Here is a 45,765-nt window from a genome sequence, read left to right as displayed (position 1 = left end):
CCTTTGTATTTTGCGTCGAGCCGCTAATCATGATGGCAATATGCTCTAGGCCTGCACTCATAGGCAAGCATCAAAAATCGATTGATTGTGGTGCAGAGTGTGAGCACCAGGTCCAAAGGTTCAAGGACTCAAAAAATTGGGGCAGAAAGAGTGTAGGGACCACATTTCTATGCCGGGACAGTCCGCTTTTGGCCGATTCTGTTGAAAAAGTCGAATGATAATTCCACAGCGGAAAAGTACGCGCCTGAGATTGAAATCTGAATTTTTGGCAGTAGGTTCAGGACTCAGATTTCACGTAGCAGCGTGCAAAAGAGGTCTTTTCACCCATCAGTATTCGAGCGTTTTTGGGCAAGGCGACTTTTTCAACACAATCGGCCGTTAGTGAACATTTAGGCCCCTTAATCTCGAGCACAATCCCACTTTCCATCAAGGAGAACCGTACCGATGACGGCCTCTTGAGTTTCCCGAAAAAAGTAGAGTTGCGGAAACGATCCCAAATCGCAGGCAATAAAAAACCCCGTAGACGTTAATCTACGGGGTTTTCAAGAGTGGAGGCCGAGGTCGGAATCGAACCGGCGTAGGCGGATTTGCAATCCGCTGCATAACCATTTTGCTACTCGGCCTAAGACGATCAATGCCCTGATTGCTGGCACTCACCGTATGCAAACTTGAGTGGCCTGTGTAAAGCCTGCCTCTACTCTAACTCACTGAATACATTGAAGTTTTTAAAGCTTCGATGCGTTCGATGGGCGCCATTATGTACTCATTTGCCGGGGCCTGCAACCCCTTGATTTCAAAAATATTTCGCATTGGCATCAAGGGCTTGCAGGTTGGGTTCACTCCTTGATGACTTGCTGGCGGTACTGTGGGTCGGCCTGGATTTGGGCGTCGGTGAACGGGAGCGAGCTGAGTGTTTTCTTGGAAAACGCTTGGGTTTGGTCCTTGGAATATGGGGAGGCAGGGTTGCTGGATTGGGAGAATGCCAACACACCTTCAGCATGGGGGCCGTGGTCGTCGAAGGTGACGATCTGCAGGTAACTGCTGCCGCTGATCACTTCACGTTTAGCGTCGCTGCGGGGCACGCTTTGCATGGCGTTGTAGATGCCCAGTTCTTGAGGGCCGCCGTGGATCGGGATTTGGCCGGAGACTTGAACATCCCCCCAAGTACTTGTGGACGTCAGCCCGCGCTTGGCGACGTCGGCGGCGGAAGCCAGCATCGCTTCGCGCACAGCCTTAGCAACCGCTGGCCGCTCGATAGCCACGCCTCGTGGGGTGGTCAGGGGTTGGCTCGGATCGAAGGCGACGCGCCAGGCATCGGGGATTTGTTGCAGGTGCTCTATAAAATTGATGAAGTGCACCAGGCCCACGCCGCTGTCGAGGTTGGCGTGGCGGTCCCAGGTTTTAAGGCTGTCGCACAGCGGTTGCAGGGTCTGCGCGTCAGTCGCGAGGTGGTTGGCGCAGAATTCCAGCAGGTCCGGCATGACCTGCCCGGCCAGGTACACCTCGTTATCCATCACCATATTGCGTAAGTCAGCGGCGTTGATCGGCCGGTTGCTGAGGCTGTGCAAGCGCTGCAAGGCGAAGCGTGCGCGCGGGCCAAGGCCGATGCGGTCCTGGCTGATCACCGGCGAGAAGCCGCTTAACGGCACTTGCGGATTGGCCAGCCAGGCCGAGTCGTTGGAGTGCTGCACGTAGTCGCTGCGTAGCAACTGCGGCAGTTGATCGGCCGCAAATATACCCGGCTGAGCGGCCTTCGGATCGATATCCCAGGCGCAGGCGCTACGGGCGCCGTCCAGCACAATCATCTGCAAACCGGCGCGCGGGTCGCTGCACTGGGCCAATTTGGCCGCGCTGACGTTGGGCACCACCGACAGGTTCATGTATAGGCTCTGGCCCTGGTCATCGGCGGCCAGGGTGTTGACCCATGGGATGCCTTGCAAGCTCTGCACCGAGGTTTGCAGCGCCTTGACGCTACTGGCCTGGTTCATGGCGTACCACTGTTGCAGCACGCGGTCGTTGCCCAAGTTGGCGTCGCGCAGGCTGAACGCATAGCGCCGGTCCCAATCGAGTTTGCCGGGCCATTGCACCACAGGGCCGAACTGGGAGCTGTACAGCGTGTGGTTCACTTCTTTGACACTGCCATCGGCTTGCTTGACCTGGACCGCCACCGAGGTTTTATCCAGCGCGATGGATTTACCGTCGAGCAGATAGCGCGTGGCATCGTTCGGGTCCAGGGTCAGGCGGTACAAGGTGAAATGCTTGGACGTATCGACCGTGTGGGTCCACGCCACACGCTGGTTAAAACCGATATTGATCACCGGCAACCCCGGCAACGCAGCGCCCATGACATCCAACTGGCCGGGGATGGTCAGGTGCATCTCGTAAAAACGCATACCGCCCACCCACGGAAAATGCGGGTTGGCCAACAACATGCCGCGCCCGTTGAACGAGCGCTCCTGCCCCACCGCCACGGCGTTGCTGCCGCGATCCAGGCTGAAGCGTTGCTGCTGCGCGGCGGCCAGTGCGAAAGCCTTGGCGTCTGGCTGCACACTGGCGCTCGCCTGGGGCGGTGTTGCGCCCACCAAGGCTTCGGCGAATTGGCCGATACCGCCCTCCACCAGCAGCCTGCGGGTCAGTTTGACCAAGTCCTCGGCCACCAGCGGTCGGACCCACGCCCCTTGGCACTGGGCCGGCGCGCCCCGCTCTTGCAGATAACGGTTATAGCCGGCCACGTAGCCTTCGATGCGTTGCTGGATCTGCGGGCTCTGCGCCTTCCAGAACGCGGCAACCGCCTGAGGCGTGTTCAGCCAATGAAAGAACACATCGCTGGCCAGGTTATTGCGCTCCTCCAGCGTGGCCTGCTCGGGCCCGAAGTAACGCGCGCGCTCGCCGTTGACGGTCACCACTTCGTTAGCCAGCAGGCACATATTGTCCTGGGCATAGGCGTATCCGATGCCATAGCCCAGACCGCGCTCGTCACTGGCCCGGATATGCGGCACGCCGAAACCGGTGCGCCGGATCTCGGCAGAGGCTTGCGTGGCCTGCTCGCGCGCCGATGCGGCCAGGCTGACGCCCAGCAATACTCCGAGCGCACATACCCTGGACAACCTGTTGTTAATAATCACACCGACTCCGCCGTCAAATGGAACGTCTTTACGCGGGGCGACCACCCCACCGTAAGAACGCACATCGGCCCGCGGAATTTAGCGCGCAGGTTGTGACAAAACCGATACCGACGAAATTTCTACATTCGGCGCTTCATGATTTCGCTCGCTCGTTCGTCTTATTGAATAAGAGCGCCATCATTTTCCTGATCAGGCTCTGATAAGGAGTTTTCTGCATGTACAACCCGCAAGTGCCCACGGAAGGACATCTCTCGGCCGCCGATGCCAACTTCGGCAGCGGCACGACCGCCTTCGGCAAGACGCCGGAGCAAGGCAACCAGCGTATTCGTCATTTGCTCAAATGTTTCGGTCTGCGCACCAGCCTGATCAGGCTGAAGGTCATCGACGCCCTGCTCACCGCCGCCGACAACCAGCGCACCCTCGGGGTACGCGGAGTGCACAGCCACTTGCTGGCGCTGGGCATTCCATTGTCGTTTCTCAGCGTGCGCGAAGTACTCAAACGGCTATGCAGCGAGGGCGTGATCACCCTCAATGCGGACAAAAGCTACAGCCTCCACGAAGAGGCAGCCAAGGTGCTCGACAACAACGCCTGACTTACGGCTTGACCTTGCGCCGCATGATGCCGTTGAGCACCACCACGACCACCGCGACGGCAATGGCGATGGTCTGGAACGTTTTTTCACTGATAGACCCGATGCTCTGCAGGTAAGACAGGCCAAACATCGTCGCCAGCACCACCAAGACAATCAGTATCGAATATTTCAAACGTTGCTTTTGCGTCATCACGACTTCCTGAATCTGAAGATTGTATTTACGGCCTTGCGCCGAACAGGGCGCGGTGGGCGTCTATGTTACAGACGATGAGAGGCTTTGGCTTGTTCGAGGCGGTGACCTCTGGCATTACGTGGGGCCGGGTAACTTTTCCATGTGCTACGGACACGAAGGCATACACAGTGCAAGCAGCACAGGCGGAACTTGCGCGGGCCTTTTCCGCAACCAACGGGGGTGCCTGGGGAACAGGGAACCTCCCAAAGACAGGCGCTTTTTCTTGATATGTCTGGAAAAGGTACCCGCATATGAACAGTCTTTCATCCGCTCCTGCACTGCACCTCAACCCTCAGCGTATTTCACCGCCCCTCTACCCTCAGACAACTCCATTGCAGCCGCTGGCCAGTGTTCAATCCGCAGCCATCGCACAACAGGCCCCATCGAGCGCCGCGCCTGCCGGAGGTGCCCTGGCGAACGCGTTGGCAGACCGGCACAACCTCAGGACGCTGGGACAACAGCTCAACGAAACCGCGAAGAGCCTTGGGCCGCAGGCGACGCCTCAGGCCGTGCGCACGGCGCTGAAAACCAGCACGATGCAAGCGCATCCTGCATCCGCTTTTCCCCCACCGGGAGACTCCCCTCTCACGCTTGAAGCCTTCATCACCACATATGGCTTGAGCCTACCCACTGACCACTTCAGCCTCGTCGCCCTAGCCGATGCGGTGCTCGACAGGGCTCGGGAGCATCCCTTGGGCAACTTCGGCGGCAGCTTGTCGTGGCCGCTTGAGCTCAGCGTACAGGCGCAGCGCACCGTGCTGGCGAGCGCCAGGGACTACGCCATGCGCCACCCAAACCCGCCGCGCATGGGGCCGAGTCTGGGAATTCTGGAATACCTGAACAGCAACCAGCCGCTCAGCGCCCAGGCCATGGATGATCCGGCCAATGCGCTGGAAACCCTCCTGAGCACGCCACGCGCTCAAGCCATGGGGCAAGCGCTGCAGACTCAGCTCAACGGCATCGCCACCGCCACCAGCGCAAGCGACTATGTGTTGGCAGCCATAAATCTGGTACTGGACCCGCAATCCCTCGACGCACCCGCGTGGAACAAGGTGGCCGATTTCGACCTGACGCAAACCGAGCATTGGGGCAAACCGGCGTCGGCGATACGCGATGGGTTGAGCGCACATCTGGTCGAGCAAGGCGATGCCACACCTGCCATGGCAAAAGTTGCCGCTCACCTGTTACTGGCCAGAAAGGCCCCCGAGTTGTTGATCAAAGACATCCCCGACAGCGTCACCTACGGCAGCCCGGCTTGGGTCAGCCTGTCGGTCGCGGCGGCCACGATTGAAGCGCAGACGCCGGGCAAGGTGCCCAACATGACCTTTACCCAAGTCATGATGGAGGCCGAAAGCGCCGGTCTGCAGGACCTGACCGTCACCCAACAAGCCCAATCCGATGCCTTGCGGGTCTGGGGGCTGGTCAGCGGCACGTTGTCGGCGCAAGAAGCTGACCGTTACGGCCCCGCGGATAAGCAGAAGGTCCGCAGCGCGTTCAACGCGCAGGCCAACGAACGCCTAGAAGCCTCGGTGCAAATCGACACCGAAATCCCAAGCCGTCGCGCGATTGCCCTGGCCAAGCTCAAGGAGCGGTTTGGTGAAGACGTGCCATTTGAAGAAAAACTGCTGACGGTCAAAGCCACTACCCAGCCCCATGACGAGCCGCTGTATAACCCCAATCGCGCCCCGGCCGGCCGCCATTCGCTGCTGGATATCGCCATGAGCGGGCTGCACGCCTACCAGTGGGAAAGCGAAGACCCGCGTGTGATCGAGGCCACACGGGGCAAATCCCTGGCGTTTGACGTCAACAGTGTGTTCAACGAGCAGTTCGCCCACGCCGTCGATCTGCGCAAAAAGGGCATTGCCACAACGGTCAAGCAGCTGATCGCTCGGCTGCCTTTAGAAGACAGGCAAACTCTGGAATACGCAAAACTGGAGTTCTACCAGAACCCGACCTATAGGCTGAGCACCGGCTTCACCGGTCGCACCCTTGAGCGCAAAAACCCCAAGCTGCTGATCAAAGCCACAAGCGCTGATGGCGAAAAGGTCTACGAAATTGACTTGAAACAGGGCGCCATCAGCCGGGTCCGCGACACGGTGTTGACCCAACCAAGGCCACGTAACGGCAGCCTGGTGTATCCGATAGAGCCTTTCACCCCCGCCCACGTCAGCCAATCGGCCCTGGACTTAAACAAGGGCGTGAGCACTCCGCTACCCATCCCCGCCAGCTTTTCAAGCGCGCGAACCCAGGCCATTGCGGATGTATTCGTCGAACATCTGGACATAGATGGCGAGGATGCGGTCAAGCGCGCCAAAGGCACCACCCGCCACGATCAGCACGTGGAAAACGAGTGGAAGCTGGCCGATTTTTTTCTCGACCTGGTGCCGCTGCGCTCGGCCATCGTGAACTTTCGTGACGGCAATTACCTGGAAGGGACGTTCGATCTGGGCATGGATATTTTCGGTTTCGTCACCGGCGCTGCCGGGGCCGCCAGCAGGGTCACCAAGGTCGCGGCCAGCGCGGCCAACACCACCCGCAAAGCCGCGAAGGTGGCAAAGATTCTCGGAACCACCGTCGTCAGTGAATTGAACCCATTGAGCGGGGTGGGCAGCCTGGTTGAGGAAGGCTCGCGGCTGATCGGCAATGGGGTCAAACGCGTCAGGGGCGCAAGCGGCGGGTACGACTTGACCAAGCGGGTCAGCGCCGAACACGGACCGGTCACGTATGGCACTTTCAAAATCGACGACCACGTCTATGAAGCCGATACCATTGTGTCCAACGGTCAGCGCTACGCGTACGACCCGGCCAAAGCCATGCCTTACGGCCCTCCCCTGGAAGGCTTCAACCCCCTGGACACCCTGGCTCCCGTGCACCCGCCCAAACATTTCCACGGCCATCGGAATAACCTGGTGGGCACCGATGGGCGCCCTGTGCGGCCGCGAAAACCTTTGCCCTCGGGTGACTATGTGGAAAGCATGCGGGGCAGGCTGGAAGCCGACCATTTCAAGCCGGACACCAAGGCAGAGACCGTGCGACGGTTCAACGAACAGATGGCTGAGTATTACGAGGCAATCGACCAAAACGGCCTGCCACCTCGCCCTGCCATTCCACACGTGCCCAAGCAGGTCCCCGCATCCGAGCTGCTGACGGAAACCCTCAAGGTCTCGCCCGGTGTGGTATTGGGTGAGTCCCACAGTCAGATGGCAAGTTTCAGGGTGCTTTACGACAACGTCACTACCCTCAAGGGCGCCGGTGTCACGAAGGTCTATTTCGAAGGATTGATCGATATGCCCCAAGGGTTGATGGACGACGGCATCGGCCTCCTCGGTCGATCCCGGCAACCGCGTACCCATCCGACCTTCGAGCAACTGTGCAAAAAGCTGAAGGCCCACGGCATCGAAGTCTTACCCCTTGATCACTACTACCTGACGCGCCACAAAGATCTACGCGGCGTCAACCTGGCCACCACGGCGGGCAACGGCTCAACGACCCGGCTACGTGAGTTCAACTATTACGCCGCAGAAACCATCCAGGCCAACTCCGGGACGGAAAAGTGGGTGGCGCTGGTCGGCAATGCGCACATGAACACCAGCGAAGGCATCCCGGGTCTCGCGGAGTTGACGGGCAGCATCGGCGTTGGTGTTTCTAACAACTCCCACGTGACGTCACAGATCGGCTTGAAGGTCAAAGGCCATACCCCCGACCCCGCCCTTCCCTTGCGCCCCGAGGATGCGCCCGGCGACTTGCAGATTTTCGTCAAACCGTAGAAACGCACACGCCCCAGCCTGCCGAGAAATCAGGCTGGGCTCCCATCAATCACCCCAAGCCCAGGGGCTGACGCTGCAAACCGGTGCCAGGCGCAGCGCACAGTTCCACCAGCCAATCCACAAAGACCCGTACCCGCAACGACAACTGACGATGGGGTGGGTACAGCGCGGTCAGGGCCATTTTCGGCACTGGCCAATGTGGCAGCACCTCCACCAGGCATCCCTCGGCCAGTTGTCGCATCGCGTGGTAATGGGGCGCCTGAATCAAGCCGTAACCGGCCTCGCATGCGGCAAAGTAGCCGTCGGAACTGTTGACCGCGACGCGCCTGGGCAGGTCGAACGGGCGCACTTGGCCGTCAATCAGAAATTCCAGACCGAAGCGCTTGCCGCTGGCGCTGGAGACGTACTCGACCATGTGATGGCGCGCCAGGTCGTCCAGATCAGCGGGCATGCCCATGCGCTCAAGGTAGGCAGGGCTTGCCAGAGTCAACTGGTCCATCAGCGCCAGGGGCCGTGCCACCAGGGATTCGTCCAGGGCCAGGCCACCGCGCAGCACGCAGTCCACGCCTTCGCGGATCAAGTCTACCGGGCGGTCGTTCAAGCCGATGTCCAGTTCGATCTGCGGGTAACGCGCGGTAAAGGCCGGCAGTGCGGGGATCACGATCAAGCGGCCGATGCCCGAGGGCATGTCCACGCTCAAGGTGCCGCGCGGGTTCTGACGGCGGGTGGAAAACACCGCTTCGGTCTCTTCCAGGTCTGACAGCAACTGCACACAGCGCTGGTAGTACGCGGTGCCGTCCGGGGTGGGACTGACCTGCCGCGTGGTGCGCTGCAACAGTTGCACCCCCAGGTGCGCTTCCAGTTGTTTGATCAGGATGGTCACCGAGGCGCGGGGCAGTTGCAGGCTGTCGGCGGCTTTGGCGAAGCCGCCCAGTTCGACGATACGGGTGAATACACGCATGGCGTTGAAACGATCCAAGGGCTGGCTCCGTGCGGATTGTTTAGAAAATACAAACAGTGATAGTGCTTTTAGCCGCTTTATCTCGGTTTTGTCGAGGATAACAATGAAGTCCTTCCCAACTCTGGAGTCCCACAAATGCACACTCGTCAACTTGGCACACACGGTCCCCTCGTCTCTGCCATCGGCCTTGGCTGCATGGGCATGAGCGATTTCTACAGCCCCGGCAGCGACACCCGCGAAGCCATCGCCACCCTGCACCGCGCCTTGGAACTGGGGATCAACTTCTTCGATACCGCCGATATGTACGGCCCGCATACCAACGAGCAATTACTGGGCAAGGCATTCGCCGGCAAGCGCGACCAAGTGTTCCTGGCCAGCAAATTCGGCATCATCCGCGACCCGGCCACCCCCGCCTCGCGAGGTGTGAACGGCAGCCCCGAGTACATCCGCGCGTCCATCGACGGCACTTTGCAGCGCCTGGGCGTCGACACCCTGGACCTCTACTACCAGCACCGCATCGACCCGCAGGTGAGCATCGAAGAGAGCGTCGGCGCCATGGCTGAGCTGGTCAAACAGGGCAAGGTGCGTTACCTGGGCCTGAGCGAAGCGTCGGCCGCCACCCTGGAGCGTGCGCATAAGGTCCACCCGATCAGCGCCCTGCAAAGCGAGTACTCGCTGTGGAGCCGCGACCAGGAAAGCAACGGCTGTCTCGCCGCCTGCCAGCGCCTGGGGATTGCCTTCGTGCCTTATAGCCCGCTGGGTCGCGGTTTTCTCACCGGCACGCTGCAAAGCCCGGATGACTTCAGCGCAGATGACTACCGCCGCTCCAACCCGCGTTTCCAAGGGGATAACTTCGCGAAGAATCTGCAATTGGTCGAGCGCGTGCGCAGCCTGGCAGCCGATAAGGGTGTAAGCGCCGGGCAACTGGCCTTGGCCTGGGTATTGGCCCAAGGGGACTACATCATCCCGATCCCAGGCACCAAACAGCGCAAATACCTGGAAGAAAACGCAGCGGCGGTGTCCATCGTGCTCAGCCCATCCGAGCGGTCGGCCCTGGATGGGATTTTCCCCGCCGACGCCACTGCCGGTCTGCGCTACCCAGAGGCGGTGATGGCGATGCTGGAGATCTGACATAAACAGCGAGGCCCGCCAAGCCTCGCTGCTTGCGCACGCAGATATTGGCACCCTCGTACCTAAAGCCAGCCCTACTCAAGCCGATACCCCTACGAAGCTCCAACAAAGCCGCGTCGACAATAAACGCTTCGTAAGGACGATCCCATGCCCCCACTGCGCTCCATCCAAGCCCGCTATACCCTGTTTCTAGTGTTGTTCGTCCTAGTGTTATTCGTGTTGACCATCGTTGGCATCGGCCAGTTGGTCGCGCCGACATTGCGCCACACCGAAGAGCAGGTGGTGCTCAACCGCATCGACGAGGTGGCGAAAACCATCCAGGGCGAGCTGAACAAGGTTCAGGCCCAGCAACGCAGCATCACCCAGACCATCCCGCTGCTGGACAGCGATGCCATCGACAAGGTCTTGCCTGGCCTGGTCGACCAGTACGGTGAGCTGAAGGTGTTCGGCGGCGGTATCTGGCCGCTGCCAAACCAGCGCACCCCAGGGCGCAACAAGCACAGCACGTTCTGGCACCGTGATGCCTCGGGCAAGCTGATGGTCAATACCTTCTGGAACAGCGACCCGGCCCCCAACTATTACGACCAGAGCTGGTACAAGGGCGGCCTGGCCTCGCCGCGTGGCCAATGCGCCTGGGCCGCGGCTTACAAGGACGACGCCAGCCAAGAGCCACGCACTAACTGCGCCATGGCGATCCAGCGCGATGGCGCGGCCTATGGCGTGGCCACGATTGACGTCACCCTCGGTTTCTTCAACGAACTGGTGGCCAGCAAGGAAAAAGACATCGGCGGGCAGATGCTGATCGTCGAAGGCGACGGCAAGATCATCAGCAACAGCACGCGCCTGAACAGCCCGGTGGTGTTGAAAAACATCAGCGAACTGACCGCTTCCTCAGCCTTCGCCACCCAGGTCAGCAAAGCCCTTGCCCATCGCGACCAAGGCTTGCAGCGCAGCGAGTTCGATAACGGCGGGGTGGCCAGCACCTTTTATATGCGCCCGATCGAGGGTACGCCGTGGTTCCTCGCCACCGCCCTGCCCACCTCGTTGATCACCGCGCAGCGCGATGACGTACTCGGCACTTTGGCCCTGCTGCAAATCCCCATGGTATTGCTGCTGGTGCTGCTGGCCGCGTATGCGATCCGCAAACTGGTGCAGCGCATGAAGACGCTGAAAGCCAATATCGACGCACTGTCCACCGGCGATGCCGACCTGACGCGGCGCATCACCATCCGCGCCGAAGACGAACTGGGCGCCATCGGCCATTCCGTCAACCGCTTTATCGTCTACCTGCAAAACATGATCGGCGAAGTGACCCAGGCCACCGCTGCCATGTCCACAGGGCTTGAGCGATTGCAGCAGACTTCGGCACAGACCAACCAGATCCTGGTGCGCCATGCCTCGGAAACCGATCAGACCGTCACGGCCATCACTGAGATGAGTTCCACTGCCGAGACCGTGGCACAGAACGCCGCCGAAACCGCCGCGTTCACCCAGCGCGCCAACGAACACGCCGACCGCTCGCGCGTGGTGGTGGGAGAAGCGTCCAGCAGCGTCGGCGCGTTGATCGGCGAGGTCGCCAGCGCCACCCACACGGTGGAGAACATGCGCCAGGACGCCGCGCGCATCACCGAAACCCTTGAAGTGATCGGCGCGATTGCCGGCCAGACCAACCTGCTGGCGCTCAACGCGGCCATCGAAGCAGCGCGGGCCGGCGAGCAAGGCCGTGGTTTTGCGGTAGTGGCCGACGAGGTGCGGGCCCTGGCCGCGCGCACCCAGGCCAGCACCTCCCAGATCAACGAGATGCTCGCTCGATTGACCACGGGGGTGAGTTCCTCAGTCACCGCCATGGAAAATACCCAGTCCAGCTGCCAATCGGCGGCGGACGCCACGGCGCGGGTCAACACCGGCCTGGATGAAATGGCCGGTTCCGTCGGCCATATCCACAGCCTCAGCACCCAGATCGCCACCGCCGCCGAACAGCAAAGCGCGGTGACCGAGGAGATCAACCGCAGCATGGTGCAGATCCGACAAATGGTCGAAGACCTGGTGCAGAGCGGTCACGCCACCGAAAACAATACTCAGAGCCTGCTGGAAGCCAATGGCCGGGTTATCAGCCTGATGAGTCGCTTCAAAGTCCGTTGAACAGCGTTTGAGAACTCCCGTGCAAAGCACGGGAGTCAGACTATTCTGACAGCTCGAGATACTTCTTCCCGCCACACAGGAGGTGTGTCATGCGCGCTGTCGAGCAGTCGGTCCGCTTGGAGCGGATCAGTCAGGAACGCTTTATCAATGCCCCCCTTGAAACTGTCTATGACTACGTAACCCAACCGGACCGCTGGCACGAATGGCACCCCACTTCCCTCGGTGCAGAGACCGGCACCAGCGGCTCTTTGGGTGCCGGTTCACGCTTTACCGAGATGATCGACTTGCTTGGCGTACGCGTCCCCATGAGCTACCGCGTGCAGATCGCCCGGCGCCCCGACGAATTCAAATGCGTGTTCACCTCCCTGGTCGTTGACGGCTCGATCCACTACTTCCTGCAACCGTTTCGCGACGGCACGCTGTTTAAACGGGTGCTGACCTACGAAACCGAATTGCAACTGGCGACCTTGCACGAGCGCATGCACGAACTGTCGGCCATCGCCCTGGACCGTCTGAAGCAGCGCCTGGAACATCCGCCCTTTGTATAATTTAGAAACATTACACTGTCGTCCCGTCCGTAAAAGCGCGGAGAATGCCGGGCTTATCGCCCCGATTGGATGAGACTCCGATGAAAACCCCACTGCGATTGGCCCTGCTGTCCGCCCTCTTCACCACTACCCTGGCCCAAGCCGCCGACCTGATCCCCATCGATGTACACCGTGACGCCAACTGCGGCTGTTGCAAAAAGTGGATCAGCCATCTGGAAAACAATGGGTTCAAGGTCAATGACCATGTCGAAACCGATATGAGCGCCGTCAAACAACGCCTCGGCGTGGCGCCGCGCCTGAGCTCATGCCATACCGCCGTGATCGACGGCAAGTTCGTTGAGGGCCATGTGCCCGCCGAGCAGGTGCTGGCGCTGCGCAAGCGCGACGACCTGCTAGGCGTTGCCGCACCGGGCATGCCCATGGGCTCGCCGGGCATGGAAATGGACGGACATGCCGATGCCTACCAGATCATCGGACTGCGCCGTGACGGCACGGATGAGGTGGTGGCCGATTACCCGGCACACTAATCGGTGCTGATGGGTTACCTGGGGCTGTTCGTCGCCGCGTTCGGTGCGGCGACGCTGCTGCCCCTGCAATCGGAAGCCGTACTGGTGGGCCTGCTGCTCAGCGGCCACTACAGCGTGTGGTGGTTGTTGGCGGTCGCCACCCTGGGCAATGTACTGGGCTCGCTGGTCAATTGGTGGCTGGGCCGCTGGGTGGAGCATTTCAAACAGCGGCGCTGGTTTCCGGTCAACGAGCGGCAACTGCAAACGGCCCGTCGCCACTACGCACGCTGGGGGCACTGGACCCTGCTGCTCAGTTGGGTGCCGATCATCGGCGACCCGCTGACCCTGGTGGCCGGTGTGATGCGCGAACCGCTGTGGCGGTTTCTGGTGGTGGTCACTTTGGCCAAAGGTCTGCGTTATGGCGTGCTGGCGGCAATTACCTTGCAGTGGGTGTTAATCCCGCGTTAATCCTCTCGCAACAGCATCCCAAAACCTGTTTCAGGAGATGACACCATGCCGCCAAACCGCGTCCTTTATATCGCCGGCCTGTTCATGGCCAGCAGCGTCCCCGCCCTCGCCGCAACTTACGGCCCCGAATTACAAGGCTTTCAATACCCCTATCCGCTTGCGCATTTCAGCTTTGAATCCCAAGGCAAAACCCTGCAAATGGGCTACATGGACGTGCCGGCCAGCGGCAAGCCCAACGGGCGCAGCGTGGTGCTGATGCACGGCAAGAACTTCTGCGCGGCCACTTGGGAAGGCTCGATCAAGGCCCTGAGCGACGCCGGTTACCGCGTGATCGCCCCGGACCAGATCGGCTTTTGTACCTCCAGCAAGCCGGAGCATTACCAGTACAGCTTCCAGCAGTTGGCGCTCAACACCCATCAACTGCTGGAAAAACTCGGCATCCCCAAGGCCACCCTGCTCGGCCACTCCACCGGCGGCATGCTCGCCACCCGGTATGCGCTTATGTACCCCGCGCAGACCGAGCAACTGGCTTTGGTCAACCCCATCGGCCTGGAAGACTGGAAAGCCCTCGGCGTGCCGTACCTGAGTGTTGATCAGTGGTACCAACGTGAGCTGAAAGTCAGCGCCGAAAGCATCCGCCAGTACCAGCTCAACACTTATTACGTCGGGCGCTGGAAGCCGGAATACGAGCGTTGGGTCGATATGTACGCCGGCTTGAGCAACGGCCCCGGGCATAAACGGGTCGCGTGGAACTCGGCGCTGATCTACGACATGATTTATTCCCAGCCGGTGTATTACGAATTCAAAGACGTACAGGTGCCGACCCTGCTACTGATCGGCACCGCCGATAACACCGCGATCAATAAGGCGATGGCGCCGCCCGAGGTCAAGGCCAAACTCGGCAACTACGCCGTGCTGGGCAAGCAGGTCGCCAAGCTGATGCCCCACGCTACCCTGGTCGAATTCCCCGGCTTGGGGCACGCGCCGCAAATGGAAGAACCGGCGCGGTTTCATCAAGCGTTGTTGCAGGGCTTGAACGCCCTTTAATCCAACATTCGGAGGCACGCGTAAATGGCGCTACAGATCGCTGTGATTGATGACTGGCAGCAAGTCGCCGCTGGCGTGGTGGATTGGTCGGCCCTGGCAACCGTGGGCCAGGTGCATTTCCTCCACGATTACCCGGCGGATACCACGACCCTGATCGAGCGCTTGCAAGGGTTCGAAGTGATTTGCGTAATGCGCGAACGCACGGTGTTCGACAAAGCCCTGCTGCAAGGCCTGCCGCGCCTCAAGCTGCTGGTGACCGGCGGCATGCGCAATGCCGCCCTTGATATCAGCGCCGCCCAGGCACTGGGCATTCAGGTGTGCGGCACCGACAGCTATAAACACGCCGCACCGGAACTGACCTGGGCACTGATCATGGCCTGCACCCGCAACCTGCTGGCCGAAGCCAATGCCCTGCGCGCCGGGGGTTGGCAGTTGGGTCTGGGTGGCGACTTGCACGGCAAGACCCTGGGGATTCTCGGGCTGGGCAGCATCGGCCAGAAGGTCGCCGGGTTCGGCCAGGCGTTCGGCATGCGCGTGATCGCCTGGAGCCAGAACCTCACGCCGGAACGCGCCGCTGCGGCGGGAGTGACCTGGGTCAGCAAGCAGCAGTTGTTTGAGCAGGCCGATATCCTCAGCGTCCATCTGGTGCTCAGCGAACGTAGCCGGGGGTTGGTGGATGCCCAAGCCTTGGCCTGGATGAAGCCGAGCGCGCGCCTCGTTAACACCGCTCGCGGGCCGATCGTCGATGAACAGGCCCTGATCCAGGCATTGCAATCCGGCCACTTAGCCGGCGCAGCACTGGATGTATATGGCCAGGAGCCACTTCCCGTCGATCACCCTTTCCGGCACCTGCCCAATGTGCTGGCCACACCGCATGTGGGTTATGTCAGCGAGCAGAACTACCGGCAGTTTTATGGGCAAATGATTGAAGACATCATCGCCTGGGCCGGGGGCGCGCCAATACGGTTGCTGGGTTGACTGCGTCGTGGAGCGAGCAGGCCTGCGCAGCGCTCCCCAATGGTGCACAGGGTGCATCAGATAGGTCGAAGGTCCTTTCTTGGGGCGACGATGTCGCCCAGTGCAGGGCAAGCCTGCTCACCACTGAATGAGTGCGGTATTGCCTGGGGCAAACAAGTGCAAAGTGCCATCACTCTCGCCGGCCGCCAACGGTTTTTCCGCATCGCATAAGGTTACAAGTTTTTTGTCCTACAAAATTCATGTAGAAACCCTACGCTGCCTGGGATCTGTCCTAGACTGATGACCGATGGGTCCCTTCCAAAACAAAAACCCCGCGAAAAAAATCTAAACTTTCCAACTCTGCCATTGGTCAGGTTTAGGTAAGGCGCGCCAGTGCGGTTTACGCCGGTTGCCGTCTATCCAACTTTTTAACGCTAACCGTGCAACTGGCATACGCCTTGCCAGATTTGTCATGCGCTTGTGCGCCTGGCCGCAGGATGCGGTCATCGGAGCTAATGGCAGCGGGCCATTAGCCGACCAACACGTGGAGAGAACTATGATCAGTGCCGCAGTAAGTATTCAGGGAGAGCGTGTTAGTCAGCCAGTTGGCGGGTCGACCTCTTTGGTCGACCTCAACACGGTGCGGCCGGTGTCCAGTTTTAACCCCAATCGAAAGAAAGTACTGTTTGTAACCTCGGAATTCGCCGATCTGGTGAAGACCGGCGGCCTGGGCGACGTATCCGCCGCCCTGCCTCGCGCCATGGCGCATCTGCATGATGTGCGCGTGTTGATCCCCGGTTACCCGCAGGTGATGGAAAGCGATAACCCGATCCATATCATCGGCGAATTGGGTGGCCACGCCGCGCTGCCGCCGTGCAAGATCGGGCGCATGGACCTCAAGGATGGCCTGGTCATCTACGTGTTGATCTGCCCCGAGCTCTATGAGCGCGAGGGCACGCCTTACGGCGCCAACAACGGTCGCGACTGGCCTGACAACCATATCCGTTTCGCCCGCCTGGGCCTGGCCGCCGCCGATATCGCCGCCAACCTGGCGCAGATCCACTGGTGCCCGGACCTGGTGCACGCCCACGACTGGCCCGCTGGCCTGGCCCCCGCGTACATGCACTGGCGTGGTTCACGCACGCCGACGCTGTTCACCATTCATAACCTGGCCTACCAGGGCGTGGTCAGTCTGGCTTCCACGCCGGAGCTGGGGATTCCGCCCCACGCACTGCAGCAGGAAGGCATGGAGTTCTACGGCAAGATGTCGTTCCTCAAGGCCGGCATGGCGTACTCCAGCCACATCACCACGGTGAGTGCCACTTACGCTCAGGAAATCACCACCCCCGAATTCGGCTGCGGCCTCGACGGTTTCCTCGCCGCCAAGACCCAGCAAGGCTTGCTCAGCGGCATTCCCAACGGCATTGATGAGAGCTGGGAAACGTCCACCGACACGCACCTGACCCACAACTTCAATATCGGTGACTGGGAAGGCAAAGCGATCAACGCCGCCCATGTGCGCAATCTATTCGGGCTGCACGACTCCACCGGCCCGCTGTTCGCCGTGGTTTCGCGCTTGGTGTACCAGAAGGGTCTGGACCTTACCGAAGCGGTTGCCAGCTTTATCGTCGAGAACGGTGGCCAGATCGCGATTATTGGGCGCGGCGAGCCGGAAGAAGAACAGGCCATGCGCGAGCTGGCCCTGCGTTTCCCCGGCCAGATCGGCGTGCGCATCGGCTTTAACGAAACCGACGCACGGCGCATGTTCGCCGGCAGCGATTTCCTGCTGATGCCATCGCGTTACGAGCCATGCGGCCTGAGCCAGATGTACGCGCAGCGCTTCGGCTCACTGCCGGTGGCGCGCAACACCGGTGGGCTGGCGGACACCATCGAAGACGGCGTCACTGGGTTCCTGTTCAACGAATCCACGGTGGACAGCTACAAAGCCGCCCTCACCCGCGCCTTCAACGTGTTCGCCTACCCCGGCCTGCTCAACGCCATGCGCTGCCGCGCCATGACCCAGCCGTTCAACTGGACCCAGGCGGTCGAACCCTACGCCGAGCTTTACGAACAACTGGTGGCCAAGGCCCTGGGGAAATCAGCTAAATAATCAAGGGAGGTCTCTATAGATGCCGTTACGGACTCTGGAAACCTGGCCCCACGGCGCAATCATGCTGGACGCGCAACACACGCGTTTCGCCTTGTGGGCGCCAGACGCGTTTTATGTCAGCGTTGAATTGGAAAACGGTAAATCCATCGCCATGCTGCCCCAGGCCGATGGATGGTTCGAAGTTGAACTCAAGTGCCCGGCGGGCACCCGGTATCGCTACAACATCGACGGGGAGCAGGATGTGCCCGATCCAGCGTCCAGGGCCCAGGCCTCGGACGTTCATGGTTGGAGCCTGGTGGTAGACCCGCTGGCCTACCACTGGCGCCAGCCCAACTGGCAAGGCCGCCCCTGGCACGAGGCGGTGATCTACGAATTGCACGTCGGCGCCCTGGGGGGGTACGCCAACGTCGAGCAACACCTGCCGCGCCTGGCCGAGATGGGCGTGACCGCCATTGAACTGATGCCCTTGGCGCAGTTCCCTGGCGAACGTAACTGGGGCTATGACGGCGTACTGCCGTATGCCCCGCACTCGTCCTACGGCACCCCGGAACAACTCAAACACCTGATCGACAGCGCCCACGAACACGGCCTGGCGGTGATCCTCGACGTGGTCTACAACCACTTCGGCCCCGATGGCAACTATCTGGGGCAGTACGCGGCAAGTTTCTTCCAGGAAGACGTGCACACCCCGTGGGGCGCTGGCATTGATTTCGAGCGCCGTGAAGTGCGGGATTTCTTTCTTGATAACGCCTTGATGTGGTTGCTCGAATACCGTTTCGACGGCCTGCGCCTGGACGCCGTGCACGCCATCGACAACCCCGGTTTCTTGCAGGAACTGGCGCAGCGCGTGCGCCAGCAGGTCGATACCGGCCGTCATGTGTGGCTGGTGCTGGAAAACGAACTGAACCAGGCCAGCCTGCTCAAGCACGACTTCGATGCGCAGTGGAATGACGACTTCCACAACGTGTTGCACGTCCTGCTGACCGGCGAAACCGATGCCTACTACAGCGACTTTGCCCAAGACCCTACCGCCAAACTGGCAAGGTGCCTGGGTGAAGGATTTATCTACCAGGGCGACACCACTCGCCATGGCCATGCCCGCGGCGAGCCGAGCGGTGGTCTGCCGCCGACTGCTTTCGTTGCATTTCTGCAAAACCACGACCAGATCGGCAATCGCGCCCTCGGCGAACGTCTGCACCAGCTTTGCCCGCCCCAGGCGCTCAAGGCCGCGACCGCCCTGCTGCTGCTGTCGCCAATGATTCCTTTGATGTTTATGGGCGACGAAGCCAACGCCGCCGAGCCGTTCCTGTTCTTCACCGACCATCACGGCGAGCTGGCCGAAGCGGTGCGTGAAGGTCGGCGCAATGAATTTGCCGACTTTGCCGCGTTCCAGGACCCTGAACGCCGCGAACACATCCCGGACCCGAATGCGCTGTCGACCTTGCAACAGTCCATGCCAACCCTGGCCGACCAAGACCATGTGGCGTTTTACCGCGAGCTGTTAAGCCTGCGTCATCGCCATATCGTCCCGCACCTGCCTGGCAGTGTGGCGCTGGGTGCCCAGGTACTTGGCGACGCAGCGGTCAGCGCGCGTTGGCGTCTGGGTAACGGCAGTGTGTTGCAGATCGATCTGAACCTCAGTGCCACTGCCTTGGAACATTCCACGCCGCCGCACCCGATTATTTTTGCAACGCCCGCCAGCGACGGCACACACCTGCCGCCGTACAGCGCACGCGTCACCCTATCCCCTGCTGGAGAACACCCTTGAGCGAAGCGAAACTGGAAATCCTCGCCAGCCGCGCGGGCCTGGCCGTCGATTGGATCGACGCCAACGGCCGCCCGCAACACGTACAACCCGACGCCCTGCGCGCGGTGCTCAAAGGTCTTGGCCATCCGGCCGACACTGATGCCGAGGTTGACGCTAGCCTACGTGACTTGGAACAAGCTCAGCTCGATAAACACCTGCCGCCGTTGTTGACCGTCGACAGCGGCCAGAGCTTGGACCTGGCGCACTATTTCGAACCAGACACCCTGTGCCGCGTGCACTTGGAGCAAGGCGAAACCCTGGAGCTGCGGCTGGACGGCAACGCCGTGCTGCCCGGCGTGATTGCCTTGGGTTATCACCAAGTGCAGATCAACGACCAGACGTTCACCCTGGCAGTGGCCCCCACCCACTGCTACAGCGTGGCCGAAGCGGTGGACAGCCAACCCGCCCGCGCTTGGGGCATCAGTGCGCAGCTCTACGGCTTGCGCCGCCTTAACGATGGCGGTTTCGGCGACACCCTGGCCCTGGAACACCTGGCCCGCGCAGCCGCCGAGCGGGGCGCCGACGCCTTGGCCATCAGCCCAATGCACGCGATGTTCAGCGCTGACCCGCAGCGTTACAGCCCGTATTCGCCATCGAGTCGGCTGTTTCTTAACAGCCTGTACGCTTCACCGGCTTGCATCCTCGGCGAGCGCGAAGTGCGCAATGCCATCGAAGCCCTGGGCATCGCCGATGAGTTGCACGACCTCGAACAGCTCGACCTGATCGACTGGCCTGCCGCCGCCCAGGCCAAGCAGCGTTTGCTGCGTGCGCTGTATGAAGATTTCCGCCACGGCCATCACCCGCAACATGCTGACTTCCTGAGTTTCCGTCAGACCGGCGGCGAGGCCCTGGAAAACCATTGCCGCTTCGAAGCAGTGCAAGCCATGCGCGCCGCCGCTGGTGAAAGCCTCGACTGGCGCCATTGGCCCGCAGAGTGGCGCACCCCGCAAAGCCCGGCATTGGCAAAATTTGCCGAGGAACACCGTGAGGAGATCGGCTTCTACGCCTTTGCCCAATGGCTGATCGCGCGTTGCCTGGAGCGCGCCCAACAAGCCGCCCGTGGCAGCGGCATGGGGGTTGGCCTGATCGCTGACCTGGCGGTGGGCGCCGACGGCGGCGGCAGCCAGGCCTGGAGTCGCCAGGACGAGTTGCTGGCCAACCTCACCGTGGGGGCGCCGCCCGACATCCTCAACCGTGCCGGCCAGGGCTGGGGGATTTCCGCGTTCTCCCCCGAGGGCCTCAAGCGCCATGGCTTCCGTGCGTTTATCGAAATGCTGCGGGCCAACTTCGCCCATGCCGGCGGCTTGCGCATCGACCATGTCATGGGCCTGCAACGCCTGTGGGTGATCCCCATGGACGCTTCGCCCAAAGAAGGTGCGTACCTGTATTACCCTGTGGACGACATGCTGCGTCTGCTTGCGCTGGAGTCCCATCGTCACCAGGCCATTGTGCTAGGCGAAGACTTGGGCACCGTGCCGGACGGCCTGCGCGAAAAACTCATCGGCCGCTCCATACTCGGTATGCGCGTGCTGCTGTTCGAACAAGGCCACGACGGCCAGTTCAAGCCGATCCTCGACTGGCCCGACAACGCCCTCGCCACCACCAGCACCCACGACCTGCCGACCCTCAACGGTTGGTGGCACAGCCGCGACATCGACTGGAATATCCAGCTCGGCCTGATCGACGCGCCCACCGTGGAGCAATGGAGCGAACATCGCCTGCGCGAACGGCAGGCGCTGCGCCAAGCCCTGAGCCAGGACCCGCAGAACTTCGTCGATGAGATCCGCAACGAAACCGACCATATGATCGACGCCAGCGTGCGCTACCTGGGCCACACTCGCGCGCCGCTGGTGCTGTTGCCGCTGGAGGATGCCCTGGGCATCGAAGAACAAGCCAACCTGCCCGGCACCACCGATACCCATCCCAATTGGCGCCGTCGCCTGCCGGGCGAGGCCGCGAGCCTGCTCGACAACGCCGACGCCGCGCGCCGCCTCGAACTGCTGGCGGTCGCGCGTAACCAAGCCTATGAGCGTGACCGATGAAAGCACTGCCCTTGCGCGCCACTCAGCGCCTGCAATTCCATAAAGGTTTCACCCTGGACGACGCGGTGCCGCTGGTGCCGTATTTTGCCCAACTGGGTATCAGCCACCTGTATGCCTCGCCGTTGCTCAGCGCGCGCGCCGGCTCCATGCACGGTTACGACGTGGTCGACCCGACCCGGGTCAACCCTGAACTGGGCGGTGAGGACGCGTTGCGCCGTCTGGTCGCGGCCCTGCGTGAACACGACATGGGCCTGATCCTGGATATCGTTTCTAACCACATGGCCGTGGGCGGCGCCGATAACCCTTGGTGGCTGGACCTGCTGGAATGGGGGCGTTTGAGCCCCTACAGCGAATTCTTCGATATCCAGTGGCACTCTCCCGACCCGCTGCTCAAAGGCCAATTGCTGATGCCGTTCCTGGGCAGCGACTACGGCGAAGCCCTGCAAAGCGGCACCTTGACCCTGCACTTCGATGCTGACCACGGATCGTTCTACGTCGAGCATTACGAACATCGCTTCCCGATCTGCCCACGGGATTACGCGTTGATCCTGGGCAACGACGAACCGCTCAAACCACTGGCGGACCGTTTCGCTGCCCTGGCCTATCAGGACGATGCCTACGCCGAAGCCGCCTGGCTCAAACAGGCCCTGGCCGAGCGGGCCACCGAGGTACTGCCGGCCATTGAGCAGCGCTTGGCCCAGTTTGACGGTCGCCAAGCCGAGGGCTTCGAACGTCTGCATCAACTCTTGGAGCAGCAAGCCTATCGCCTGGCCAGCTGGCGCACGGCGGCGGACGATATCAACTGGCGGCGCTTCTTCGACGTCAATGAATTGGGCGGCCTGCGCGTAGAGCGCAGCGCGGTGTTCGAAGCCACCCATGGCAAGATTTTCGAGCTGATCAGCCAAGGCCTGGTGGATGGCCTGCGCATCGACCATATCGATGGCCTGGCCGACCCGCGCGGTTATTGCCGCAAGCTGCGCCGCCGGGTCGATACGTTGTCCCCCGAGCGGCACCTGCCGATTTTTGTCGAGAAGATCCTCGGCGAAGGCGAAACCCTGCGCGAAGACTGGCAAGTGGACGGCACCACGGGCTACGAATTCATGAATCAGCTGTCGCTGTTGCAGCACCAGCCCGAAGGCTTTGAGCCCCTGGCCGAGCTGTGGACGCGCCTGAGCGAGCGGCCTTCGGCCTTTATCGAAGAGGCCCGCCTGGCGCGCCAACAGATCCTCAACGGCTCCCTGGGCGGCGATTTCGAAAGCGTGGCCCAGGCGCTGCTGCAAGTGGCGCGCGACGACGTGATGACCCGCGACCTGACCCTCGGCGCCATCCGCCGTGCATTGCAGGAGTTGATCGTGCACTTCCCGGTGTACCGCACCTACATCAGCGCCCGTGGCCGTAGCGCCGCCGATGACAAGGTGTTCCAACAGGCCATGGACGGCGCGCGCAGCAAGTTGAGCGAAGGCGACTGGCCAGTGCTCGACCACCTGCAAAAATGGCTCGGCGGCCAGCCGTGGCGTGATCGCCCAGTGGGGCGCGAGCGCAAGATTCTCAAACATGCCTGCGTGCGCTTCCAGCAGCTCACTTCCCCGGCCGCCGCCAAGGCCGTGGAAGACACCGCGTTCTATCGCTCGGCGGTGCTGCTGTCGCGTAACGATGTGGGTTTCAGCACCGAGCAATTCAGTGCGCCGTTGGCCGACTTCCATCAGGTCAACCAACAGCGCCTGCTGGCGTTCCCGGACAACCTGCTGGCCACCGCGACCCATGACCACAAACGCGGCGAAGACACCCGCGCGCGCCTGGCGGTGCTCAGTGAATGCGCGCCGTGGTATGTGGCTCAAGTTGAACAGTGGCGTAGTCTGGCCGCCCCGCTGCGCGACGATGCCTGCGCGCCGTCGGCCGGCGATGAGCTGATCCTCTATCAAGTGCTGGTGGGCAGTTGGCCGCTGGATCTGGACCCTGGCGCGTCGCTGGAGACTTACCAGCAACGCCTGTGGCAGTGGCAGCAAAAAGCCCTGCGCGAAGCCAAGTTGCAGAGCAGCTGGAGCGCGCCCAACGAAGCTTATGAACAAGCGGTCGAAGCCTTCCTGTCGCGCCTGCTGTTGACCGAAGCCGGTCGCCCGTTGCGCACCGCGATTGCCGCCGCCGCCCAAGCCATCGCCCCGTCCGGCGCCCTGAATGGACTGGCGCAAACCTTGCTTCGCATGACTGTGCCGGGTGTACCGGACTTGTACCAGGGCGCCGAGTTCTGGGACTTCAGCCTGGTGGACCCGGACAACCGTCGTCCGGTGGACTTCAACGCACGGCAACAAGCGCTGAACACCCCGCCGGGCACCGATCAACTGCTGACCCACTGGCACGATGGGCGTATCAAGCAGGCATTGATTGGCCAGGTGTTGGGCTTGCGCAGCGCCCAGCCCGAACTGTTCCGCCACGGCAGCTACACACCGCGGGAGGTACTCGGTCAACACGCCGACCGCGTGGTTGCATTCAGCCGCGAACACCAGGGCAAACAGCTGGTGGTGGTGGTACCACGCTGGTCCCATGCGCTGCTTGAAAACGGTGTGCAGCCTCTGATTCCTGCGCAGGTTTGGGGCGATACCCGGGTGAAATTACCGTTCGCCGCGTCAACGCAAAACTGGAAGGGACTTTTTCAAACAGGCGCAGTCACACCAAACAAGGAGCTGTTGATCAGCACTGCCCTGGGGGAATTCCCGGTCAATGTCTTTATCAATTCTGATGATCAAGAAAGCTGAACATTTTCTGTGAGGAGCATTGCGATGAGCACTGAAGACAAACGTATCCGCGAATTGGCGCATCAGATCTGGGAGTCCGAGGGTAAGCCCCATGGTCAGGACGCACGTCATTGGGAGATGGCGCGCAAGCTGGCCGAATCCGAAGCCTTGACGCCGAGCAAGCCCAAGCCGGCCGCCAAGCCTAAAGCCACCGCCAAGCCTGCGGCAAAGCCCAAGCCCGCTGCGGCAGCAAGCAAGCCCGCCGCACCGGCGACCAAGAAACCTGCGGCGCCGAAAAAGCCCAAGCCGTAACCAGCCTTTCGACGCCCAACCCTCCCGCCGACGCTGTCGGCGGGGGTTTAACTTCACACTCGATCTCGTTCGCTGAAAATTCGTCAGCACGGCCGCTCTCGGCCCGAAAAAAGACCCCTTGCAGGAGCAACACCACCATGAGCAAACCGGATAAAACCCCATCGACGCCGGGCAGTGAGCCGTCGCGGATTCGTGAAGGTTTGCCCTTCCCCCTCGGCGCCACCTGGGATGGCCTGGGCGTCAACTTTGCGCTGTTCTCGGCCAACGCCACCAAGGTCGAACTGTGCCTGTTCGACGACAGCGGCGAAGTCGAACTGGAGCGCATCGAGCTGCCGGAATACACCGATGAAATCTTCCACGGTTACCTGCCCGACGCCCACCCTGGGCTGATTTACGGCTACCGCGTATACGGCCCTTACGATCCGGCCAACGGTCACCGCTTCAACCACCACAAATTGCTGATCGACCCCTACGCCAAGCAGTTGGTGGGCGAACTCAAATGGTCCGAAGCGCTGTTCGGCTACACCATCGGCCACCCGGATGACGACCTGAGTTTCGACGAACGCGACAGTGCGCCCTTCGTGCCCAAGTGCAAGGTGATCGACCCGGCCCATACCTGGGGCAACGACCAGCCGGTGCGGGTGCCATGGGACCGCACGATCATTTATGAAACCCACCTGCGCGGCATCAGCATGCGTCATCCCTCCGTGGGCGAATCGGTGCGTGGCACCTGCGCCGGCCTGATGGAAGACGATGTGCTCAAGCACATTCGCCAACTGGGGATCTCCTCGGTCGAGCTGCTGCCGGTGCACGCCTTCGTCAATGACCAGCATCTGCTGGAAAAAGGCATGACCAACTATTGGGGTTACAACAGCATCGCGTTCTTCGCCCCCGACCCACGCTACCTGGCCAGCGGCAAGATCGCCGAGTTCAAGGAGATGGTCGCGCACCTGCACGAGCAGAAGCTGGAAGTGATCCTGGACGTGGTCTACAACCACACCGCCGAAGGCAACGAGCGTGGCCCGACCCTGTCCATGCGCGGCATCGACAACGCCTCCTACTATCGCTTGATGCCCGATGACAAGCGCTTCTACATCAATGATTCCGGCACCGGCAACACCCTCGACCTCAGCCACCCATGCGTGCTGCAAATGGTCACCGACTCCCTGCGCTACTGGGCCACGGAAATGCATGTGGACGGTTTCCGCTTCGACCTGGCGACGATTCTCGGGCGTTATCGCGACGGTTTCGACGAGCGCCACAGCTTCCTTGTGGCCTGCCGTCAGGACCCGATACTGCGCCAGCTGAAAATGATTGCCGAACCCTGGGACTGCGGGCCCGGCGGCTACCAAGTGGGCAACTTCCCACCGGGCTGGGTGGAATGGAACGACCGTTTCCGCGATACCGTGCGCGCCTTCTGGAAAGGCGATGACGGCCAATTGGCGGACTTCGCCGGGCGTATGACGGCGTCGGGCGAAATGTTCAACCATCGCGGGCGCCGGCCGTACAGCTCGGTGAACTTCATCACCGCCCACGACGGTTTCACCCTGCACGATTTGGTGTCGTACAACGACAAGCACAACGAAGCCAACGACGAAAACAACCAAGACGGCAGCAATAACAACCTGTCCTGGAACCATGGCGTCGAAGGCCCTACCGACGACCCGGAAATCAACGCCCTGCGCCTGCGCCAGATGCGTAATTTCTTCGCCACCCTGCTGCTGGCCCAAGGCACGCCGATGATCGTCGCCGGTGACGAGTTCGCCCGCACCCAGCACGGCAATAACAACGCCTATTGCCAGGACAGCGAAATCGGTTGGGTCAACTGGGACCTGGATGACGACGGCAAAGCCCTGCTGAAGTTCGTCAAGCGCCTGATCAAACTGCGCCTGGCCTATCCGATCCTGCGTCGTGGCCGCTTCCTAGTGGGCGATTACAACGAAGACATCGGCGTGAAGGACGTCACCTGGCTGGCGCCGGATGGCAACGAAATGAGCACCGAGCAATGGCAAGACAGCAATGGTCGTTGCCTGGGCATGTTGATGGATGGCCGCGCTCAGGAAACCGGTATCCGCCGCGCTGGTGCAGACGCCACCTTGTTGCTGGTGGTCAATGCCCACCATGACATGGTCAATTTCCGTCTGCCGCCGGTGCCCGAAGGTGAGTTCTGGACCTGCCTGCTGGACACCAACGACACGACGATCAAGGCTCAGGAGCGCTTTAACTTCGATCACGAGTACGCCGTAACCGGCCGCTCACTGCTGCTGTTCGAATTGCAGCGCGACGACGAGGTGTGAGATGAACTGGCAGGGAAGCCTGGATAGCGGCCGTGCTTATGCCGACACCGAGGCGCTCGGGGCAGCCCTGAGGGCCTTGGTGGCCCAAGGGCTGGACCGGTTGCCGCTACCCGGCGGCGGCCAGACCCTGGAGCGGTTCAGGCGTCTGGCCTATGTGGCCGCGCACGACTTGCGCCTGTGCAAGTTGTTCGAAGGCCACACCGATGCCTTGGCGATCATGGCCGAACTCGGCAGCCCCCCGACGCCCCAGGGCAGTACCTGGGGCACATGGGCCGCCGAACCGCCCACGGCCAAGGTGCGTGTACAACACGACGGCCATTGCTTGCGGGTGCACGGGCGTAAAGCCTGGTGCTCCGGCGCGGCGGTGGTCAGTCATGGATTATTGACCGCCTGGGATGAGCGGGACCGCCAGCAATTGGTGGCAGTCCCCATGCAACAACCAGGCGTGTGTGTGACCGATCAAGGCTGGCATGCCGTGGGCATGGCGGCCACCGGCAGTGTCGAGATTGTCTTCGACAATGCCAGCGGTGTGGCCGTGGGTGGGCCTGGCGACTACCTCGCCCGCCCCGGTTTCTGGCAAGGCGGCGTCGGTATCGCGGCGTGCTGGTATGGCGCGGCGCAGCAACTGGGCCAAGTGCTGCAGCAGCACTGTGCGCGGCGCGCCGAGCCCCATGCCCTGGCGCACTTGGGCGCAGTGGACAGTGCGCTACACGCCGCCGCCTGCGTGTTGCGCGACGCCGCAGACCGCATCGACCGCACGCCCAAGGCCGACGCCAGGGAGCTGGCCCAACGGGCCCGCGCCTGCATCGAGGACGCCGTCGAGCAGGTGATCCGCCATGTCGGCCGTGCAGTCGGTGCCGGGCCGTATTGCCAGGACCCGCACATGGCTCAATTGATGGCGGATCTGCCGGTGTACGTGCGCCAGAGTCATGCCGAACGCGACCTGGCAGCCCTGGGCGAATGGGTCGCCGGCCAATCCAACGAGAGGTGGCAGCTATGAAAGCCAACCCGATCGTCGGCCAGGGCACGCCGTTGCAGCACTGGCAGACGTCACCGCGCCTGGCGGCGTTGCCCCCTATCAGCGTTGAGGAATTGGTCCCGGAAGGCCATCGCGCGGTGATTATCGCGCCCCATCCGGACGACGAAGTGCTGGGGTGCGGCGGGCTGTTGCAGGGCCTGGCGGCGCTGGAGCGGCCGATCCAGTTGATCTCGGTGACCGACGGCAGCGCCAGCCACCCGGGCTCGCAACGTTGGCCGGTGGAGCGATTGAGCGTGGTGCGCCCGCAGGAGTCGGCCCAGGCCCTGCATCGCTTGGGGGTGCCGCTGCACAGTCTCAAATGGCTGCGCGCAGGCTTCAGCGACAGCCAGGTAGCAGCGCGGGAGGACGAGTTGGTGGGGTTTATTCAGCGCTATCTCAAGCCCACCGACGTGCTGTTCACAACGTGGCGCGAAGACGGCCATTGCGATCACGAAGCGGTGGGCCGCGCCAGCGCCAAAGCCGCCGAAGCAGTGGGCGCGCGACTGTACGAGTTGCCGGTATGGACCTGGCACTGGGCAACCGCCGAAGACGCCCTGGTGCCCTGGCACCGCGCGCGCAAAATCCCCCTGACCTGTGCAGAGGTGGCGCGCAAGCGTCACGCCATCCATGCGTTCGCCAGCCAATTGGAGGGTGATCCGCAGATCGGCTTGCCGCCGGTGCTGGCCCCCTATGTGGTGGAACGCTTGCTGCAACCTTTTGAAGTGGTATTCGTATGAGTGTGGCCACCCGGTATTTCGATCAACTGTTCGCCGGCAACGATGACCCCTGGGCCTTTCGTCAGCGTTGGTACGAGCGGCGTAAACGCGCCCTCACCCTGGCCCTGCTGACCAAGCCGCGCTACGCCTCGATCTTCGAACCTGGCTGTGCCAATGGTGAGCTGAGTGTTGAGCTGGCCGCGCGCGGCGATCGTTTGTTGTGTTGCGATACCGCCGCGGCCGCCGTGGCGCTGGCGCGTACTCGGTTGCTCGGATTTACCCATGCCCAGGTGTACCAGAGCCGTTTGCCGCAAGAGTGGCCCACGGGCCGATTCGACCTGATCGTGCTCAGCGAACTGTGCTACTACCTGGACGCCGATGACTTGGGTCGGTTGATCGAGTGCGCGTTGGCCAGCCTGACTGCCGACGGGCAGATCCTCGCCTGCCATTGGCGCCCGCCCATCGACGGTTGCCCGCTAACCGCCGAGCAGGTGCATGCCATGTTGGACCAACGCCTGGGCATGCCCCGTGTGGCCAGCCACCCAGAACAGGATTTTCTCCTCGACCTGTGGAGCCGCGACGGTACCTCGGTCGCCACCCTTGAGGGCTTGCGATGATCGGCATTCTGATCCCGGTGCATAACGAACAAGCGCTGTTGGCCGAGTGCCTGGATGCCGCATTGGTTGCTGCGCGGCACCCGGACTTGCTGGGCGAACCCGTGCAGGTGCTGGTCATGCTCGACAGCTGCAGCGACGCCAGCGCCACCATCGCCCAGACGTACCCCGTGCAGTCTCTGGAGGTGCATGCGCGCAATGTCGGGCATGCCCGTGGCGTCGGCGCGCGGCATTTGTTGAATCAAGGCGCACGCTGGATCGCCTGCACCGACGCCGACAGCCGCGTGGCACCGGACTGGCTGGCCGCGCAGTTGGCGTTGAACGTGGACGCGGTATGCGGCACGGTCACGGTGGATGCCTGGAGCGAGGGTTTCGATCCGGCCGCCCAGATTCGTTATCACCAGGGTTACGAAGCACGGGACGGCCATCGGCATATCCACGGGGCCAACCTTGGGGTAAGCGCCGGTGCTTATGTGCGCGCCGGTGGGTTCGAGCCCCTGGCCTGTCATGAAGACGTACATCTGGTACGCGAACTTGAGCGCTGCGGGGCATCCATCGCGTGGAGCCACCGCCCGCAAGTGATCACCAGCGCGCGTCTGGACGCCCGTGCCAGGGGCGGTTTCGGCGACTTTCTGAAGAGCCTGGTGCTGGCTTCTTGAAAAAAAACCGGGCCTGCCTGAAAACCGCCGCAACCTTGTCTATGCTCATGACGCCTTGCTGGTAATTCAAGGTTGGATTGCCAAGCACCCATCACGGCGGAGTCTGTGGTGAGGATAAAAGAGTCGTGCCGTCAACGGCTGACGACCGCGCATCAACCGACAAGGATGTGACATCCATGAAGCCTGCCTCTCTGAGCGAAGGCCGTCGCGGCCCTCCGCAAATCTGGAACAGTGCGCCTCAGTTGGCGCTGCTCGCCCCGGTCGCGCCGTCCACCCTGGTGCCGCCTGGCGCACGCGTGGTGATCATCGCGCCCCACCCTGGGGACGAAGTTCTTACCTGCGGTGGTTTACTGCAACTGTTCAGCAACCTGGAACACCCGCTGCAACTCATCTCCATTACCGACGGCAGCGCCAGCCATCCTGGCTCCCAAGTATGGCCGGCTAGCCGTTTGAGCGTGGTGCGGCCCCAGGAAAGCGCTGAAGCGTTGCGCCGCTTGGGCATGCCATTGCACAGCCTGAAGTGGATTCGTGGCGGCTTCAGCGACAACGCACTGGCCGCCCGTGAACCGCAACTAAGCCAATTTATCGCGCGTTACCTGCACCCTGGCGACGTGGTGTTCACCACTTGGTGCAACGATGGCAACAGCGACCACGACAGCGTCGGCCGCGCCGCGGCCAGAGCCTGCGACCTAGTGGGTGCGCGGTTATATGAGGTGCCCGTCTGGGCCTGGCATTGGCCGGCCGCTGAAAGCGCGATGATCCCCTGGCAACGCGCGCGCAAAGTGCGCCTGAACACCTGGAGCGTCGCGCGCAAACTCCATGCCGCCCACGCCTATGCCAGCCAGTTGGCAGGCGACCCGCAGATCGGCCTGGCACCGATGCTGGCGCAGGTGCTGCTGGAGCGGATGCGCGAGCCTTATGAGATTGTGTTTGCCTAGCCAGACACTCGTCTATACCTGTTATTTCTGACAGTGGCGCCTCACGCGACGTGTGACTAAGGTGGAAAAAACTGCACAGGCTCAGATGCAGTCGAGAAAGCCATGCCAACCCTTTGCATTGGCCGGTGTTTTCGAACAGGTAACCCGTATTCCCTGCCTCGTATCGCTCATCACGTTGTCATGGCATGACCCGCCCCTAGCCTTCAGGCGACTGGGGCAAGCCCCTCTCGAATGAGGTCGGATCATGCGCACATGGAAACGCTCCTGGTTTTACTTGGGCATTGCCTCAACCTTTGCCCTGATCATCTTGCCCCCGCCTGCTCACGGCGCCTGCTCAATCAACAACACGGCGGGCGACGATATCTCCACCTGCGACAGCGGTACCGCTCCAGGCTTTGCCGACACCGGGGGTAATAACACCCTCAATATCAGCGGCTCGGGTCGGCTCACCAGTAACGTGACGTTCGGCGCCAACAACGATCTGGTGGACATTAACGGACCTACCGCAGGTATCACGGGCAATCTCTCCATGGGTGACGGCAGCAATATCTTCCGCTCCATCCTCGGCGATATCACCGGCTCGGTCAGCCAGGGCGGGGGCCGGGATATAGCGCAGATCAGCGGCGGCAACGTGCGTGGAGCCTTCACTCAGGGCGCCGGTATCGACGATTTTGCAATGAGCGGTGGCACTGTCGCGTCGCTCGCTCAGGGCGACGGACTCGACACGTTCAGCATGAGTGGCGGCACCATCACCGGCGCCTTCGAAGATGGGGACAACGCCAAGATGTCCGGCGGCACCATCGGCCGCGTCGACATGAAGCTGGATAACAATACGTTCGATATGTCCGGGGGCAGAATCATAGGCAACCTGGTGACCGGTTTCGGCCTGGACACCATTCTGATTTCGGGTACGGCCTTTGTAGGGGGCAATATCAGCGTCAGCGGCGGCGATGACAGGGTGGAAGTCTCAGGTGGCGACGTCAACGGACGCATACTGCTGAGCTTTGGTAATGACACTTTCGAGTGGTCGGGAGGCAATCTGCACTCTTTCGTACTGTTGGCCGATGGCGACGATAAAGCCCTGCTCAAAGGTCTGGTCAACACGCAACTGGCCCCTGCCCAACTGATCGACGGTGGCCTTGGCAATGACACGCTGACCTTGGACAACACCAAGGCCGCAGATCCGGGTTTGTTTCCCAATTGGGAAACCATCCAGTTGGACAACGGCTCGCAGTTGACACTGGGCGGCACGCTCACCTTGGGCGACAGCGCCACAGGCACCGGCAAACTGACAATCGACGGCGCCAGTCAACTGTTGGTGAACACCGGTGTGATCGCGCCGTTCACCGACGGCCAAGCCGTCAACGTCACCAACAGCGGCACCATCGATATGACCACCGGCAGTTCCAGTACCGCCGACAGCTTGACCATCAATGGCAATTACACCGGCAATGGTGGGCAGCTCTTGTTGCAAAGCAAGCTGGACGGCGACGGTTCGCCCAGCGACAAACTGGTGGTCAGCCAGGGCACGATGCAGGGCAATACGCTGATCAACGTCACTAACCTGGGCGGCACGGGGGCGGCCTCGTTACAGGATGGCATCCAGGTGGTGCAGGCCCTCAACGGTGCCACCAGCAGCGATACTGCCTTCACACTGGGCAAACCGGTGTCCGCTGGCGCCTTTGATTACTACTTGTTCAAAGGCGGCGTCACGGCGGGAACCTCAGAAAACTATTACCTGCGCTCAAGCATCCCACCCGTACCGATCGACCCGGTGATTATCGGCCCGTTGCCGGGGATCATCCCTGGCGAACCGCCGCTGCCGCCGAACCCCGGAGTCGACCCACTGCCCATCTACCGCCCCGAAGTGTCGGTTTATGCCGTGTTGTTCCCAGCCGTGCAACAGGTCGTTCAGGCCATGCTGGGCACTTATCACGAACGCCTGGGCGACCAGCTTCAGCAACAGCAAACCGGCGCCTTCGCGGCCGGTTGGGGCCGGGTATATGGCAACAGCAGCCGACAAAGCTACGCCGGCACCGTCAGCCCAACGCTGGACAGTTCCGTGTCCGGATTCCAGGTGGGCACCGATGTCTACGCCGGCGTCCTCGACAACGGCTTGCAGCAGCGGGCCGGCTTTTTCGTCGGCCACAGCACCCTCAAGGGCGACGTCAAAGGCTTCAGTGACGCGCGCCAGGACCAGGACACCGGTAACACCACCTTGCGCGGCGACAGTCTGGGCGTGTACTGGACGCTGCTCGGCGCCAACCAGGCGTATCTGGATCTGGTGCTGATGGGCACACGCTTCGACGGTCACAATGAATCGGACCGTGGGGTGAAGATGAAGACCCGCGGGCACGACGTCACCGCCTCCGCCGAAGTCGGTTGGCCGCTGCCGATCAACGACACCTGGATTGCAGAGCCCCAGGCTCAGGTGATCATCGGCAAGACCAAGCTGGAACGGCAGAACGACGGGGTTTCCGATGTATCTTTCAACGCCGACACCCGCGTCACCACGCGCCTGGGCGTGCGCCTGCGCGGTGAGTATCAGGTCAGCGGTATGCCGTTCGAACCCTATGCCAGGGCCAATGTGTGGCACACCAGTGCGGGGCAGAACACCGTCACCTTTGATCACCTGACGGACATCGACACCGAGCAAAAGTCCACCACCCTGGGCCTCAGCGTCGGCGCGAGCCTGGAGGTGGCGAAAGGCATCAGCCTGTACAGCGAGGTCGGTTACAACCGCAATCTGGACAGCAATACCTTCAACGGGCGCCAAGGCACGCTGGGCCTGCGCATGGAGTTTTGACCAACCGGCGGCGCTGGCCGGCGCAGTGCCGGTCAACGGCTGGGGTCAACCCTTTCGGTCGAGGGTGCGACCCTTCACTTCGTGCCCTCTTCAGCTGAATAGCGGCCAAACGCCACATGCGCCGATGTGAAAAATTCGTTAACTAATTCTTCCCTAAGGCTTTTTCCTACAGACTGAATCTGCCAGACTAACGCGAATAGTTCTCAACATATTTCTTATTGGCCACGGACGGCACTCGGGGAGAGTCAGTTTCATGTCTGTGCAATCACACGGTGGCAATGGTTTTTCACTCAGTCTGATGACATTGGCGGTCTGTCTGGCCACCACCCACCTGGCTTACGCCGCCGATGCAGAAGCACCGGCCACCACGCTGGAACTGGGCGCCACGCAAATTTCCGGCGAAGGCCAATTGGGCCAGACCACCGAAGGCACCCAGTCCTACACCACCGGCTCGATGAGTACCGCAACCAAGCTGCCACTGACCTTGCGCGAAACCCCGCAGGCCGTGACCGTGATCACCCGTCAGCGCATGGACGACCAGGCGATGACCAGCATCAACGACGTGGTCAACGCCACGCCTGGTCTGTTTCTGAACTACTCCGACGGCCCTGGTCGGCAGACCTACACCTCCCGGGGCTTCGACATCGATAACCTGATGTATGACGGTATCCCCAGTGGCTACAACGGCGCGTCGGTCGGTGCGCAGCCGAACCTGGCGATGTTCGACCGCGTTGAAGTGGTGCGCGGCGCCACCGGCCTGGTCACTGGCGCGGGCAACCCGTCGGCCGCCATCAATATGGTGCGCAAGCGCCCGCTGGATGAGCAGAAAGTCACCCTCACCGGCGCAGCCGGCAGTTGGGACGATTATCGCGGCGAACTCGACGCGTCCAGCCCGCTCAACGACAGCGGCACCCTGCGCGGCCGAGTGGTGACGTCGTACCGCGACGCCAACAGCTTTATCGACAAAGCCGAAAACAGTCACGGCCTGTTTTACGCTGTCACCGAAGCCGACCTGAGCGAAGACACCACCCTGACCTTGGGCTTCTCCAACCAGAAGGACAAAACCAACTACTTCTGGGGCGCCTCGATGATCGGCCAGGACGGCCATCACCTCGACCTGCCGCGCTCCTACAACCCCGGTACCGATTGGGAAAACAAGGATCAGGAAATCAACACGGTCTTCGCCGAACTGCGCCAGCGCCTGGCCAATGACTGGAACCTGCAAGTCAACGCCAACTATGCCGAACAGAACGCGCTGTTTTCCGGCTCGTACCAATCGCGCTGGGTCAACAACTCCCTGGCACGTACGGTTTACCAGGCCAAGTACGACGAAAACCAGGCAGGGGTCGACGCCTTTGTCAGCGGCCCGTTCCAGGCATTCGGGCGCAGCCATGAACTGGTGGTCGGCGCGAGTAAACGCATCTACGACATGACCACCCACAACTACAGCCCCTACGACCTCAACTGGCCACTCACCGCAGGCAAGCCGGATTTCGTCCATACCAACAACCAGCGCGAAGTCACCACCCAGGACAGCGTTTACGTCACCACACGCCTGAGCCTGGCAGACCCGTTGAAGTTGATCCTCGGCGGGCGCCTGGACTGGTACGACTACGATAACCGCGATGGCGACGGCGACTTCCACGTCACCCGCAACCTTACGCGCTACGCCGGCCTGATCTATGAGCTGGACGATCACCACTCGGTATACGTCAGCTACAGCGACATTTTCACCCCGCAAAAAGAAAAGGACACCGGCGCCGCGCCGCTCAAGCCCATCGTTGGCAAGAACTATGAGGTCGGCATCAAGGGCGAATACCTGGGCGGCGCGCTGAACGCTAGCGTTGCGCTGTTCCGCATCGACCAGGAAAACCGTGCTGTGCAGGTGGTGGTTCCGAACTGCCCGCAGGCTTCGTGCTCCCAGGCATCAGGTGAGATCCGCAGCCAGGGTATCGACTTCGAACTGCAAGGCGCATTGACCGAAAACTGGCAGGTCGGTGGTGGCTACACCTACGCACGCACCCACACCATCAAGGACGACGCCAAGCCGCAGTTGGTCAACAAGCAGTTCGATACCGACGTCCCGGAACACCTGTTTAAGTTGACCACCCGCTATAACTTCCAGGGCCCACTGGAAAAACTGCGGGTGGGCGGCAACATCTCCTGGCAGAGCCGCCTGTACAACGATATCCCGTTGGCCAACGGCAGCACCTACCGTCTGCAACAAGGCGCCTACGCCGTCACCGACCTGATGGCCGGCTACAAGGTCAACGACCACCTCGACCTGCAGGTCAACGCTAACAACATCTTCGACCGGCGCTACTACTCCACCATCGCCAACTCGGCGAGCTATGGCGGCGACGCCTACGGCAACCCGCGCAACATGATGCTCACGGCCAAGTACAGTTTCTGAGGCTTCAGGCAACACGCGTCGACGGCCCCCCGCCGGCGCTAGCGCCGACGGCGGCAACGCATCAGCGTTGCCCGCACCACCAGCTTGTGAAATGGGCGAATCAGCAGAATGTAGATACGCCCCAGCCGGTTGTGGGTGTGTACCGCCGTCGTGGCAATTAGCACTTCACCCTGCTCGTCGCGCCGTCGAAGCAGCGAAAGACGAAAATCCAGGTGGCTGTCATTTTCCCCCAGCACCATCTCGTCAGCGCTTTGCTCCAGCACGGGGAAAAAGTCGATATGGGCTTTATCCGAATGGGCGCGACGCACCTCGCCAGAGGTCCGCACGCCCAACGGCCCCATCACACCATCGCGGATCGCGATCAGCACCTTGAACCACACAGGCGGCGAACCCAAGGCGCGTACGGCGAGGTCATTGATGGAGACGTCAGCCGCGTCGATAGGCACGACAAAACTATCAAGCAACTGCGCGTTCGCGTACCAGTCACGGATCAGGCTTTCTGGCGGTGGATCGATAGGCCGGGCAAGCAAGGTCATGTGAGGGGTTTCCCTGAATGAATGCAGCTGAGTCGTGAACGTGGTCGGCAGTCCGGGCGCCATCGGGGGCAAGCCCCCTCCCACATTCAAAACATTATCGATCGACCTGCTTGGCGTCGATAAACGGCACCGTACTGTTTGGCAGCATGGTGGTTGGCAGTACGCCGTTCCAGCGCTCGGCCTTGGTCAATTCGATCAGGTTCTGGTTGCTGGCCAGAGCCTTGGCGCGGGCCTGGATCGCGTCGGCTTCGGCGTTGCCGCGCAAGCGCGTGGACTCGGCATCCGCCTTGGCCTGGGCCAATTGCGAGTCGGCCTCCGCTTGGGCCTGGGTCACCCGGATCTGCGCCTGCACCTGCTCGGTCTGCAGCATTTGCTCGCGGGTTTTGACTTCCACTTCGGCTTTCATGCGCAAGGCAATCGAACGCTCGTAGTCATCGCTGAAATCGATGTTTTCGATCTGTACGCCGTCGATCACCACTGGCCCAACCACCGAATCGCGGATGGCCTTGGTCACATCCGCGACGAACTTGCCGCGGTTTTGCACCGCCGACACCGCGTTGTACTGGCCGAATACGTTTTCCACCTGGGTCGGCACCTGACGAGCGATCAGGCGGTCACGCACGCCATCCAAGTCCTTGTAACTGGTGTACACCTTGGTGACATCGCTGGTAGGGATGTGCCAGGACACCGAGACCTGCAACTTGGCGGTCTGCTGGTCCTTGCTGTACGCCTGGAGATTGGCGTACTGGGTAGCCTGGCTTTGAATGCTGATAAACCGCACCGACTCAATGAACGGCAGCTTGAACGACAGGCCCGGCTCCACCACGCCTACCATCGCACCGTTACGCAACAGCACACCCCGCTCGGTCTCATCGACCGTGAACCAACTGGTGGCCAGAGACACCACCACGACCAAACCCACCGCTGCAGCGGCATAAGTAACCATTTTATTGTTCATCGAAACGTCGCGTCCCTTCGTTAAGTTGGCGGCACGATACCCTGAACCGCGTCCCAAGTGGGAGGATAACCAGGCAAATTTGCCGTACTGATAGCAGCGTCACAGTCCTGAAACTGCGCGTCGTGCTTGCCCCAAGCCCGCGTTATTCCGTCGTCAACGGACGGCCTATTGAAATACCCCGCTAGTGATACGTGTCCGCACCAGGAGCCGATCAATGATTCGCAAAGCACTGCCTTCCGACGCTCGGGCCATTGCCCAGGTGCATATCAACAGTTGGCAGCACGCCTATCGTGACCTGATGCCTGCCCACTACTTGGATTCACTGGACGCAACCCTGGCTCATCGCGAATCCAACTGGGTGAGGTCGAAGCCCTTTACGTCGCCGCCGGCCATTGGCACACCGGCGAGGCGGCATCCGTGCTGCTGATGGCACGCTAGGCTTGAAGCGCGTGGTCTAGACTATCTCCACCCCTTCACCTTGGAGAACGAGCATGCCCAGCAAAATCACCCTCTGCCTCTGGTACAACGGCACGGCCGAAGAGGCGGCGCGCTTTTACGCCAAGACGTTTCCAAACAGCAGCGTAGACGCCATATACAAAGCACCGGGCGACTACCCGTCGGGCAAGCAAGGCGATGTGCTGACGGTAGAGTTCACCGTGATGGGCCTCCCGTGCCTGGGGCTGAACGGCGGGCCGATATTTCCTCAGACCGAGGCATTTTCGTTCCAGGTGGCCACGGATGATCAGGCCGAGACCGATCGCTATTGGCACGCGATCATCGACAACGGCGGTCAGGCCAGTGCCTGCGGATGGTGCAAGGACAAGTGGGGAGTGTCGTGGCAGATCACACCGCGGGCGTTGACCCAGGCGATCGCCCACCCCGACGCGGCCACCGCCAAGCGTGCCTTTGACGCGATGATGGGCATGGGTAAGATCGACATTGCTGCCATCGAAGCGGCCGTGAAAAAAACCTAAAGATTCACCCCCGGCGGCCGTCATCCTGGCATCCCCGAATGGACTCAATGAGGTTCTTGTGCGCGTTTTGACTTCTGTGTTGCTGGCCGGTGGCATCGCCACCCTGTCCGGTTGTGCCACCCAGTCCGGCAAAGTCGAGCAGATGCTCGCCGACACCCTGGCTCAACCATTGGTGGAGAACAGCATCGTGCGCGAAGGCGACTTGCTCAGCTTCGAGCTGCTGATGCACGACGCTACCGGCGGCGTGCGGCGCACTATGCAGTTCGAAGCGGCGTGCTCGTCCAAGCAATTGCACCTGCTGTACCTCGATGGTTCCCAACGCGTGTACCCGCTCAAAGCCGGGCGCTATACCGAGGCGCGCAAGCTGTCTGACACGCTGTATGCCACCTTGGCCGCCAACCAGACATTTGTCCGCGCCTGTGCTGAAACGCCCAAGCCCGACTGGCGCCTGGTCAGCAAAGATGCGCGCGATAACTGGGTACTGCTCGACGCCGCCAGCGTCAAGACTGTGCAGGGTGAAACCCGTTTCTGGGCCGCCTTCGATAACCCGACGGTGCTCAACGACCTGCCCTACGACGCACCTTATGCGCAAAAACGCCAGCACTTCGCGGTGTCCTGCTCCAACGGCACGTACAAGGAACTGGCCGGCTACGATCTGGACGTGCGCAACCGCGTGAGCGATGGCCGGGTCGACAGTTTCCCAACGCCACAGCCCATCGCGGGCAGCGACGCCGACTATGCGCTGTTGTTCGACACCGTATGCGTCACCCCCGAGAAAATCGCCAAGCTGGACCCCTTCAAGCCGCGCCTGAAAGCGCCGGCCGTCATCGCCCTGTCGTCGGTGCAGCCCCAGGTGCTGGCCGCGCTTGCACCCTTCAACCAGGACAAGCCCGCGCGCACCTTGAAGTATGTGCACTTCACCGGCACATCGACCCTCAAAGGCAAGACGTCCAACAGCACCAGCGAGCACTTCATCAGCCAGGACAAGGCCAGTGGTCAACTGCAGATCGTCCATCGCGGCGACGGCTATGAGTCCCAGTCGGTGAGCTGGCGCAACCTGGTATCGCTGGTGTCGAAGACAACGTACGGCGGCACCGGTATGGCGGAAAGCTCGACCTTGACGCAGTTAAGCTTGACCGGCAATTGGCAGGCCCTGCCGGTCGGCGAAACCGTGGTCTACCAGACCACCCGCTCGACACTCAACAGCCTGGTGGGCAGCTATAACAAGGTGCAGATCAACCGCTGCGTCGTCGAACGCGAATTGCCGGCCCGCGAACTCAACCCCAACCTGCTGGGGAATGCCAAGGCCTTGGCATGCCGCACCGATGACGATAAGTACAACCGCGTCGAACATGTGTACTACCTGAGTGATTACGCCTACTTCTACGAATCGAGCACGGACAAGAACGAGTTTTTCTACGCCGATACACGCATCGATAAGTTCGAATAACAGGTAACACTTCAGCGCCTGGCTTTGGGGCCGCTGCGCAGCCCAGCGCAAGCAAGCTTGCTCACCACAGGGTGGCGCGGTGCCACCAATCTTTATGCTGACCACAGGGAATCGGGGCAAGACACACTCATTGCGGCGAGCCTGCTTTTTTTGGTAAGCAAACTGCGCAAAAGGCTTATCGGATGGACACCGCCGCTCGCGCGCTATGCAGTTTTTTATAGCTGTCGATCAGGCGCAAATGCCGGTCCAGCCCTTCGAGCTTCATGCTGGTCGGGGTCAGGCCATGGAAGCGCACGCTGCCGTTGACCGAGCCGATCACAGCGTCCATGCGTTCGTCGCCGAACATGCGCCGGAAGTTAACTTCGTAGTCCGCCAGTTCCAGATCGTCGTCCAGTTCCATCTCCAGCACGGCGTTGAGCGCCTGGTAGAACAACCCGCGCTCGGCGGTGTTGTCGTTGTATTGCAGGAACATCTCCACGCACTCCTTGGCCTCTTCGTATTGGCGCAAGGCGAGGAAGATCAGCAGTTTCAGTTCCAGGATGGTCAGTTGGCCCCACGCGGTGTTGTCGTCGAACTCAATGCCGATCAGGGTAGTGATGTCGGTGTAATCGTCCAATTCGCTTTCGATCAAGCGCTCAACCAACGCCTCAAGCTCTGCGTCGTCCAAGCGGTGCAGGTTGAGGATATCGGCGCGGAAAAACAGCGCTTTGTTGGTGTTGTCCCAGATCAGATCTTCCACCGGATAGATTTCCGAATAGTCCGGTACCAGAATACGACAGGCCGTGGCGCCGAGGTGTTCGTACACCGCCATGTAGGACTCTTTACCCATGTTGTCGAGAATGCCGAACAACGTCGCCGCCTCCTCGGCGTTGGAATTTTCACCCTGGCCGGAGAAGTCCCATTCGACAAACTCGTAATCCGACTGCGCACTGAAGAAGCGCCACGACACCACGCCGCTGGAGTCGATAAAGTGTTCGACGAAGTTGTTCGGTTCGGTCACCGCCTGGGCTTCGAAGGTCGGCTGCGGCAGGTCGTTCAGGCCTTCGAAACTGCGGCCTTGCAGCAGTTCGGTGAGGCTGCGCTCCAGCGCCACTTCCAGGCTCGGGTGTGCGCCGAACGAGGCGAACACGCCGCCGGTGCGTGGGTTCATCAGGGTCACGCACATCACCGGGAATTCCCCCCCCAGAGACGCGTCCTTGACCAGCACCGGGAAACCCTGGGCCTCCAAACCTTGAATACCCGCCAGAATGTTCGGGTACTTGGCCAGCACCTCGGCAGGCACGTCCGGCAGGGCGAATTCGCCTTCGATGATTTCGCGCTTCACCGCCCGCTCGAAGATCTCCGACAGGCACTGCACCTGGGCTTCGGCCAAGGTATTGCCGGCGCTCATGCCATTACTGAGGTAGAGGTTTTCAATCAGGTTGGACGGGAAATACACCACCTCGTCATCGGAGCGACGCACGAACGGCAGCGATACGATGCCGCGCTCCTCGTTGCCGGAGTTGGTGTCGAACAGGTGCGAGCCACGCAGTTCGCCATCGCGGTTGTAGACCTTCAGGCAATAGGCGTCGAGAATTTCCGTCGGCAGTTCATCGTTCGGGCCGGGCTGGAACCAGCGCTCATCGGGGTAATGCACGAACGCCGCGTTGGCCAGCTCTTCGCCCCAGAACTGATCGTTATAGAAGAAGTTGCAGTTCAGCCGCTCGATGAACTCGCCCAGGGCCGACGCCAGAGCGCTCTCTTTGGTCGCGCCCTTGCCGTTGGTGAAGCACATCGGCGAGTGCGCATCGCGGATATGCAGCGACCACACGTTCGGCACGATATTGCGCCACGACGCGATTTCAATCTTCATGCCCAGGTCAGCCAGGATGCCGGACATGTTGGCGATGGTCTGTTCCAGCGGCAGGTCCTTACCGGCGATATAGGTACCGCCGTCGGACAACGCGCTGGGCATCAACAAGGCCTGGGCGTCGGCGTCGAGGTTGTCTACTTCTTCGATCACGAATTGCGGCCCGGCCTGCACCACTTTCTTCACGGTGCAGCGGTCGATGGAACGCAGGATGCCTTGACGGTCCTTATCGGAGATGTCCGCCGGCAACTCGACCTGAATCTTGAAAATCTGGTTGTAGCGGTTTTCCGGGTCGACGATGTTGTTCTGCGACAAGCGGATATTTTCGGTGGGGATATTGCGCGTCTGGCAGTACAGCTTCACGAAGTACGCCGCACACAGCGCCGACGACGCCAGGAAATAATCGAAGGGGCCCGGGGCCGAGCCATCGCCTTTGTAGCGAATGGGCTGGTCGGCAATCACCGTGAAGTCATCGAACTTGGCTTCAAGTCGGAGGTTGTCGAGAAAGTTGACCTTAATTTCCATACGGGCACACCAGAATAACGGGCTAAACAAAAATGGCCGCCATTATGGGGTTTTTCCTCGGGAAGTTTCAGGCTTTTGACCAGCGGCGGATCAATTGCCAAATGAATATTAACTTTTTGTGACTTGCCGCCGATGGAGTGGGCGCAACCAGGGAGTAGTCCGAATGCGCAACAATCAGCCCGTAACACAACGCGAGATTTCCCTCGCGCCGCAGCAGAAACTCATCTCCGCCACCGATGTGCAGGGCATGATCACTTACTGCAACGATGCCTTTGTCGAAATCAGCGGCTTTGAACGTGACGATCTGATCGGTGCGCCCCAGAACATCGTGCGTCACCCCGACGTACCGCCGGCCGTATTCGCGCACATGTGGAGCGCGCTCAAACAGGGCTTGCCCTGGATGGGCATCGTCAAGAACCGCTCGAAGAACGGCGACCATTATTGGGTCAACGCCTACGTCACACCGATATTCGACGGCAGCCGGGTGGTCGGTTTCGAGTCGGTGCGGGTCAAGCCCACTGCCGATGAAATCCGCCGCGCCCAGGCTCTCTATCAACGGATCAGCCAAAGCAAAACCGCTGTACCGCGCCAAGACGCTTGGCTGCCCCATCTATTGAGCTGCGTGCCCTATATGGCCAGCGGTATTGCCGGCAGCCTGGCCGGGTTGTTTCTCAGTGCGCCAGTGGCGGTCGCGGTCGCCGTGGCGGTGGCGGTGCCCATCGGCCTGCTTTGTTCGAGCGCGCGCCAAGGCAGCACCTTGCGCCTGCTGCAAGGGGTCGAGCCGTCCACCTCGGATGCGTTGATCGCGCAGATGTACAGCGACGCTCGCGGCCCGCAGGCACGTTTGGAAACCGCCTTCCAGAGCCAGAACGCGCGCCTGAAAACGTGCCTCACCCGCCTGCAGGACAGTGCCGAAAAACTCAGCGCCCTGGCCGCTCAATCCGACCAACTGGCTTCCGCCAGCTCCCGGGGCCTGGACCGTCAGCGCGTGGAGACCGAACAGGTCTCGGCCGCCGTCAACCAGATGGCCGCCACCACTCAGGAGGTCGCCAGCCATGTGCAACGCACCGCCGACGCCACCCAGCAAGCCAACGTATTGACCGGCCGTGGCCGCGACGTGGCGCGCGATACTCGCCAGGCCATTGAGCGTTTGTCGGCGGTGGTCGGCGAGACCGGCGTCACCGTGGCGCAACTGGCCCGCGACAGCGATGAAATCGGCAGCGTGGTCGATGTGATCAAAGGCATCGCCGACCAGACCAACCTGCTGGCCCTCAACGCCGCCATCGAAGCAGCCCGCGCCGGTGAACAGGGGCGCGGCTTTGCCGTAGTGGCCGACGAAGTCCGTCAGTTGGCCCAGCGCACCACGCAATCGACCACTCAGATCCATGGGCTGATCACGCAGTTGCAGGCGTCCTCCAACAACGCCGTGCAGAGCATGCAGAACGGCCAGCGCCAAGCCCAGGAAGGCGTGGCGTGGGTGCTGGAGGCCGACCAGGCGTTGGTAGGCATCAGTGAGGCGGTGTCCCATATCACCGACATGACCACCCAGATCGCCGCCGCCACCGAGGAGCAAAGCGCGGTGGCCGAAGAGATCAGCCGCAATATCACCACCATTGCCGAGCTGGCCGATCAGACCTCGGTGCAGGCCCGCCAATCGACAACCCTGAGCAAGGAGCTGACCGACACCGCGTCGACTCAGTACGCGCTGGTCGAGCGGTTCAATCGCTAGGCCAAATCTGTAGTGGTGCGCGGGGATGCATCCAAGGCAGCGTCAAGGCTGCCGGCGATACATCCCCGTCAGGTAGTCGGGAAAGTCCGGCTCCGCGTTGTGCTTGATCACAGCAAAATCCTTTACCAACTGAATGTGATACGGGCCGGTGCCTTTGGCGGCCAGAGGCGCGCGCACGATGATCAGATTGTCGGTTTCCATGGGCACACGTTGTTGCGTGGTGACAATGGGTTTGCCGGTGCCGGTGTCGTTGAGGGTCACGCTGAATTCAGCCACTTCCCGGCCTTGGGCGTCGCGCTGCGGCAGGATCTTCAGGTCGAGGTCACCGTCGCGACCCAGGTAGTCGTCGCGCATCTGATAGTGGCCGCTGCGTTGGTCGCGGGCCACGTCGCCGTACTTGGCGTACTCCGGCTCGCGGTCCACGGCGTGCAATTGCACCGTCAACTCAGATGCGCCCTTCTTGCCGCTGCTGACCCAGGTACCGCTGTAATCGAACGGTTCGACGCTAGCGCGGGTGATTTGCCAGGTGCCGGTCTGATGCCCATCCTCGGTCGATTCGTGCAGGTAAACGAAGGGTTTGTCCTCGTAGTCGCCCATAGACCCCACCAGTTTGATCGGCTTGCCATTGCCACTTTTGGTGTAGCGCACTTCGCCGATCAGTACCTCGCCTCGCTGCTGATACCAGAGCTGCACCGGGATCTTGCCGTTGAGGGTGCCGGCGAGCATCTGTGGGTCTTCGTTGACCGGCCCTTCCAACCGAGGGGTTTCGTGCCATTGGCCGTCCTTCCATTCGCCAGTGGTGCGCAGCATGTAGCCCTTGGGCATGCTGGTGTCGTCATCGTCGCTGGCGGGGACTTCTTGTTGCGTATAGGCGCTGAGTCGTACCAGCTCGCCGTTGCGCATTTGCCAACGGCTGGCGCGGGTCCAGCAGCAGCCACGGTCGGTCTGCGAATGGATGATGCCGTCCTTGGGGGTGACCGAGAACATGCCGCCGGAGGTCCCGTTAGCCAGGTCCGTGAGGGGGCGGTTGAGCACCCAGCGCGGTTGCTGGGGGTCTTGCAGGTACACATCGTAGTTCGACTGAAAGCCTGCATCGGCGCCGTCGCCGTTGCGAATCGCCAGGTCCTGGCGGTCGTCCTGGTCGATATCGGCGAAATACACCACGCCGTTTTCGCCGACCAGGCGCCAGTCCAGGGTCTTGCCGTCGCCATCGAGCGGCACTCCGGCGGCGGGTGTGGAAAATTGCTGGAGGATCGCCAGGGAGGTTTTGTCGCGCAGCGTAATCAGCGCCGGCGCCAGTTGCTGCAAGTCCTGCGGCACATCCGGGAACAGCACTTCGACAAGAAACTGGCCGCTGGGGTCATTCAGCGAAAACGAGCGGGGTTCGGCCATGGCCGTGGCCGCGAACATCGTAGAGACAAGCACTGCGCTGACGAGCGAACGCATGTAAAGCATCCTTGCTGAAATCCGGGGGCCGCAGTGTAAAGGCAAACCGTGAACAAATCGCTGATGGCGCGCGCGGTGCGCTGCTATGTTGCGTGTTTCTGACGCGAAGGGGATGCCATGGAACCGTTAGCCGACAACAAGCCCCACACAGATAAAACTGTGGGAGGGTCTTGCCCCCGATGGCGGCGTGTCAGTTGGCTTATCCATTACTGAGCCAGCCTGATCGGGGGCAAGCCCCCTCCCACATTGGGCTCTGTGCTGTCTGGGCTCATTGCGTTTCAAAGGCTAGGTTTGCAGCAGTCGCGCTCCGCCCCGGATCAAACCCGGGACAGATAAAACTTTGGGGGGGGGGTTGGC

At 61.5% G+C, this 45,765-nt stretch carries 32 protein-coding genes, 1 tRNA gene and 2 pseudogenes; 27 read left to right on the top strand and 8 right to left on the bottom strand.

What is annotated here, in order from left to right; genetic code table 11:
* Window positions 1–549: 549 nt before the first annotated feature.
* Both YA0848_RS22825 and pvdQ read right to left on the bottom strand, forming a co-directional pair.
* Window positions 550–623: transfer RNA gene (locus YA0848_RS22825), tRNA-Cys, on the bottom strand.
* 213 nt (window positions 624–836) lie between these two features.
* A complete protein-coding gene (pvdQ, locus tag YA0848_RS22820; protein ID WP_198712594.1) occupies window positions 837–3,125 on the bottom strand; it encodes a bifunctional acylase PvdQ in 2,289 nt (762 codons plus the stop codon).
* A gap of 215 nt (window positions 3,126–3,340) precedes the next feature.
* Here pvdQ and YA0848_RS22815 point away from each other — a divergent pair, with 215 nt between their 5' ends.
* Complete coding sequence (locus tag YA0848_RS22815; protein WP_034098075.1) at window positions 3,341–3,718, top strand: hypothetical protein; 378 nt, start codon at window positions 3,341–3,343, stop codon at window positions 3,716–3,718.
* Between the two features lies 1 nt (window position 3,719).
* Here the strand turns inward: YA0848_RS22815 and YA0848_RS22810 are convergent, their stop codons facing one another.
* On the bottom strand, window positions 3,720–3,908 hold the full coding sequence (locus YA0848_RS22810; RefSeq protein ID WP_034098077.1) for a hypothetical protein: 189 nt from the start codon (window positions 3,906–3,908) through the stop codon (window positions 3,720–3,722).
* 293 nt (window positions 3,909–4,201) lie between these two features.
* Here YA0848_RS22810 and YA0848_RS22805 point away from each other — a divergent pair, with 293 nt between their 5' ends.
* On the top strand, window positions 4,202–7,717 hold the full coding sequence (locus YA0848_RS22805; RefSeq protein ID WP_169902626.1) for a membrane-targeted effector domain-containing toxin: 3,516 nt from the start codon (window positions 4,202–4,204) through the stop codon (window positions 7,715–7,717).
* Window positions 7,718–7,766: 49 nt separating this feature from the next.
* Here the strand turns inward: YA0848_RS22805 and YA0848_RS22800 are convergent, their stop codons facing one another.
* The gene (locus tag YA0848_RS22800) at window positions 7,767–8,696 is read right to left on the bottom strand and encodes a LysR family transcriptional regulator (protein ID WP_169902627.1); all 930 of its coding nucleotides are present in this window, start codon (window positions 8,694–8,696) and stop codon (window positions 7,767–7,769) included.
* A gap of 117 nt (window positions 8,697–8,813) precedes the next feature.
* On the opposite strand from YA0848_RS22800, the gene YA0848_RS22795 reads away from it, so the two are divergent.
* The 21 genes and pseudogenes from YA0848_RS22795 (at window position 8,814) to YA0848_RS22700 (ending at window position 35,941) form a co-directional block, all read left to right on the top strand.
* On the top strand, window positions 8,814–9,809 hold the full coding sequence (locus YA0848_RS22795; protein ID WP_169902628.1) for an aldo/keto reductase: 996 nt from the start codon (window positions 8,814–8,816) through the stop codon (window positions 9,807–9,809).
* A gap of 147 nt (window positions 9,810–9,956) precedes the next feature.
* Window positions 9,957–11,090: pseudogene (locus YA0848_RS36725) on the top strand (HAMP domain-containing protein); the annotation flags it as partial.
* Between the two features lie 15 nt (window positions 11,091–11,105).
* Window positions 11,106–11,951: a methyl-accepting chemotaxis protein gene (locus YA0848_RS36720; protein ID WP_371918464.1), complete on the top strand. Its 846-nt coding sequence runs from the start codon at window positions 11,106–11,108 to the stop codon at window positions 11,949–11,951.
* Window positions 11,952–12,040: 89 nt separating this feature from the next.
* Window positions 12,041–12,499, top strand: a complete 459-nt coding sequence (locus tag YA0848_RS22785; RefSeq protein WP_169867760.1) for an SRPBCC family protein — start codon at window positions 12,041–12,043, stop codon at window positions 12,497–12,499.
* Between the two features lie 80 nt (window positions 12,500–12,579).
* Window positions 12,580–13,026 carry a DUF411 domain-containing protein gene (locus YA0848_RS22780; RefSeq protein ID WP_034098086.1) on the top strand — a complete coding sequence of 149 codons (447 nt, stop codon included), beginning with the start codon at window positions 12,580–12,582 and terminating at the stop codon, window positions 13,024–13,026.
* A 3-nt stretch (window positions 13,027–13,029) separates the two neighbouring features.
* Window positions 13,030–13,473, top strand: a complete 444-nt coding sequence (locus tag YA0848_RS22775; RefSeq protein WP_169902629.1) for a YqaA family protein — start codon at window positions 13,030–13,032, stop codon at window positions 13,471–13,473.
* Between the two features lie 45 nt (window positions 13,474–13,518).
* Window positions 13,519–14,520, top strand: coding sequence for an alpha/beta fold hydrolase (locus tag YA0848_RS22770; RefSeq protein WP_034098088.1), 1,002 nt, complete (start codon window positions 13,519–13,521; stop codon window positions 14,518–14,520).
* 24 nt (window positions 14,521–14,544) lie between these two features.
* Complete coding sequence (locus YA0848_RS22765; protein WP_169902630.1) at window positions 14,545–15,498, top strand: D-2-hydroxyacid dehydrogenase family protein; 954 nt, start codon at window positions 14,545–14,547, stop codon at window positions 15,496–15,498.
* Window positions 15,499–16,033: 535 nt separating this feature from the next.
* Window positions 16,034–17,587: a glycogen synthase GlgA gene (gene glgA / locus YA0848_RS22760; RefSeq protein WP_080758739.1), complete on the top strand. Its 1,554-nt coding sequence runs from the start codon at window positions 16,034–16,036 to the stop codon at window positions 17,585–17,587.
* Between the two features lie 19 nt (window positions 17,588–17,606).
* Window positions 17,607–19,355, top strand: coding sequence for a malto-oligosyltrehalose trehalohydrolase (treZ, locus tag YA0848_RS22755; protein WP_034098094.1), 1,749 nt, complete (start codon window positions 17,607–17,609; stop codon window positions 19,353–19,355).
* Window positions 19,352–21,436: a 4-alpha-glucanotransferase gene (malQ, locus tag YA0848_RS22750; RefSeq protein ID WP_034098096.1), complete on the top strand. Its 2,085-nt coding sequence runs from the start codon at window positions 19,352–19,354 to the stop codon at window positions 21,434–21,436. The genes treZ and malQ overlap by 4 nt, the downstream gene beginning before the upstream one ends.
* Complete coding sequence (locus YA0848_RS22745) at window positions 21,433–24,189, top strand: malto-oligosyltrehalose synthase (RefSeq protein WP_198712593.1); 2,757 nt, start codon at window positions 21,433–21,435, stop codon at window positions 24,187–24,189. The genes malQ and YA0848_RS22745 overlap by 4 nt, the downstream gene beginning before the upstream one ends.
* Before the next feature lie 24 nt (window positions 24,190–24,213).
* Window positions 24,214–24,480 carry a DUF2934 domain-containing protein gene (locus YA0848_RS22740; RefSeq protein ID WP_034098099.1) on the top strand — a complete coding sequence of 89 codons (267 nt, stop codon included), beginning with the start codon at window positions 24,214–24,216 and terminating at the stop codon, window positions 24,478–24,480.
* A gap of 137 nt (window positions 24,481–24,617) precedes the next feature.
* Window positions 24,618–26,777 (top strand): glycogen debranching protein GlgX, encoded by a 2,160-nt coding sequence (gene glgX, locus YA0848_RS22735; protein ID WP_034098101.1) that lies wholly within the window; start codon window positions 24,618–24,620, stop codon window positions 26,775–26,777.
* Between the two features lies 1 nt (window position 26,778).
* The gene (locus YA0848_RS22730; RefSeq protein ID WP_169902632.1) at window positions 26,779–27,777 is read left to right on the top strand and encodes an acyl-CoA dehydrogenase family protein; all 999 of its coding nucleotides are present in this window, start codon (window positions 26,779–26,781) and stop codon (window positions 27,775–27,777) included.
* The gene (locus YA0848_RS22725; RefSeq protein WP_169902633.1) at window positions 27,774–28,532 is read left to right on the top strand and encodes a PIG-L deacetylase family protein; all 759 of its coding nucleotides are present in this window, start codon (window positions 27,774–27,776) and stop codon (window positions 28,530–28,532) included. The genes YA0848_RS22730 and YA0848_RS22725 overlap by 4 nt, the downstream gene beginning before the upstream one ends.
* Window positions 28,529–29,128: an SAM-dependent methyltransferase gene (locus YA0848_RS22720; RefSeq protein WP_047883017.1), complete on the top strand. Its 600-nt coding sequence runs from the start codon at window positions 28,529–28,531 to the stop codon at window positions 29,126–29,128. The genes YA0848_RS22725 and YA0848_RS22720 overlap by 4 nt, the downstream gene beginning before the upstream one ends.
* Window positions 29,125–29,784, top strand: a complete 660-nt coding sequence (locus tag YA0848_RS22715) for a glycosyltransferase (protein WP_034098108.1) — start codon at window positions 29,125–29,127, stop codon at window positions 29,782–29,784. The genes YA0848_RS22720 and YA0848_RS22715 overlap by 4 nt, the downstream gene beginning before the upstream one ends.
* 176 nt (window positions 29,785–29,960) lie before the next feature.
* A complete protein-coding gene (locus YA0848_RS22710) occupies window positions 29,961–30,722 on the top strand; it encodes a PIG-L deacetylase family protein (RefSeq protein ID WP_169902634.1) in 762 nt (253 codons plus the stop codon).
* A 244-nt stretch (window positions 30,723–30,966) separates the two neighbouring features.
* The gene (locus YA0848_RS22705) at window positions 30,967–33,528 is read left to right on the top strand and encodes an autotransporter family protein (RefSeq protein ID WP_169902635.1); all 2,562 of its coding nucleotides are present in this window, start codon (window positions 30,967–30,969) and stop codon (window positions 33,526–33,528) included.
* A 253-nt stretch (window positions 33,529–33,781) separates the two neighbouring features.
* Window positions 33,782–35,941, top strand: a complete 2,160-nt coding sequence (locus YA0848_RS22700) for a TonB-dependent siderophore receptor (protein ID WP_047883012.1) — start codon at window positions 33,782–33,784, stop codon at window positions 35,939–35,941.
* A 38-nt stretch (window positions 35,942–35,979) separates the two neighbouring features.
* On the opposite strand, the gene YA0848_RS22695 is transcribed toward YA0848_RS22700, so the two are convergent.
* Window positions 35,980–36,477 carry a DUF2867 domain-containing protein gene (locus YA0848_RS22695; RefSeq protein ID WP_034098117.1) on the bottom strand — a complete coding sequence of 166 codons (498 nt, stop codon included), beginning with the start codon at window positions 36,475–36,477 and terminating at the stop codon, window positions 35,980–35,982.
* Window positions 36,478–36,571: 94 nt separating this feature from the next.
* Window positions 36,572–37,423, bottom strand: coding sequence for a prohibitin family protein (locus YA0848_RS22690; protein ID WP_416146542.1), 852 nt, complete (start codon window positions 37,421–37,423; stop codon window positions 36,572–36,574).
* A gap of 226 nt (window positions 37,424–37,649) precedes the next feature.
* On the opposite strand from YA0848_RS22690, the pseudogene YA0848_RS22685 reads away from it, so the two are divergent.
* The 3 genes and pseudogenes from YA0848_RS22685 to YA0848_RS22675 all read left to right on the top strand — a co-directional run.
* Window positions 37,650–37,802, top strand: a pseudogene (locus YA0848_RS22685) (GNAT family N-acetyltransferase); the annotation flags it as partial.
* A 124-nt stretch (window positions 37,803–37,926) separates the two neighbouring features.
* Window positions 37,927–38,409 carry a VOC family protein gene (locus YA0848_RS22680; RefSeq protein ID WP_169902637.1) on the top strand — a complete coding sequence of 161 codons (483 nt, stop codon included), beginning with the start codon at window positions 37,927–37,929 and terminating at the stop codon, window positions 38,407–38,409.
* A gap of 58 nt (window positions 38,410–38,467) precedes the next feature.
* Complete coding sequence (locus YA0848_RS22675; RefSeq protein ID WP_169902638.1) at window positions 38,468–39,859, top strand: hypothetical protein; 1,392 nt, start codon at window positions 38,468–38,470, stop codon at window positions 39,857–39,859.
* A 175-nt stretch (window positions 39,860–40,034) separates the two neighbouring features.
* On the opposite strand, the gene YA0848_RS22670 is transcribed toward YA0848_RS22675, so the two are convergent.
* On the bottom strand, window positions 40,035–42,233 hold the full coding sequence (locus tag YA0848_RS22670) for an OsmC domain/YcaO domain-containing protein (RefSeq protein ID WP_169902639.1): 2,199 nt from the start codon (window positions 42,231–42,233) through the stop codon (window positions 40,035–40,037).
* A gap of 163 nt (window positions 42,234–42,396) precedes the next feature.
* Between YA0848_RS22670 and YA0848_RS22665 the strand changes: the two genes are divergently transcribed.
* On the top strand, window positions 42,397–43,962 hold the full coding sequence (locus YA0848_RS22665; RefSeq protein WP_169902640.1) for a methyl-accepting chemotaxis protein: 1,566 nt from the start codon (window positions 42,397–42,399) through the stop codon (window positions 43,960–43,962).
* A 42-nt stretch (window positions 43,963–44,004) separates the two neighbouring features.
* Here YA0848_RS22665 and YA0848_RS22660 read toward each other — a convergent pair whose 3' ends face one another.
* A complete protein-coding gene (locus YA0848_RS22660) occupies window positions 44,005–45,408 on the bottom strand; it encodes an XAC2610-related protein (RefSeq protein ID WP_169902641.1) in 1,404 nt (467 codons plus the stop codon).
* Window positions 45,409–45,765: the final 357 nt, after the last annotated feature.

Origin of the sequence: Pseudomonas sp. S4_EA_1b (assembly GCF_016307435.1) — a bacterium.
In the GTDB taxonomy this organism is placed as follows: Bacteria; Pseudomonadota; Gammaproteobacteria; order Pseudomonadales; family Pseudomonadaceae; genus Aquipseudomonas; species Aquipseudomonas rhodesiae.
The sequence above is the reverse complement of the archived record's forward strand: the minus strand, read 5'-3'. Positions and strand labels throughout refer to the sequence as shown.

Excerpts from the sequence above, each read along its gene's own strand:
- YA0848_RS36720 (WP_371918464.1), top strand. The coding sequence starts at position 11,106 with ATGATCGGCGAAGTGACCCAGGCCACCGCTGCCATGTCCACAGGGCTT.
- YA0848_RS22720 (WP_047883017.1), top strand. The coding sequence starts at position 28,529 with ATGAGTGTGGCCACCCGGTATTTCGATCAACTGTTCGCCGGCAACGAT.
- YA0848_RS22670 (WP_169902639.1), bottom strand. The coding sequence starts at position 42,233 with ATGGAAATTAAGGTCAACTTTCTCGACAACCTCCGACTTGAAGCCAAG.
- YA0848_RS22715 (WP_034098108.1), top strand. The coding sequence starts at position 29,125 with ATGATCGGCATTCTGATCCCGGTGCATAACGAACAAGCGCTGTTGGCC.
- YA0848_RS22690 (WP_416146542.1), bottom strand. The coding sequence starts at position 37,423 with ATGGTTACTTATGCCGCTGCAGCGGTGGGTTTGGTCGTGGTGGTGTCT.
- YA0848_RS22765 (WP_169902630.1), top strand. The coding sequence starts at position 14,545 with ATGGCGCTACAGATCGCTGTGATTGATGACTGGCAGCAAGTCGCCGCT.
- YA0848_RS22730 (WP_169902632.1), top strand. The coding sequence starts at position 26,779 with ATGAACTGGCAGGGAAGCCTGGATAGCGGCCGTGCTTATGCCGACACC.
- YA0848_RS22770 (WP_034098088.1), top strand. The coding sequence starts at position 13,519 with ATGCCGCCAAACCGCGTCCTTTATATCGCCGGCCTGTTCATGGCCAGC.
- YA0848_RS22710 (WP_169902634.1), top strand. The coding sequence starts at position 29,961 with ATGAAGCCTGCCTCTCTGAGCGAAGGCCGTCGCGGCCCTCCGCAAATC.
- YA0848_RS22665 (WP_169902640.1), top strand. The coding sequence starts at position 42,397 with ATGCGCAACAATCAGCCCGTAACACAACGCGAGATTTCCCTCGCGCCG.
- YA0848_RS22700 (WP_047883012.1), top strand. The coding sequence starts at position 33,782 with ATGTCTGTGCAATCACACGGTGGCAATGGTTTTTCACTCAGTCTGATG.
- YA0848_RS22740 (WP_034098099.1), top strand. The coding sequence starts at position 24,214 with ATGAGCACTGAAGACAAACGTATCCGCGAATTGGCGCATCAGATCTGG.
- YA0848_RS22725 (WP_169902633.1), top strand. The coding sequence starts at position 27,774 with ATGAAAGCCAACCCGATCGTCGGCCAGGGCACGCCGTTGCAGCACTGG.
- YA0848_RS22805 (WP_169902626.1), top strand. The coding sequence starts at position 4,202 with ATGAACAGTCTTTCATCCGCTCCTGCACTGCACCTCAACCCTCAGCGT.
- YA0848_RS22785 (WP_169867760.1), top strand. The coding sequence starts at position 12,041 with ATGCGCGCTGTCGAGCAGTCGGTCCGCTTGGAGCGGATCAGTCAGGAA.
- YA0848_RS22795 (WP_169902628.1), top strand. The coding sequence starts at position 8,814 with ATGCACACTCGTCAACTTGGCACACACGGTCCCCTCGTCTCTGCCATC.
- YA0848_RS22745 (WP_198712593.1), top strand. The coding sequence starts at position 21,433 with ATGAAAGCACTGCCCTTGCGCGCCACTCAGCGCCTGCAATTCCATAAA.
- glgX (WP_034098101.1), top strand. The coding sequence starts at position 24,618 with ATGAGCAAACCGGATAAAACCCCATCGACGCCGGGCAGTGAGCCGTCG.
- YA0848_RS22695 (WP_034098117.1), bottom strand. The coding sequence starts at position 36,477 with ATGACCTTGCTTGCCCGGCCTATCGATCCACCGCCAGAAAGCCTGATC.
- YA0848_RS22810 (WP_034098077.1), bottom strand. The coding sequence starts at position 3,908 with ATGACGCAAAAGCAACGTTTGAAATATTCGATACTGATTGTCTTGGTG.
- YA0848_RS22680 (WP_169902637.1), top strand. The coding sequence starts at position 37,927 with ATGCCCAGCAAAATCACCCTCTGCCTCTGGTACAACGGCACGGCCGAA.
- YA0848_RS22780 (WP_034098086.1), top strand. The coding sequence starts at position 12,580 with ATGAAAACCCCACTGCGATTGGCCCTGCTGTCCGCCCTCTTCACCACT.
- YA0848_RS22660 (WP_169902641.1), bottom strand. The coding sequence starts at position 45,408 with ATGCGTTCGCTCGTCAGCGCAGTGCTTGTCTCTACGATGTTCGCGGCC.
- treZ (WP_034098094.1), top strand. The coding sequence starts at position 17,607 with ATGCCGTTACGGACTCTGGAAACCTGGCCCCACGGCGCAATCATGCTG.
- YA0848_RS22705 (WP_169902635.1), top strand. The coding sequence starts at position 30,967 with ATGCGCACATGGAAACGCTCCTGGTTTTACTTGGGCATTGCCTCAACC.
- glgA (WP_080758739.1), top strand. The coding sequence starts at position 16,034 with ATGATCAGTGCCGCAGTAAGTATTCAGGGAGAGCGTGTTAGTCAGCCA.
- YA0848_RS22815 (WP_034098075.1), top strand. The coding sequence starts at position 3,341 with ATGTACAACCCGCAAGTGCCCACGGAAGGACATCTCTCGGCCGCCGAT.